At 64.4% G+C, this 57,457-nt stretch carries 53 protein-coding genes and 1 tRNA gene (1 of these 54 cut by a window edge); 41 read left to right on the top strand and 13 right to left on the bottom strand.

Annotated features, from left to right (window positions below):
- Positions 1-102, bottom strand: partial view of a PLP-dependent cysteine synthase family protein gene (locus ACLKOZ_RS13565; protein ID WP_436475706.1) — the start only. It extends 978 nt beyond the left edge of the window; the window shows 102 of its 1,080 coding nt (coding positions 1-102); its start codon is at positions 100-102; the stop codon falls past the left edge of the window.
- An 83-nt stretch (positions 103-185) separates the two neighbouring features.
- On the opposite strand from ACLKOZ_RS13565, the gene ACLKOZ_RS13560 reads away from it, so the two are divergent.
- The 3 genes from ACLKOZ_RS13560 (at position 186) to ACLKOZ_RS13550 (ending at position 2,677) form a co-directional block, all read left to right on the top strand.
- Complete coding sequence (locus ACLKOZ_RS13560; protein ID WP_436475704.1) at positions 186-1,025, top strand: sulfurtransferase; 840 nt, start codon at positions 186-188, stop codon at positions 1,023-1,025.
- A 63-nt stretch (positions 1,026-1,088) separates the two neighbouring features.
- On the top strand, positions 1,089-2,249 hold the full coding sequence (locus ACLKOZ_RS13555) for an NAD(P)-dependent alcohol dehydrogenase (protein WP_436475702.1): 1,161 nt from the start codon (positions 1,089-1,091) through the stop codon (positions 2,247-2,249).
- On the top strand, positions 2,246-2,677 hold the full coding sequence (locus ACLKOZ_RS13550; RefSeq protein ID WP_436475700.1) for an HIT family protein: 432 nt from the start codon (positions 2,246-2,248) through the stop codon (positions 2,675-2,677). Before ACLKOZ_RS13555 ends, ACLKOZ_RS13550 begins: the two co-directional genes overlap by 4 nt.
- Positions 2,678-2,712: 35 nt before the next feature.
- Here the strand turns inward: ACLKOZ_RS13550 and hrpA are convergent, their stop codons facing one another.
- Both hrpA and ACLKOZ_RS13540 read right to left on the bottom strand, forming a co-directional pair.
- Positions 2,713-6,660 carry an ATP-dependent RNA helicase HrpA gene (hrpA, locus tag ACLKOZ_RS13545; protein ID WP_436475698.1) on the bottom strand — a complete coding sequence of 1,316 codons (3,948 nt, stop codon included), beginning with the start codon at positions 6,658-6,660 and terminating at the stop codon, positions 2,713-2,715.
- Positions 6,661-6,896: 236 nt separating this feature from the next.
- Entirely contained in the window at positions 6,897-7,064 is a 168-nt protein-coding gene (locus ACLKOZ_RS13540) for a hypothetical protein (RefSeq protein ID WP_436475696.1), read from the bottom strand.
- 81 nt (positions 7,065-7,145) lie between these two features.
- Here ACLKOZ_RS13540 and ACLKOZ_RS13535 point away from each other — a divergent pair, with 81 nt between their 5' ends.
- Positions 7,146-8,114, top strand: coding sequence for a GlxA family transcriptional regulator (locus ACLKOZ_RS13535; RefSeq protein WP_337345830.1), 969 nt, complete (start codon positions 7,146-7,148; stop codon positions 8,112-8,114).
- 36 nt (positions 8,115-8,150) lie between these two features.
- Here the strand turns inward: ACLKOZ_RS13535 and ACLKOZ_RS13530 are convergent, their stop codons facing one another.
- Positions 8,151-8,453 (bottom strand): protealysin inhibitor emfourin, encoded by a 303-nt coding sequence (locus ACLKOZ_RS13530; protein WP_436475693.1) that lies wholly within the window; start codon positions 8,451-8,453, stop codon positions 8,151-8,153.
- Positions 8,454-8,512: 59 nt separating this feature from the next.
- Complete coding sequence (locus ACLKOZ_RS13525) at positions 8,513-9,571, bottom strand: M4 family metallopeptidase (protein ID WP_436475691.1); 1,059 nt, start codon at positions 9,569-9,571, stop codon at positions 8,513-8,515.
- A 223-nt stretch (positions 9,572-9,794) separates the two neighbouring features.
- On the opposite strand from ACLKOZ_RS13525, the gene ACLKOZ_RS13520 reads away from it, so the two are divergent.
- The 3 genes from ACLKOZ_RS13520 (at position 9,795) to ACLKOZ_RS13510 (ending at position 13,126) form a co-directional block, all read left to right on the top strand.
- Positions 9,795-11,303 carry a DUF222 domain-containing protein gene (locus tag ACLKOZ_RS13520; protein WP_436475689.1) on the top strand — a complete coding sequence of 503 codons (1,509 nt, stop codon included), beginning with the start codon at positions 9,795-9,797 and terminating at the stop codon, positions 11,301-11,303.
- Between the two features lie 251 nt (positions 11,304-11,554).
- Positions 11,555-12,202, top strand: coding sequence for a DUF6318 family protein (locus tag ACLKOZ_RS13515; RefSeq protein ID WP_436475687.1), 648 nt, complete (start codon positions 11,555-11,557; stop codon positions 12,200-12,202).
- Positions 12,203-12,208: 6 nt separating this feature from the next.
- A complete protein-coding gene (locus ACLKOZ_RS13510; RefSeq protein WP_436475686.1) occupies positions 12,209-13,126 on the top strand; it encodes a hypothetical protein in 918 nt (305 codons plus the stop codon).
- 117 nt (positions 13,127-13,243) lie between these two features.
- On the opposite strand, the gene ACLKOZ_RS13505 is transcribed toward ACLKOZ_RS13510, so the two are convergent.
- The 4 genes from ACLKOZ_RS13505 to ACLKOZ_RS13490 all read right to left on the bottom strand — a co-directional run bounded on the left by ACLKOZ_RS13505 (position 13,244) and on the right by ACLKOZ_RS13490 (position 16,309).
- Positions 13,244-13,316: transfer RNA gene (locus tag ACLKOZ_RS13505), tRNA-Arg, on the bottom strand.
- Between the two features lie 79 nt (positions 13,317-13,395).
- Positions 13,396-14,949 (bottom strand): ferredoxin--NADP reductase, encoded by a 1,554-nt coding sequence (locus ACLKOZ_RS13500; RefSeq protein ID WP_436475684.1) that lies wholly within the window; start codon positions 14,947-14,949, stop codon positions 13,396-13,398.
- Positions 14,946-15,818, bottom strand: a complete 873-nt coding sequence (locus ACLKOZ_RS13495) for an FAD:protein FMN transferase (RefSeq protein ID WP_436475682.1) — start codon at positions 15,816-15,818, stop codon at positions 14,946-14,948. Before ACLKOZ_RS13495 ends, ACLKOZ_RS13500 begins: the two co-directional genes overlap by 4 nt.
- A gap of 2 nt (positions 15,819-15,820) precedes the next feature.
- Positions 15,821-16,309, bottom strand: coding sequence for an FMN-binding protein (locus ACLKOZ_RS13490; RefSeq protein ID WP_337352182.1), 489 nt, complete (start codon positions 16,307-16,309; stop codon positions 15,821-15,823).
- Positions 16,310-16,495: 186 nt separating this feature from the next.
- On the opposite strand from ACLKOZ_RS13490, the gene argS reads away from it, so the two are divergent.
- From argS to ACLKOZ_RS13440, 10 genes are all read left to right on the top strand, one after another.
- Entirely contained in the window at positions 16,496-18,145 is a 1,650-nt protein-coding gene (argS, locus tag ACLKOZ_RS13485; protein ID WP_436475680.1) for an arginine--tRNA ligase, read from the top strand.
- 5 nt (positions 18,146-18,150) lie between these two features.
- Positions 18,151-19,614, top strand: coding sequence for a diaminopimelate decarboxylase (gene lysA, locus ACLKOZ_RS13480; RefSeq protein ID WP_436475678.1), 1,464 nt, complete (start codon positions 18,151-18,153; stop codon positions 19,612-19,614).
- A complete protein-coding gene (locus ACLKOZ_RS13475; RefSeq protein ID WP_436475676.1) occupies positions 19,607-20,923 on the top strand; it encodes a homoserine dehydrogenase in 1,317 nt (438 codons plus the stop codon). Before lysA ends, ACLKOZ_RS13475 begins: the two co-directional genes overlap by 8 nt.
- Positions 20,924-22,030 carry a threonine synthase gene (gene thrC / locus ACLKOZ_RS13470; RefSeq protein WP_337345842.1) on the top strand — a complete coding sequence of 369 codons (1,107 nt, stop codon included), beginning with the start codon at positions 20,924-20,926 and terminating at the stop codon, positions 22,028-22,030.
- A gap of 2 nt (positions 22,031-22,032) precedes the next feature.
- Positions 22,033-23,007: a homoserine kinase gene (gene thrB, locus ACLKOZ_RS13465; protein ID WP_436475674.1), complete on the top strand. Its 975-nt coding sequence runs from the start codon at positions 22,033-22,035 to the stop codon at positions 23,005-23,007.
- Positions 23,008-23,304: 297 nt separating this feature from the next.
- On the top strand, positions 23,305-25,503 hold the full coding sequence (rho, locus tag ACLKOZ_RS13460; protein WP_436475672.1) for a transcription termination factor Rho: 2,199 nt from the start codon (positions 23,305-23,307) through the stop codon (positions 25,501-25,503).
- Between the two features lie 238 nt (positions 25,504-25,741).
- Complete coding sequence (prfA, locus tag ACLKOZ_RS13455) at positions 25,742-26,815, top strand: peptide chain release factor 1 (protein WP_337345845.1); 1,074 nt, start codon at positions 25,742-25,744, stop codon at positions 26,813-26,815.
- 12 nt (positions 26,816-26,827) lie between these two features.
- Positions 26,828-27,694 carry a peptide chain release factor N(5)-glutamine methyltransferase gene (gene prmC, locus ACLKOZ_RS13450; RefSeq protein ID WP_436475669.1) on the top strand — a complete coding sequence of 289 codons (867 nt, stop codon included), beginning with the start codon at positions 26,828-26,830 and terminating at the stop codon, positions 27,692-27,694.
- A 15-nt stretch (positions 27,695-27,709) separates the two neighbouring features.
- Entirely contained in the window at positions 27,710-28,519 is an 810-nt protein-coding gene (locus ACLKOZ_RS13445; RefSeq protein WP_436475667.1) for an L-threonylcarbamoyladenylate synthase, read from the top strand.
- Positions 28,519-29,277 (top strand): WecB/TagA/CpsF family glycosyltransferase, encoded by a 759-nt coding sequence (locus tag ACLKOZ_RS13440; RefSeq protein ID WP_436475665.1) that lies wholly within the window; start codon positions 28,519-28,521, stop codon positions 29,275-29,277. The genes ACLKOZ_RS13445 and ACLKOZ_RS13440 overlap by 1 nt, the downstream gene beginning before the upstream one ends.
- Here the strand turns inward: ACLKOZ_RS13440 and ACLKOZ_RS13435 are convergent.
- A complete protein-coding gene (locus tag ACLKOZ_RS13435) occupies positions 29,274-30,170 on the bottom strand; it encodes a glycosyltransferase (protein ID WP_436475663.1) in 897 nt (298 codons plus the stop codon). The two genes, ACLKOZ_RS13440 and ACLKOZ_RS13435, sit on opposite strands and share 4 nt — an antisense overlap.
- A gap of 313 nt (positions 30,171-30,483) precedes the next feature.
- Between ACLKOZ_RS13435 and ACLKOZ_RS13430 the strand changes: the two genes are divergently transcribed.
- The 14 genes from ACLKOZ_RS13430 (at position 30,484) to ACLKOZ_RS13365 (ending at position 43,944) form a co-directional block, all read left to right on the top strand.
- On the top strand, positions 30,484-31,596 hold the full coding sequence (locus ACLKOZ_RS13430) for an MraY family glycosyltransferase (protein WP_436475661.1): 1,113 nt from the start codon (positions 30,484-30,486) through the stop codon (positions 31,594-31,596).
- A 104-nt stretch (positions 31,597-31,700) separates the two neighbouring features.
- On the top strand, positions 31,701-32,183 hold the full coding sequence (locus ACLKOZ_RS13425) for a hypothetical protein (RefSeq protein WP_436475660.1): 483 nt from the start codon (positions 31,701-31,703) through the stop codon (positions 32,181-32,183).
- Positions 32,176-32,508 carry an AtpZ/AtpI family protein gene (locus tag ACLKOZ_RS13420; protein WP_436475658.1) on the top strand — a complete coding sequence of 111 codons (333 nt, stop codon included), beginning with the start codon at positions 32,176-32,178 and terminating at the stop codon, positions 32,506-32,508. Before ACLKOZ_RS13425 ends, ACLKOZ_RS13420 begins: the two co-directional genes overlap by 8 nt.
- 81 nt (positions 32,509-32,589) lie before the next feature.
- On the top strand, positions 32,590-33,390 hold the full coding sequence (atpB, locus tag ACLKOZ_RS13415) for a F0F1 ATP synthase subunit A (protein WP_337345853.1): 801 nt from the start codon (positions 32,590-32,592) through the stop codon (positions 33,388-33,390).
- Positions 33,391-33,468: 78 nt separating this feature from the next.
- Positions 33,469-33,672, top strand: coding sequence for an ATP synthase F0 subunit C (atpE, locus tag ACLKOZ_RS13410; protein ID WP_009356484.1), 204 nt, complete (start codon positions 33,469-33,471; stop codon positions 33,670-33,672).
- 55 nt (positions 33,673-33,727) lie between these two features.
- Positions 33,728-34,279 carry a F0F1 ATP synthase subunit B gene (locus tag ACLKOZ_RS13405; RefSeq protein WP_337345854.1) on the top strand — a complete coding sequence of 184 codons (552 nt, stop codon included), beginning with the start codon at positions 33,728-33,730 and terminating at the stop codon, positions 34,277-34,279.
- The gene (locus ACLKOZ_RS13400; protein ID WP_337345855.1) at positions 34,279-35,106 is read left to right on the top strand and encodes a F0F1 ATP synthase subunit delta; all 828 of its coding nucleotides are present in this window, start codon (positions 34,279-34,281) and stop codon (positions 35,104-35,106) included. Before ACLKOZ_RS13405 ends, ACLKOZ_RS13400 begins: the two co-directional genes overlap by 1 nt.
- Positions 35,107-35,189: 83 nt before the next feature.
- Positions 35,190-36,827, top strand: a complete 1,638-nt coding sequence (gene atpA / locus ACLKOZ_RS13395; protein WP_337345856.1) for a F0F1 ATP synthase subunit alpha — start codon at positions 35,190-35,192, stop codon at positions 36,825-36,827.
- Positions 36,828-36,900: 73 nt separating this feature from the next.
- On the top strand, positions 36,901-37,791 hold the full coding sequence (locus ACLKOZ_RS13390; RefSeq protein ID WP_337345857.1) for a F0F1 ATP synthase subunit gamma: 891 nt from the start codon (positions 36,901-36,903) through the stop codon (positions 37,789-37,791).
- Between the two features lie 84 nt (positions 37,792-37,875).
- Positions 37,876-39,330, top strand: a complete 1,455-nt coding sequence (gene atpD / locus ACLKOZ_RS13385; protein WP_337345858.1) for a F0F1 ATP synthase subunit beta — start codon at positions 37,876-37,878, stop codon at positions 39,328-39,330.
- A 1-nt stretch (position 39,331) separates the two neighbouring features.
- Positions 39,332-39,616 (top strand): F0F1 ATP synthase subunit epsilon, encoded by a 285-nt coding sequence (locus ACLKOZ_RS13380; RefSeq protein WP_131131695.1) that lies wholly within the window; start codon positions 39,332-39,334, stop codon positions 39,614-39,616.
- A gap of 10 nt (positions 39,617-39,626) precedes the next feature.
- Positions 39,627-40,058, top strand: a complete 432-nt coding sequence (locus tag ACLKOZ_RS13375; RefSeq protein ID WP_131131696.1) for a DUF2550 domain-containing protein — start codon at positions 39,627-39,629, stop codon at positions 40,056-40,058.
- A 5-nt stretch (positions 40,059-40,063) separates the two neighbouring features.
- Positions 40,064-41,374, top strand: coding sequence for an alpha/beta hydrolase (locus ACLKOZ_RS13370; protein WP_436475654.1), 1,311 nt, complete (start codon positions 40,064-40,066; stop codon positions 41,372-41,374).
- Complete coding sequence (locus ACLKOZ_RS13365; protein WP_436475652.1) at positions 41,371-43,944, top strand: bifunctional lysylphosphatidylglycerol flippase/synthetase MprF; 2,574 nt, start codon at positions 41,371-41,373, stop codon at positions 43,942-43,944. The genes ACLKOZ_RS13370 and ACLKOZ_RS13365 overlap by 4 nt, the downstream gene beginning before the upstream one ends.
- Before the next feature lie 174 nt (positions 43,945-44,118).
- Here ACLKOZ_RS13365 and ACLKOZ_RS13360 read toward each other — a convergent pair whose 3' ends face one another.
- Positions 44,119-44,322, bottom strand: a complete 204-nt coding sequence (locus ACLKOZ_RS13360; RefSeq protein ID WP_011692441.1) for a cold-shock protein — start codon at positions 44,320-44,322, stop codon at positions 44,119-44,121.
- A gap of 301 nt (positions 44,323-44,623) precedes the next feature.
- Positions 44,624-45,319: an endonuclease NucS gene (gene nucS, locus ACLKOZ_RS13355; protein WP_337352171.1), complete on the bottom strand. Its 696-nt coding sequence runs from the start codon at positions 45,317-45,319 to the stop codon at positions 44,624-44,626.
- Positions 45,320-45,356: 37 nt separating this feature from the next.
- On the opposite strand from nucS, the gene ACLKOZ_RS13350 reads away from it, so the two are divergent.
- Together ACLKOZ_RS13350 and ACLKOZ_RS13345 are read left to right on the top strand one after the other, a co-directional pair.
- A complete protein-coding gene (locus tag ACLKOZ_RS13350) occupies positions 45,357-45,698 on the top strand; it encodes an ATP/GTP-binding protein (protein ID WP_436475649.1) in 342 nt (113 codons plus the stop codon).
- Between the two features lie 68 nt (positions 45,699-45,766).
- A complete protein-coding gene (locus ACLKOZ_RS13345) occupies positions 45,767-46,567 on the top strand; it encodes an alpha/beta hydrolase (protein ID WP_436475647.1) in 801 nt (266 codons plus the stop codon).
- Here the strand turns inward: ACLKOZ_RS13345 and ACLKOZ_RS13340 are convergent.
- Positions 46,564-47,871: an AI-2E family transporter gene (locus ACLKOZ_RS13340; RefSeq protein WP_436475645.1), complete on the bottom strand. Its 1,308-nt coding sequence runs from the start codon at positions 47,869-47,871 to the stop codon at positions 46,564-46,566. The two genes, ACLKOZ_RS13345 and ACLKOZ_RS13340, sit on opposite strands and share 4 nt — an antisense overlap.
- Before the next feature lie 207 nt (positions 47,872-48,078).
- On the opposite strand from ACLKOZ_RS13340, the gene ACLKOZ_RS13335 reads away from it, so the two are divergent.
- The 8 genes from ACLKOZ_RS13335 (at position 48,079) to ACLKOZ_RS13300 (ending at position 57,379) form a co-directional block, all read left to right on the top strand.
- On the top strand, positions 48,079-49,779 hold the full coding sequence (locus ACLKOZ_RS13335) for a hypothetical protein (RefSeq protein ID WP_436475643.1): 1,701 nt from the start codon (positions 48,079-48,081) through the stop codon (positions 49,777-49,779).
- Positions 49,780-49,847: 68 nt separating this feature from the next.
- Positions 49,848-50,855: a co-chaperone YbbN gene (locus ACLKOZ_RS13330; protein WP_436475641.1), complete on the top strand. Its 1,008-nt coding sequence runs from the start codon at positions 49,848-49,850 to the stop codon at positions 50,853-50,855.
- Positions 50,855-51,952 carry an NADH:flavin oxidoreductase/NADH oxidase gene (locus ACLKOZ_RS13325; protein ID WP_436475639.1) on the top strand — a complete coding sequence of 366 codons (1,098 nt, stop codon included), beginning with the start codon at positions 50,855-50,857 and terminating at the stop codon, positions 51,950-51,952. Before ACLKOZ_RS13330 ends, ACLKOZ_RS13325 begins: the two co-directional genes overlap by 1 nt.
- Before the next feature lie 73 nt (positions 51,953-52,025).
- Positions 52,026-52,820 carry an ABC transporter ATP-binding protein gene (locus tag ACLKOZ_RS13320; RefSeq protein WP_436475637.1) on the top strand — a complete coding sequence of 265 codons (795 nt, stop codon included), beginning with the start codon at positions 52,026-52,028 and terminating at the stop codon, positions 52,818-52,820.
- Positions 52,802-54,373: a transporter gene (locus ACLKOZ_RS13315; RefSeq protein WP_436475635.1), complete on the top strand. Its 1,572-nt coding sequence runs from the start codon at positions 52,802-52,804 to the stop codon at positions 54,371-54,373. Before ACLKOZ_RS13320 ends, ACLKOZ_RS13315 begins: the two co-directional genes overlap by 19 nt.
- A gap of 30 nt (positions 54,374-54,403) precedes the next feature.
- On the top strand, positions 54,404-55,186 hold the full coding sequence (gene nagB / locus ACLKOZ_RS13310) for a glucosamine-6-phosphate deaminase (protein WP_436475633.1): 783 nt from the start codon (positions 54,404-54,406) through the stop codon (positions 55,184-55,186).
- A gap of 67 nt (positions 55,187-55,253) precedes the next feature.
- Entirely contained in the window at positions 55,254-55,595 is a 342-nt protein-coding gene (locus ACLKOZ_RS13305) for a DUF3039 domain-containing protein (protein WP_066292415.1), read from the top strand.
- Positions 55,595-57,379, top strand: coding sequence for a DEAD/DEAH box helicase (locus ACLKOZ_RS13300; protein WP_436475631.1), 1,785 nt, complete (start codon positions 55,595-55,597; stop codon positions 57,377-57,379). Before ACLKOZ_RS13305 ends, ACLKOZ_RS13300 begins: the two co-directional genes overlap by 1 nt.
- The last annotated feature ends 78 nt before the right edge of the window (positions 57,380-57,457 follow it).

Raw genomic sequence — 57,457 nt, 5'->3', positions numbered from 1 at the left:
TGGCACTGAGTACAGGTGCGTATCCGCGGACCGGTTGTTTTCTGCCGTAATTTTCCTGATGGCCTGGTCAGCCCAGGCCCTGTCCGCGCGTGCATTCTTCACCGGACCAGCCTACCCGCGCTGCCCGGTGGGCCCGGGCTAGAGTGGTCTGGTCAAAGTCCGAACCAACTACTCCTAGGAGCCGCATGGGACCCCTTCTGGATGTGGCCGCACTCGACGCCCGAATGAAGGCCGGCCAGCGCACCGTACTGCTGGACGTGCGGTGGCAACTGGGCGATCCCCATGGCCGCGAACACTATCTTGAAGAACACCTGCCCGGGGCAGTTTTTGTGGACCTGGCCACCGAACTGGCTGCTCCCGCCCAGCCGGAACATGGCAGGCACCCGCTTCCAACAGCTGAACAGTTCCAAGCATCGGCTCGACGCTGGGGCATCTGCGACGGCGACATCGTCGTCGCTTACGACGACAGCGGGAACCTGGCTGCGGCACGGGTCTGGTGGATGCTGCGCAACGCCGGTTTCCCGGGCGTGTACCTGCTCGACGGCGGCTTGGCGGCGTGGCGCGGCGCTGGGCTGCCCGTGCAACGCGGCAATGTGGAGGCAAGGCGGGGCAACGTCACCCTTGGCGATGGGGCAATGCCGGCCATCGATGCGGCCACAGCGGGCAGTTGGGCCGGCACCGGAGTCCTCCTGGACGCCAGGGCTGGCGAAAGGTACCGCGGGGAATTCGAACCCGTGGATCCGCGGGCTGGCCATATCCCGGGCGCCGTCAGTGCTCCGACGACGGAGAATGTTGATGCGGCGGGGCGGTTCCTCCCCGCCGACGAACTGCGGCGCCGCTTCAACACGCTGGGGATCTCCGGGGACGCCCCCGTGGCCGTGTACTGCGGTTCCGGCGTCACGGCCGCCCACGAGGTCGCGGCACTGGAGATTGCCGGCATCGCGGCGGCGCTATACCCGGGTTCGTTCTCCGAATGGTCCAACAACCCTGCCTTGCCTGTGGTGACGGGCAGCGAGCCCCGCTAGCGCCTGCCCGGTGGAATGCCTCCCGAGTGGAAATATCCGGCAACACGGGGGTAGCGTCGCTGTATGACCCCTGGACGACCCGTACCGCCGCCCCTCGCCCGCCCGATTCTGCCGGCTCGCAGCTTCGAAAATGACAGCACGGTAAACGACAGCCTGGCGGCCGCCTATGGCGCCACGTCCGGGGAAAGCGGCCTGATCCCGCTGACCGTAGCAAGGCGGGCACTCAAGGCGGACGACGTCCGGATTGCCATTGACTTCTGCGGCCTCTGCCACTCGGATGTCCACGCCACCCGCGGGGAATGGGGCACCCAGCACTACCCCTTGGTTCCCGGGCACGAAATCGTCGGCAGCGTCAGTGCTGTCGGGTCGGCCGTGAACGACTTCGCGCCTGGAGACCTGGTGGGGGTTGGCTGTATGGTCGACTCGTGCCGGGAGTGCCGGAGTTGCCTGGACGGACAGGAACAGTACTGCGAAAACGGACTGACTGGGACCTATGGGGCGAAGGACGCCCGCAACGGTGGAGCGATCACCCAGGGCGGTTATTCGACGTCGGTAGTGGTGGATCGCCGGTACGTGGTCCGCGTGCCGGACAGCCTTGACCCTGCTGCCGTGGCGCCGCTCCTGTGTGCCGGTGTCACCACGTTTTCCCCGCTCCGCCATTTCGGCGTCAAGGAAGGGGACACAGTGGGCGTCGTGGGACTCGGCGGCCTGGGGCACATGGCGGTCAAGCTGGCCAAGGCCATGGGCGCCCGTGTGGTGGTCTTTACCACCTCCGAATCAAAAGTTCCCGCTGCGCTGGAACTGGGCGCGGACGAGGTGGTGTTGTCCCGGGACGCGGACGCGATGGCCGCCGCCGACCGCAGCATCGACGTCATCATCGACACCGTGGCCGCTCCACATGACTTGGACCCCTTCCTTCGCACCATCCGGCGGGACGGTGCGCTGTTCCAGCTGGGTTTGCCGTCAGAGACCATGCCACCGGTAAACCCGAGGGCGCTGATCCGTCGGCGGATCTCCTACACAGGCTCGCTGATCGGCAGCATCGCCGAAACCCAGGAGATGCTCGATTTCTGCGCTATGCATCATGTGGTGGCGGACATCGAACTGGTGCGCGCGGACCAGCTGAATGAGGCCTACGACCGCATGGTGGCAGGCGACGTAAAATACCGGTTTGTGCTGGACACCAGCACCCTGCAGGCCCCGGCCGAGGAGGCAGACGCATGAGTACCCTGTTCACCAAAATCCTTAACGGCGAGATCCCCGGACGCTTCGTCTGGCGCGAGCCGGACGTCGCAGCCTTCCTCACCACCGGGCCCCTGGCTGACGGGCACACCTTGGTGGTCCCCACAGAGGAAGTGGACCGCTGGACGGATGCGTCGCCGGAAACCCTCGCCAAGGTGATGGAAGTGGCGCGCCGGATCGGTGCGGTGCAGCTGGATATTTTCCCGGCGGAGCGTGCCGGGCTGATCGTGGCGGGGTACGAGATCAACCACTTCCATGTCCATGTGTGGCCATCCAGGAGCATGGCCGATTTTGATTTTGCTTCGGCCGACCAGCACCCTGACCCTGCTGTGCTGGACGCGAACGCCGAGAAGCTCCGCGAAGGTTTGCGGGCCGCCGGTTACGGGGAATTCGTACCTGGCGGTGCCTAGCCCCGCTGATGCCCAGAGCCACTGAGGCCCACAGCCTAGGCCGGCGCGAGAGCTTTGTTGAGCACGGCGCGGATTCGTTTTTCGGACACTGAGTAGGCAGTCCCCAGCTCGACGGCGAAGAGGCTCACCCTGAGCTCTTCGATCATCCAGCGCACCTGGGCCAGCTCCGCACCTGCCCGGCGGCCAGGCAACAGGGCCGACACCGCGTCGTCGTAGTCGTCTTCCAGGCGCTGGACGGCGGCCATGCTGAGAGCGTCGCGCTGGACGTTGCCTGGCAGCCGTTCCAGCCGTTTTTCGATGGCTGCCAAATATCGCGGCAGCTGGCTCAGCTGGGCATAGCCGGTGCGTGCCACAAAGCCCGGGAACACGAGTTGCTCCAATTGGCTCTTGATATCGTTGAGTGCGCTGATGAGGGCAAGGCTCGTGGTGCCCTTCAGCTGCTTCTCGATCCGCCGGGTGCTGGCAAGGATGCGTTCCACCACTGCCGTCACACTGAAGACGGTATCGATGAGTTCGGCGCGGACCTGCTCATACAGCGCATCGAAGGACGCCTGGTCCCACGGAAGTTCAGCCGGGACAAGTTTGTCTACGGCGGCCAAGGCACAGTCGGCGATGAGGGCGGAGACTGAACCGTGCGGATTCTGGCTGAAGGTCAGTTTTTCGGTGTTGTTGAGGTGCTCCAGGACGTAGCGGTCCGGTGCCGGAACGCGGAGGGCCAGAAGCCGGATCACTCCGCCCCTCATGGCCTCCAGCTGTTCCGAAGGTGTCTGGAAGACGCGTAGGGCCACGGAGGTCCCTTCGTCCACCAGTGCCGGATAGCCCGTTACAGTGTGGCCCTTGACGGTGTTGCTAACCTGCCGCTGCACCGTGCCGAACGTCCAGGAGGTCAGGCCGCTTTGCTCCTTGAACCCCGGCGTCGAGCCGTTGGCGCTGCCTCCTTCGGCCGCCGCAGGGGGGATTCCAGCGGCTTTGCCGCCGGATTTTTGGGCCGTCGTTCCAGGCGTGGCCCCCAGCGACTCAGCGATGGCACGGCGAGTCGCCGGCGCCAGCTTTTCCTGCAGGGCGGCCAGGTCCTTGCCTTCGTCCAGTACCTTGCCCTTGCTGTCCACCACCTTGAAGCTCACGCGCAGGTGGGAGGGCACGGCATCCCAGTTCCAGGACCCGGGCGGGATGATGTGGCCCCTGATCCGGCGGAGGGCCAGTTCGAGTGATGCTTCCAGCTCGTCGACGGCGGGGTCGAAGTCCGCTTCCAGGGCCGCGACTGCCTGACGGGCCACATCTGGGGCGGGAACAAAGTTCTTCCGGATCTGCTTCGGCAGGGACTTGATCAAGGCCGCTACCAATTCGGCGCGTTGCCCGGGAATCAGCCAGCGGAACGCTGCATCATCGAGCTGGTTCAGGAAGAGCACCGGCACTTCGGCCGTGACGCCGTCGGACGGGTTGGGCGGCGAGCCGGGCGCCACCGGATGGAACTCGTAGCTGAGCGGCAGCTCGAACCCCTTGTGCAGGAGGGTCTTTGGGTACGCGGCCTCGTCCAGGTCGTCGGCGTCGTCATTGAGCAGCAGCGACTTGTCGTAGTCCAGGAGGTCCGGATTCTTCTGCCGGGCTTCCTTCCACCACTTGTCAAAGTGCCGCTCGGACACAACTTCGGGGCCAATCCGGGCGTCGTAGAACTCAAACAGGGTTTCGTCGTCCACCAGCAGGTCGCGGCGGCGCATCCTGGCTTCGAGCTCCTCGACTTCAAGGAGGAGGGCGCGGTTGCGGTGGAAGAACTTATGGTGCGTTTTCCAGTCGCCCTCAACCAATGCATGCCTGATGAAGAGCTCGCGGGCCAGGACAGGATCCACCCGGCTGTAGTTGACCCGGCGCTGCGGGATGATGGGCACGCCGTAGAGAGTGACCTTCTCGTAGGCCATCACCGCGCCCATCTTGGTGGACCAGTGCGGTTCGCTGTAAGTGCGCTTGACGAGGTCCGGCGCAACCTGTTCGGCCCAAACGGGATCGAACTTGGCGGCCACCCGTGCCCAGAGACGGCTGGTTTCCACCAGCTCCGCCGCCATGACGAACGTAGGCGACTTCTTGAACAACGCTGAGCCGGGGAAGATCGCGAAGCGGCTTCCCCGGGCGCCCATGTATTCGCGTTTGCGTTCGTCGAGGATGCCGATGTGGCTGAGCAAGCCGGAGAGCAGGCTGATATGGATGCCTTCGTGGTTGCCCACGGGGTCGGCCAGGCGCTTGTTGTCCAGGCTGATGCCCAGCGGCCGGGCCAGCTGCCGGAGCTGGGCGAACAGGTCCTGCCATTCCCTGACGCGCAGGTAGTTGATGAACTCCGTGCGGCACAGGCGGCGGAACTGCGTGGATGAGAGTTCCTGCTGCTTCTCCTGCAGGTAGTTCCACAGGTTCAGGAAGCCTGTAAAGTCTGAGTTTTCATCACGGAAGCGGGCGTGTTTCTCTGCGGCCAGCTGCTGCTTGTCCGTAGGACGCTCGCGCGGGTCCTGGATGGTAAGCGCTGCGGCAAGGATCATCACTTCACGGACGCAGCCGCGCTTGCCGGCCTCCACAATCATCCGGCCGAGCCGGGGATCGACGGGGAGCTGGGCGAGCTTCTGGCCGACGGCGGTCAGGCCGCCGCTCTTGGCGTCCGCTTGTGCGTTTTGCGGTCTGGCGGCACGCAAGGCGCCGAGTTCACGGAGGAGGGTGACGCCGTCGTTGATTGCCCGTGAGTCCGGCGGCTCAACAAACGGGAAGTTCTCCACGTCCTTGGGCCCACGGGCCACCCCCATGGCGGTCATCTGGAGGATGACGGCGGCCAAGTTGGTCCGAAGGATTTCGGGGTCGGTGAAGAGGGGCCGGGACTCGAAGTCCTCTTCGGAGTACAGCCGGATGGCGATGCCGTCAGAAACGCGGCCACACCGGCCGGAGCGCTGGTTGGCGGAAGCCTGGGATACGCGTTCAATCGGGAGCCGCTGGACCTTGGTCCGGTGGGAATAGCGGGAGATCCGGGCTGTGCCGGTATCGATGACGTATTTGATGCCCGGAACGGTAAGGGAGGTCTCGGCGACGTTGGTGGCCAGCACGATCCGGCGTTTGCTGCCCGGGTGGAACACCTTGTGCTGTTCCTGCAGGCTGAGGCGGGCAAAGAGTGGCAGCACCTCGGTACCGGCAAGGCGCCGGTTGGACTGGATCCTGGCGTTGAGTGCCTCGGCCGCGTCACGGATCTCCCGCTCGCCCGAGAAGAAGATGAGGATGTCGCCGGGTGCCTCGGTGGCGAGTTCGTCGACGGCGTCGCAGACGGCGTCGAGTGGATCACGGTCCTCTTCGAGTTCGTCGTCGGAAGCGTCGGCGTCTTCGCCGTCTGCCGGGCCGCGTGCCGGCTGGGACAGCGGACGGTAGCGGATCTCCACCGGGAACGTTCGGCCTGAAACTTCGATGATGGGGGAGGGCGCGTCTTCGGAGCCAAAGTGCTTGGCGAAACGCTCAGGATCGATGGTGGCCGAGGTGATGATGATCTTCAGATCGGGCCGCTGAGGGAGGATGCGCTTGAGGTAGCCCAGGATGAAGTCGATGTTGAGGCTTCGCTCATGGGCCTCGTCGATGATGATCGCGTTGTATTTCCGCAGCAGCTTGTCGCGCTGGATTTCGGCCAGGAGGATGCCGTCGGTCATGAGCTTAACCTTGGTGGACCGGCTGACTTCGCCGGTGAACCGGACCTGGAAGCCCACTTCCTGGCCAATTTCGACGCCGAGTTCCTCCGCAATGCGCTCGGCCACCGTGCGTGCGGCCAGCCGCCGCGGCTGTGTATGACCGATCAGGCCGTTTTCGCCCAGTCCCAGTTCCAGGCACATCTTGGGGATCTGGGTGGTCTTACCGGAGCCGGTCTCGCCGGCAATGATGGTCACCTGGTTGGCGGCGATGGCCGCCATCAGGTCCTCGCGGCGCTCGGAGACCGGCAGCTCTGCGGGGTAGGAAATGTGAAAGGTCATGGCTCGAACCAGTCTACTGTGGGCTCCGCTGGCTGTTATGACGCTGTTACGGCCCGCACCCGGGGCTGATCAGCTTCGGCACCGGGGCGGATGCCGCCGTCGTGCTTTACGCATGCTTCCGCCGTCGGACCATCACAGCCTACCCCTGGCGTCTGCACAGAGGAGGACCCGGCTCTGATGAGCCGGGTCCTTGATGGATGCTTGGGCCGATGTCCTGCTCAGAACAGAAGTCCTGCTCAGAAGAGACGGAGCGTGTAGCTGGTACTGGGCAGGTCCAAGGCGGACCAGGCCTGATGGGAGCTGACGGGCGGGTTATGGCCGAGGCCGTCGCGCAGAAGCGCTGAAACGGTGGCGGCGAGGAGGATGAGGAGCAGGATGGCGATGATGATTCCGAAGATTTCCATGCCTCAATGCTGCTCCTGGCCGCCGTCAACCAACAGTGGCAGAAATGCCCAAAAAGCTATAATTTCTGCCACAATGGATGCATGCTCAAATCAGTGGCAGTCATCGTGGTTCCCAACTTTTCGATCTTCGAATTCGCTACGGCGTGCGAGGTATTCGGCATCGACAGGTCTGGACGTGGCGGGATCGTGCCTGCGTTCGATTTCAGGGTCTGCACGCCTGAGCCTGGAAACCTCCGGCTCAAATCGGGCCTCTCCATGAACGTCTCCTTGGGGCTCGATGCCACGGCAGATGCGGACCTGGTGATTATGGCGCCGTACGGGCGGGACGAAGACGTTCCCGAATCCGTCCTGGAGGCGCTCCGTGCGGCCGATGCCAGGGGAGCCTGGGTCATGTCCATTTGCTCGGGTGCTTTTGCCCTTGCCCGCGCGGGCCTGCTCAACGGCCGGCGCTGCACAACGCACTGGCACTACTCGGGGGAGCTCGCCAGCCGCTATCCGGATGTGCAGGTGGACGAAAACGTGCTCTACGTCCAGGACGGGAACATCATCTCCAGTGCGGGCACGGCAGCCGGGATCGATGCCTGCCTCCATTTGGTCCGCGTGGAACTTGGCGCGAATGTGGCTGCCGCGATTGCGCGGGACATGGTGGTTCCGCCGCACCGCGACGGCGGCCAGGCGCAGTTTATCGATCGGCCCATGCCCACGTGCGGATCCGCGCCGATGGAGGAGCTCCTTCGCTGGATGGTGCAGAACCTGGATCGCGAGCACACCGTCGGCGAGCTGGCGACCCGCGTGCACATGTCGGCCCGGACGTTCGCGCGCCGCTTCCGCTCCGAGACGGGGGCAACGCCGGCGGCATGGCTCAACTCACAGCGGGTCCTCCGTGCGCAGGAGTTACTGGAATCGACGGACCTCAACATCGACGAGGTGGCCAGGGAATCCGGGTTCGGCCATCCCGTGCTGCTCCGGCACCACTTCGCCAAGGTGCTCGACACCAGCCCGCAGTCCTACCGCAGGGCCTTCCGGGGGCAGCTGGTGGAGGCGGGCTAGGCTGAGCCCGTCGTGCCATGCTGCGCGTGGTCTGCCCTAAACAGGGTGGTCCTCGGCGGCCGCCCGGGCGCTGTCCACCAGCACGCGCCAAGGGCCGGTGACAGCCTGCTCGGGCAGTGCCGCCCGCCTTTGGCCGGCCCGGATTGCATAGATGAAACGGTCAGCCTGGTTCCCGGCAGCCTCCGCGGCGGCCGCCCTGACAGTTTTCGGCACCGCGTCCCAGGGGCATGCTTCGACAATGGGCTGCCACTGGTTCTTGGCGCTTTCGGTCTGGGCGTGCACTGTCCATACTCTTGTGAGGGCGGCGATGCCGCCGCTTCGCTCCACACTGATCTTCATGGCCGGTCCCGGGCTTTCCTGCAGCCTGGCCGCTCAGTGGTGTGCGGCCAGGCATTCAACTAAAGCTTGACCTTCACAGTTTCCCACGCCTGCCGCACGGCGTCATGCTCGGGGGAACCGGTGCCAAAGAGCTCGACGGCGGATGCCGCCGTCGCCCTCGCGAAGACACTGAAGGTGGCTGTGGCTGGCAGTGAGCCGTCGGTAAGCGTCTCGTACCAGATCCGGCCGGGGGACTCCCAGGCATTGCCGCCCAACGCCTCTGCGACGAGGTAAAAAGCGCGGTTGGGAATCCCTGAGTTGATGTGGACACCACCGTTGTCCGCGCTGGTGCGTACGTAGGAATCCATGGAGTCCGGCTGTGGGTCCTTCCCGAGAACGTCGTCGTCATATGCAGTGCCGGGAGCCTTCATGGAACGCAGGGCTGAACCCTCCACATGCTCAGTGAAGAGACCTTCGCCGATGAGCCAACTGGCCTCCTTGAAGGACTGCTGCCTGAGGTATTGCTCCACCAGGGCACCAAAAACATCCGACATCGATTCGTTGATGGCGCCTGCCTGGTTGCGGTAGGCCAGCCCGGCAGAGTACTGCGTGACGCCGTGGGCGAGTTCATGGCCAATAACGCTGAGCGACCGGGTGAAGCGCTGGAAAACCTCGCCATCGCCGTCGCCGAAAACCATCTGGCTGCCGTCCCAGAAGGCGTTGTCGTAGAGCTTTCCGAAATGGACCGTGGCGTCGAGGGGGAGACCCTCACCGTCGATGGAGTTCCGGCCAAAGACCTCAGCGTAGAGCCGGTGCGTGTGCCCTAGGCCGTCGTAAGCTTCGTTTGCCGCGTCGTCGCCCGAGTCCGGTTCACCTTCCTTTCGGACGAGCTTGCCGGGAAGTTTCTCGGCGCCTTGTGCGTCGTAGATGCTTCGGTGCGGCGGTCCCGGCTGGACCTGCCGAAGTCCCGGGGGAGTAACCCTGGCCGGCTGGGCTCGGGACTCCTGGACCGACCGGACATGGCTCAGTGCCTCTTTCGCGGCCCGGGCTGCGGCGGAAAACTGTGGTGCGTCCTGGCGGGCCAGCCGGCGCAGCAGGTACGGCGGAATGATGGAACAGAATGTGGCTGAAGCGTGCATGGCCTACCCCCTCAAGTTGGTTGAATCAGCCTACGAGGGGCCACTGACAAAAGGACTGCAGCCACACCCGTTTGACGTAAGGGGCGTAGATTTTTGGAAACCTTGGCGGGGTCGCCTGGGTATAAGCGGGGAGCTCTGCGGCCATGTCCTGGGTGGTCGGGGGTTATCCACATAGGCGATGTGCTGGGCTGTTTTTGTTGGCGGGTCGCTGGATGATGGGGGTATGGGGATCCCGGGTGTTGAGGAGGCGGTGGAGGCTTTCGAGGCTGCTGCGGCGGAGTTTGCTGCCGTTGTGCGCCGGGGGCTGGATGGCCGCGGTTCCAGGACGGGTTCCCAGACGGATTCCGGGGGTGGTTCCGGGGGTGGTGATCCTTTGCGGGGGCAGGCGGATGCTTGCTTGGACGGGCTGGGCGGTTCGGTCCGGGTGGACGCGATGGTGGCGGCGTTCAGGGTTCGCCTGGCCGCCGCGTATGCGGGGAAGGCTGCGGCCCTGGACGGCCCGGTCAGGAGCCCGGGCGAACACACGGCCCAGGAGATGGGTGTGGTGTCCGAGGTCGCGTGTGCGCTGACGGTGAGTGAACGCTCGGCCTCTGCGCTGTTGGCGCAGGCCCATGAACTGACCACTGCCTTGCCGCTGACGCTGGCTGCGCTGCAGTCCGGGGATCTGTCGTGGCAGCACGCGCGGGTCATGGTCGATGAAACCACCGGGCTGGATGCGGCCGGGGCGGCGGCGTTGGAGGCCCGTTTCCTGGGCCCGGACGTGCCGGACCGGGCCCGGGAGTGCCCGGCCGGGGAGCTGGTCCCGTCCCGGTTCCGGGCCAAGGCGAGGACCTGGCGGGAACGGCACCACCCGGTGAGTATTGAAAAGCGCCATGCCAGGAGTGTGTTGGACCGTCGGCTGGAGTACGTCCCGGACCGGGACGGCATGGCCTGGCTTTCGGCTTACCTGCCCGCGGACCGGGCGGCCGGGATCTGGAACGGCATCACCGCCACCGCCCGCACCCTCCAGGGCCCGGCCGAGACCCGCACCATGACCCAGCTCCGCGCCGACATCGCCGCCAAACTGCTCCTGAGCGGCGCCGCGGGCGATGAAACAACGGCTGACGGCGCGCCGGGCATCGGCATCGTAGCGGGCAACGAAGCCTTGGCGGGGCGGGTCCCGGTCCCGGACGGGATCGATGGTGGCCAAGTCCCGTCGCCGGCGGCGCAGGTCCTCGTGACCGTGCCGGTGTTCGCCCTGATGGGCCTCACGGACGAACCAGCCACCCTCGACGGGTACGGGCCGATCCCGGCATCGATGGCCCGCAGCCTGGTCGCCGACGGCGCCGGCTCATTCCACCGCGTCCTGACCGACCCCCGGAACGGGGCACCACTGGAGATCGGCCGCCAAAGCTACCGGGTTCCTGCCGCGATGCGCCAATGGCTGAGGATGCGGGACGGCAAATGCCCGTTCCCCGGCTGCTCGAACCAGTCCCTGGACAATGAAGCCGACCACCTCCTGGCCTGGGCCGACGGTGGCACCACCGGCATCAGCAACCTCGGCCAGCCCTGCCCCAAACACCACCGGCTGAAACACACCACCGCCTGGACACCCACCGAAGCCAGCATCGACAAACCACCCGGCTGGACCTCACCCACCGGACGCCACTACCAAAGCGAACACCAAGACTGGGAACCACCTAGGTTGCCGGCGCAGGTTTTAGCGGCGAGTTGGAACGAGACACCGCCCTAGTTCGCCGGGTGTGGTGACCACCCAGCGTTGTCACCATCCGCCCGGGCCGCATTCATGGTTGGCGTGGCATTCATGCTGTGTCTGTGCACGCCACTGAGCAGTCGCATATGTGAGTTTTCATCCGGATCGGACGGCGATGGAATCGACGACGGGGCCTGTGGATAACTCTGAGCGCTGAACTGTCGCCTGGGCTAACCTTAAGGAATTGTTCGGAGCGAGGCATTGAAACACTATTGGGGGAATAGCTGCCCATGACATCGCACAACCTTTTTACGTCCCGGCGCCTGCGCCTGACCCCACTCGTAGTTGTTGCGGCGGCCGCTGTGGCGCTCTCGGGCTGCAACTCGGGCAGCGGTCCCAACAGCACTGGCACGTCACCTTCCGTGTCTGCCACAGAGTCGGTGACCCCAAGCGCCACGCCGACTCCCACCGCAGCCTACAAACCAGCTGACGCAACGGGCCCCGCACAGAACGTGCCCGTGCCCGTGTTGCCTGAAGTCGCAAAGACCGAGACGAAGGAAGGGCTGGAGGCATTCGTGGGGTACTGGTACGCCGCCCTTAGCTACGCGTACGAGACTGGTGATACGCGGAACTTGGAAGGACTAAGTGGCCCAGGTTGCGTTTTTTGCGCGGGACTGGGAGACGGAGTGAAGGAAGCCTTTGAGGGCGGGCGGTGGATAACGGGCGGCAGAATTGAGACACCGGCCATCACGGCGACGATAGAGCCTGGTACTCAGCCTTTCGCCGTGATTCAAGTCTTACAACAAGCAATTGAGATCCGAAACCCGGACGGGAGTCTCTATCAAGCCCCCACTGCGGCTACCAATACTGGAAGCCGGGCGGCGGCGACCTTCGGTGCGACAGGATGGATAATGACTGATCTTGGTTTGATTAGGTAGCAAAACGTGAAAGCCCAGGCACTGAAAGTCTTCTGGTTGTCTCTGCTCTTTCTTGCTCTCAGTCCCACGGTCGCGCACGCCGACATCTCGGTGGGATATGAGGAGAAGGGGCTGGGAATTGGTGCGGATGAATGGGCTGTTGACCAGGTAACGGGTCGCCTGATTCGTGGTGCGCCTGGGCAAGTTAAGACTGATCCAAACCAGTACAAGTACGAACTCCAATGCCACCTCGGCGGGGGCGATTTCAATTCCGTCTGCCTGCGGGACCAGGTCGAGTGCAAAAGTGGGCCTGAGGGCAAGGAAGGCATTCCCGTCGTCTGGTTAAAGGCACCTCGCGGACTGGCCAACCCGGTATGGACGCACCACTCCGGCCCGACGTGCCTCTATGACGCGAAGCCTGAGGACCTGCTGCCACGCATTGCCGCGGACATTCAGCGCCAGTTCGAGAACTTGCCGGTCAAGGCGGGGTCAGTCGTGGCCCAGCCGAGCCCGCACACCCTCCGGGGCGCCGAGACGAACTTCTATGCCGACGCCACCGAGCAGCAGTTCGACGTCACCATGTTCGGGCAGCAGGTCCACGTCGTAGCCACACCGGTCCAGTACACGTGGAATTACGGCGACGGTACGGTGTTAGGCCCACAGCCATCGATGGGTGGACCACTTCCGCAGGAGCGCTGGGGCGAGAAAACACGGACCAGTCACGCCTACACGGCCACTGGAGACTTCCAAGTAGTCCTCACCACCTCATTCCGAGGGACGTACTCCGTCAACAACGGGCCACCATTGCCCATCCCCGGACAAGGCCAGTTCAGCGCCGCGCCCCAAAACATCAGCGTATGGCGGTCCATCACCCGCAACTACGCCGACGACTGCAACCAGAATCCCCACGGCCAAGGCTGCCCCGGAGTGCCGCCAGTGCCCTAAAGCCGCATCATGGGCCTCAATACGCGAATCCGGGCAATCACGGGTGCAAGAAGTGTGCGTGCCCTGGGCGGAAACAGAAAACCCCCGCCGCTTTTCCAAGCGGCGGGGGTTTCATTGTGCCCTCGATAGGATTCGAACCTACGACCTTCTGCTCCGGAGGCAGACGCTCTATCCCCTGAGCTACGAGGGCAATTCAGGGTTCCTGCCATTGCCAGCGGGACGTCCTAGAGCTTAGCAGGAAGGTGGCCTGCAAGGAAAAACGCCACGCCTCAGTAGCCGGAAAACGAGTCCACATGCACTCGGCCTGCCCCGGCCTCCCTGGCCGCGCGGCGGAGTGAAGCCACGCTGGCAGGAGATCCTGAGATGTAGACGCTGCGTCCGGCAATATCGGGCACAAGGGCCTGCAATGAAGCCCCATCCAGCCGGCCCCCGCCTCCGGTATTGGTTCCTGCTTCGGTGATGAACGACGGCGGGGCGGAACCGTCCGCGAGTCGGGCAATGATCCGCGCCCCCGAAGTACGAAGCTCATCGGCGTAGGCAATCTCTTCGGCATTTCTTGCCAGCAGCAGCAACACCACGTCCCGGTCCTTGGCTGCGCCGGAGGCCAGGTGTGCCAGATATGGAGTGATGCCGATCCCGGCAGCTATCAGCAGCAGCGGCCTGGCCGGATCCCGGGGCAGCACGAAGTCGCCTCCCACCGATGTGGCGGTCACTTGGTCGCCCGGCTTCAGCCCCAGCAGGACTTTCTTGGCGGCTGACAAGGGGTCAGCTGTCCGGACCCCGAACTTCACCTCATCCGAACCGGGCGCGCTGGTCAGGCTGAACACCCGGCGTCGGCCCTTCCCGTCCGACTTGGCGTGCGGAAGATCCAATTCCATGTACTGGCCCGGTACAAAGCGCACAGGCCGGGACGGCTCAAACGCAAATTCTGTGGTGCTCGGCGTCAGGGGCCTGGAACCGGTGAAGCGCAGCTTCAGCCCGCCCCGCTGGCCCGCCAGGAAGGCCAGCAAGTTGCCGAGCAGTAGTGCCAGCTCCGGTGAGTTGGCAATAAAGCCCAAGTTGTACGGCACCGCAAACACCACGCCCACCACCGCGCCCAGCGCCAGCTGTTGCCAACGGCGCGGCGGCAGCGTCAGCGGCTCGGTCAGCATAAAGCCCACGAAAAACAGGAGCGGGCGTTGGGCGAAGGCCTGCCAGAGGGCGCTGCCGAAGGAGAGTCCGGCTTGCAGCAGTTCCGTCGTGATAATCGCAGTCGCAACCACAAGGAACACTGCCGCCATCAGAAATTTGCGGGTTCGGTAGAGGACCAGCAGGATTCCAGGGACCAGCAACCACAGCATTGCAGGGGTAGCCGCCCACCACGTTGCAATGTTCAACCCGGTCAGCCCCGTGACAAACGCGCCGGCTGCTGCCGGGTTGAAGATGTGCCGGCCACGCCAGGCAAGCGCGTACTTTGACGCAGAGGCAAGGACGCACGCCAGTGCCACCCCTGCCATGTCCATGGGCGCGAAGGTCGGCCAGAACAGGAAATAGAGGAGCAAACCAGTGATGAGCGACGACTCAGAATGCGGCCGCACACGGAACAGTGCGGCAAGCCCGCGGTTGGAGACATAGGTCAAACCAAGGCACAGCACCAGGTGGACCAGCATCTGCGGGATGCCGAACGTGAGCCAGCCGAGGAGGTTCAGCAGGAGGCTGTACGCGGCGAGGACGGACAGCACCAGGAGGATGAGCCGGTACATCGTGTACTTGCCCAACAGGGTGTCCAGCCGGCCTGCCGGGGAAACGGCTGCCCCTGTCTTGGGGGCGTCAACGGGGCTCATGTGAACAGTGTCCCTTCAAATCCTGCCGAAAAGGCGGCGCTACCATCAGAAAATACCGTCAGCCACGAAAAGTCGAAGGACTCTTCCAACACAGCGCCGGGTGCGAAGAATAGCGCCGTTGCCAGGGCGTCAGCCACCATGGTGCTTTCCGCCATGGTCCAGGTGGCCACGGCAGTAGTGACCGGACGTCCGGTGGTGCCGTCCAGCACGTGGTGCAGGCCGTCGCCCCACGCCCGGCGGTTCGACGCCGATGCACACAACGCCCCGCCCGCCAGCGACACTGTTCCGATGGCCTTGGATGGGTCGTAGGGATGCTCCAATGCCACCATGACCGCATCGGGGCCGCTGTGAAGCAGGTCCCCGCTGGCATCAATCAGGAAGTCCTGCCCGGCGTGTGAGCGCAGTTCCGCCGCCAAGAGATCCACCAGCTGTCCCTTGCCCGCCGCTCCAATGTCCAGGACAAGGGGCACGCTGGTGGTGAGTACGTCGCCATCCCAGTCCAGTGCATCGTCCCAACGGAGGGCGGGAACCGGCGAACCCGCGGGACGAAGGGAATATGAGGAGTCGTACCCCAACCGCTCAAGGCTCCCGCCGATCAAAGGAGTCATGGCGCCGGCCGTGATGTCGTATAGCGCGCGGTACAGGCGGCCAAGAGCGGCGGCTTCTTCCGAAAACCGATACCGCCCGGGCTGCCGGGCCATGGCACCCACCGTTGAATCGGGCCGGAACCGGGACCAGTCGCCGTCGTACCGCTCCACCACGGCCAGCAGCCGCGCGCGGAGGAAGCCGTCAAGCGGCCGGGGCGTGGAGATTTCCCAACGGGTACCGATCCCGTCGAAACTGAACCCGTCCCAGTCCGGCTGCGGCACTCCTACTTTGCCTCTGCCTTGATCTTTTCGAGCGCCTGGTTGAAGCCGCCGCTGGTGAGCGAGGACCCTGCCACCTTGGAAACGTTCAGTTCGTCGATGCTCTTTCCCACGATTTGCGCTGCGATCCCACTGGCAAATTCGCCCTGGAATTTCCGCGTGTTCGGGTTCGAGGGATGCTGGGTGATGTTTACAGCCGTGACATTGCCCGAAGCAAGGGTCAGTTCAACACCGACGGTTTCGGTGCCGTTCGGGGAAACGTAGGTGCCATCCGCGCTATATGTACCGTCCTGGTAGACGGAACCACTGCTGGCGAGCGACGACGAAGTGCCCGAAGGGGAAGTGGTGGATGGCGCGGCCGACGTTGCAGGCGAACTGTTGCCGGTGGTAGCAGGCGTGTCCTGTGTAGCGGACGGCGCGCAGCCGGCCACCGTTCCTGCGAGGGAAAGGCCGGCGATACCGGCGAAAACACTCTTGCGGACTGACGGTCTCATGAATGGGTCTCGTTTCGTGGGCTGGGTGCTTACGGTGTTCTCAACGTCGGATTCACCGTAATGGTTCACCCTGTGATTCGGCCGTGCAACTGCTGTGAGGAAAATCGCCGTTGCCTGGACGAGTTGGCGCCGGTCACGCGCAATGCTCAAATTCGTCCATGTGGCGGCCCCCGGTAGGCTAGAGGGGTGACTCCCGAAGAACTCTCCCTCGCCATATCCACCTGCCTGAAAGACGCCGTCGCCGCTGGCGAAATCGCGCTTTCCGCATCAGCTGTCCCTGATGAGGTGCGCGTGGAGCGACCGAAGAACCGGGACCACGGTGACTGGGCCACCAACATTGCGCTCCAGCTCGCCAAGCAAGCAGGCACCAACCCGCGTGAATTCGCTACGATCCTTAGCGCCCGGCTGAAGTCCATCAATGGTGTCTCCGCCGTGGACATCGCCGGACCCGGCTTCCTGAACATCACGGTGGATGCCGGCGCGGCAGGTGCCCTGGCAAAGGCCATCGTGGAAGCCGGACCGGAATACGGAACCAACACCGCGCTCGCCGGCCACGTGGTCAACATGGAATTCGTCTCCGCGAACCCCACCGGACCCCTCCACATAGGCCACACACGCTGGGCCGCCCTGGGCGATGCGATCGCCCGCGTCCTGCGTGCCTCCGGAGCCGAAGTCACCGCTGAGTACTACATCAACGACGCCGGCTCGCAGATGAACGTCTTCGCCAACTCCGTTTACTCCCGGCTTCACGGACGCCCCGTGCCCGACGGCGGTTACCCTGGCCAATACATCGCGGACCTCGGCCACGAGGTACTCAGCGAACACCCGGACATCCGCGAGCTGACGGAAGTCGCCGCCATCCCGGTGATCCGCGCGGCGGCCTACAAGGCCCAGATGAAGGACATCAAGTCCACCCTCGCGGACTTCGGCGTGGCATTTGACGTCTACTTCTCCGAACAGGAACTGCACGACGCCGGCGCCATCGAAAGTGCCGTTGCCCGCCTTCGCGAGCAGGGTCACGTGTTCGACGACGGCGGTGCCGTTTGGCTGCGCACCACCGACTTCGGTGACGACAAGGACCGTGTGATGATCCGGGCAAACGGCGAGCCCACCTACTTTGCCGCCGATGCCGCCTATTACCTGTCGAAGAAGGACCGCGGCTTTACCGAGAAAATCTACCTCCTCGGAGCAGACCACCACGGTTACATCAACCGCCTGAAGGCCATTGCGGCCTGCGCAGGCGATGACCCCGAGGTGAACATCGAGGTGCTGATCGGCCAGCTGGTCTCCGTCAACGGTGCCAAGTTGTCCAAGCGTGCCGGCAACATCATCGAGCTCAAAGACCTCATCGACTGGCTGGGCAAGGACGCCGTGCGCTACTCCCTGGCCCGTTTCCCTGCGGACTCGCCACTCACCCTGGATCCGGACCTGCTCAAGAAGCACAGCAACGAAAACCCCGTCTTCTATGTCCAGTACGCCCACGCGCGTACCCGCGGCGCCGCCCGCAACGCCGTGGCCGCTGGGGTGGACCGGAGCGCCTTCGAGGCTTCCCTGCTGGACCACGCCACGGAAAATGAGTTGCTTTCGTACCTGGGCAGCTACCCCTCCATCGTGGCCAAAGCTGCGGAACTGCGTGAGCCGCACCGCGTGGCCCGCCACCTGGAAGTGATTGCCGGCGCCTACCACCGCTGGTACGACGCCTGCCGAATCGCCCCCATGGGCGACGAGCCGGTAACCGACGTCAACCGCACCCGGCTGTGGCTTAACGACGCCACCAGCCAAGTACTGGCCAACGGCCTTGACCTCCTTGGCGTTTCCGCGCCGGAACGGATGTGATCCCCATGACAGTGCAGACCGGAAATGCAGCGTCCCCGCTGGCTCCCGACTGGCTGTCGGTGCCGGCGGATCTGAACGCCCTGCACGAACCCATGTGGGCAGGCAGCGTGCAGCGGAACAACGACGGCGTCCTCACGGTGGCGGGCATCGACGTCGCCGCCCTGAAGGAACAGTTTGGGACGCCGCTTTTTGTAATGGACGAGTCCGACTTCCGTGCCCGGGCGCGGGCCTTCAAGGACTCCTTCGACGCAGCATTCCAGGACATCTGCGGGGGAGTGGACGTCTACTACGCCGGCAAGTCCTTCCTGTGCACGTCCGTTGTGAAGTGGGTCGAGGAAGAGGGCCTGCGCCTGGACACGGCCTCGGGCGGTGAACTGGCGGTGGCCGCGCGAGCGGGCATTCCCGGTGAGCGCGTGGCCCTGCACGGCAACAACAAATCCGACGCCGAAATCCATCGCGCGCTGGACATGGGCCTTGGACGCATCGTGGTGGACAGCCTCGACGAACTGGTCCGCGTCGGTGCCATCGCGCACGGGCGCGGTGAACAGGCAAAGGTCATGCTCCGGCTGACCCCCGGCGTCTACGCCCACACGCATGAATTCATTGCTACAGCCCACGAGGACCAGAAGTTCGGCCTGTCCATGGCCGCGGACTCCACAGACAGGGAAGGACTCTCCGCGGCCGAGGAAGCGGTAGCAGCTGCTGCCGCACACCCCGGCATCGAACTGCTCGGGCTCCATTGCCACATCGGCTCGCAGATCTTCGAGCCCGACGGTTTTGCGCTGGCCGCCGAGAAGCTGTTGCGGTTCCTGGCAGCCGTGCAGGAAAAGTACTCGATCGAGTTGCCCGAACTGGACCTTGGCGGCGGCTACGGCATCGCGTACACACCCGTTGACACCCCCCGCCCCGCAGCCGACATCGCGACGGCGATGGCCGCCGTCGTGCGTTCCACCTGTGCCGAGCTGGGCATCACGTCACCCAGGATCTCCATCGAGCCGGGTCGCGCCATCGTGGGCAGCACCACCTTCACGCTGTACGAGGTAGGCACACTGAAGACCGTCCGTGTTGACGCGGAAGGGCAGGAGAACGTTACGTATCCCCGCCGCTATGTGTCAGTGGACGGAGGCATGAGTGACAACGCACGCCCGGTGCTGTACGACGCGGATTATTCGGCAATTCTTGCCTCCCGCACGTCGACGGCGTCACCGCAGCTGTCCCGCGTAGTGGGCAAACATTGCGAGAGCGGCGACATAGTTGTTAGAGATGTATATCTGCCCGAGGACGTGGCAGCCGGTGATCTGCTTGCTGTACCGGGTACCGGCGCCTACTGCTGGGCCCTGTCAAGCAACTACAACTATCTGGCCCGGCCGGGCGTTGTCGCGGTGCGCGATGGATCTGCCCGGCTGATTGTCCGCGGGGAAACCGAAGAAGATCTGCTTAACCGCGACATGGGAGTGCCGAATGACTGAATTGCGAACCCTGAAAGTGGCCCTGCTGGGCTGTGGCAACGTTGGGGCCCAGGTTGCGCGGATTCTCATTGAGGACGCCGATGCCCTTGCTGCCCGCACCGGTGCGCGCCTGCAGCTCAGCGGCATCGCCGTGCGCAACGTCAATTCCAAGCGCGACGTTGACCTGCCGCAGGAACTGTTCACCACCGACGCCGAAACCCTGGTCAAGGACGCCGACCTCGTCATCGAGCTGATGGGCGGCATCGAACCTGCCCGCACCCTGATCCTCTCGGCGCTGAGCAACGGCGCCTGTGTGGTGACCGGCAACAAGGCACTGCTCGCCCAGGACGGACCCACCCTCTATGAGGCAGCTGACAAGGCCGGCGTGCAGCTCTCCTACGAAGCTGCCGTCGCTGGCGCCATCCCCATCCTGCGCCCCATCCGCGACAGCCTTTCCGGCGACCGGATCACCCGGGTGCTGGGCATCGTCAACGGCACCACTAACTTCATCCTGGACCAGATGGATTCCACCGGTGCCCAGTTCGCCGATGCCCTCGCCGAAGCCCAGCGCCTTGGTTACGCGGAAGCGGACCCCACAGCCGACGTCGAAGGCCATGACGCCGCCGCCAAGGCAGCCATCCTGGCCACGCTGTCCTTCCACACCCGGTTCGCGCTGGAGAACGTCCACTGCGAAGGCATCACCTCCGTCAGCGCGTCCGACATCGCCGCGGCGAAGGATGCGGGATTTGTTATCAAGCTGCTGGCCATTGCCGAAAAACTCACCGATTCCGACGGCGGCGAAGGGGTTTCGGTGCGGGTTCACCCGACGCTGCTGCCACGCGAGCACCCGCTGGCCGCCGTCCGCGGTGCGTTCAACGCCGTGTTCATCGAAGCGGAAAACGCCGGCGAACTGATGTTCTACGGCCAGGGCGCCGGAGGCACTCCCACTGCCTCCGCCGTGCTGGGTGACCTTGTATCGGCCGCCCGCCGCTTGGTGCTGGGCGGACCCCAGCGCACCGAAACCACTACCGGCCACGTCCCGGCGCTGCCTATCGAAGCGGCAACCACCAGCTACTACATCGGCCTCGACGTCGCCGACCAGCCCGGCGTCCTGGCCCGCATCGCCCAGCTCTTCGCCGAGCATGGCGTGTCCATCGAAATCATGCGGCAGACCATCCACAAGGACGCCGAGTCCAACGTGGAATCGGCCGAACTGCGGATTGTCACCCACCGCGCATCCGAGGCTGCCCTCGCAGCCACCGTCGAGGCCGTGAAAGGCCTGGACGTCATCAATTCAGTTACATCCGTTCTGCGGGTAGAAGGAGTCTAAGTGGCTCACCAATGGCGCGGCGTTATCCGCGAATACGCTGACCGTCTGCCCGTGACGGAATCCACCAGGGTCATCACCCTGGGTGAGGGCGGGACCCCGCTGGTCCATGCGCAGAAACTCTCCGAACTGACCGGTTCCACCGTGTACCTGAAGGTCGAGGGAATGAACCCCACCGGTTCGTTCAAGGACCGCGGAATGACCATGGCCATGACCGCCGCCGTTGAATCCGGCGCCAAGGCCGTTGTCTGCGCGTCCACCGGCAACACCTCGGCTTCCGCCGCAGCCTACGCAACCGCCGCAGGCCTGAAGTGTGCCGTGCTGGTTCCCGAGGGCAAGATCTCCATGGGCAAGCTCAGCCAGGCCATCGCGCACGGAGCCACGCTGCTCCAGGTTGACGGCAACTTCGACAACTGCCTGGACATTGCACGGAAGCTGGGGGAGTCCTACCCGGTCTTCCTGGTCAACTCTGTCAACCCTGCCCGGATCCAAGGCCAGAAGACCGGCGCATTCGAGGTAGTGGACTCCCTGGGCGACGCCCCGGACATCCACGTCCTGCCCGTCGGCAACGCCGGCAACATCACGGCCTACTGGAAGGGCTACAAGGAGTACTCCGCGCCGTTCGAGTCCGCAACAGCCGGTACCCTTCCTGCCGTCTCCACCAAGACCCCGCAGATGTGGGGCTTCCAGGCCGCTGGCGCCGCGCCGTTCGTAGCGGGCCACCCGATCACCGAGCCGGACACCATCGCCACCGCCATCCGGATCGGCAACCCTGCCTCCTGGGACGGCGCCATCGCCGCCCGCGACGAGTCCGGTGGATTCATCGATGCCGTCACGGACGAAGAAATCCTCGATGCCCACCGCTGGCTGTCGGCCCGCGAAGGTGTCTTCGTGGAGCCCGGCTCAGCAGCCGGTGTTGCCGGGCTCTTGAAGAAGCACGCCGCGGGGGAAGTTCCGTCCGGCAAGACGATTGTCATCACCGTCACGGGCCACGGGCTCAAGGACCCCCAGTGGGCACTGCGCACCGAAGACGGCAGCGACGTGCAGCCGGTCAAGGTCTCCAACGATGTTGTGACCGTTGCAGCCGAACTGGGACTGGAAGACAAGTAGCCGTGGAAACCACCTCGCCCACCACTGTTGGCCTGCCCCTCATCGAGGCAGGACAGCGCGTCACCGTTCGGGTCCCGGCCACCAGCGCCAATCTCGGTCCCGGATATGACAGCCTTGGCCTGGCCTTGGCGTTGCACGACACCCTGACAGTGGAGAGCCTCGAAACCGACGAACTGCTTTTCGAGCTCAGCGGCGAGGGAGCCGAAACGCTGCCGCGCGATGCCAACCACCTGGTTATCCGGGCCATGGAAGCCGCCTTCGAGCGACTGGGCTACCGCCATGGCGGCTTGAAGATTATCGCGAAAAACGTCAACCCGCACGGCCGGGGCCTGGGTTCATCGGCCTCGGCTGTGGTGGCTGCAGTCTCCGCGGCCAACGCCATGGTGCCGGAGGCCGGACAGCGTGGGCGCGACTGGATCCTCCAGCTCACCAGCGAGCTGGAAGGCCATCCGGACAACGTCGCACCGGCCATTTTCGGTGGGCTGGCGCTCTCCTGGCAGGACAGTGACCAGTACAGCAGCACGTGTGCCAGTGTGCTGGAGTCGGTGATCCCGATTGTGGCGGTTCCTGATTTTGAATTGTCCACGGAGGCCGCCCGCGCGCTCCTGCCTGCCTCGGTGGGCCACCATGCTGCCGCCATGAATTCGGGCAGGGCTGCCCTGCTGATCCATGCACTGACGCAGAAGCCGGAGTTCCTGTTCGCCGGCACCGAGGATTTCCTGCACCAGAGCTACCGCGCGGAAGCCATGCGGCCCAGCGCAGCCCTGATCAGCGCGCTGCGGAAAGCCGGATATGCGGCCGTCGTCTCCGGTGCCGGGCCCACGGTCCTGGTGCTGGCCAACGGCCAGGCTGAAGCCTCCGCGGTCGTGGACTTTATCAATGCGTTTACGGCGTCAAACACGCCGGATATCGCCTGGCGCGTGCTGAAGCTCGCAGTGGACGTTGAAGGTGCTAAGGTGGACTTGCACCGGCGGTGATTCCGCCTATCTGATCTGCAGCTGCATTCAGTTGTTATTTGATCTCCTACTGCGCAACATCTTCCGGTGCCGCCTGCTTGGTCTGTCGCAGGAATCTGCAGCATGAAGTGTCTGCCCCTGAACCGTCAGTCCAGCGTTTCGCCATTAATCGGAGCGTGGGTGAATCAGTATCCGGCCCTGCTGGCCGAAATCCAACCGGCAAGGCCGAATTTCCGGCTGCAGATCTGAACTGCAGCCCAGATCAAATCATCGCGTCCAGCTCCCAGTCTGGACGCCGTCGAGGGGGAAGGATCCTTCGTGACCGAAACCACTGAGCTGTCTCCAGCTGTGGAACTATCATCTTCTGCTGCCGGATCGTCAACGGCCGCACCCGCCAAGAGCAGCGGCCTCGCCGGCCTGAAGCTCGCCCAGTTGCAGGCGCTTGCCAGCCAGCTAGGTATCTCCGGCGGATCCCGCATGCGCAAGGGGGACCTGGTCACGGCCATCTCCGCCCACCGCGCAGGCACTCCGGCCACCAAGGCCCCGGCCAAGGCTGCCGGAAAGGCGACTGAAAACCACGCCGCTCCCACTGTTGCCGCGCCTGCGACTGCACCCGCCGCTGCAGCGAGCGAAACCGCGGAGGCCCCGGCCGCCGAGGGTACCCGTGCACGTGGCCGTGGCCGCAGCCGCCGGGCAGTCAGCGACGGCGTTGTTGCCGCCGCTCCGGCGGAAGCAGCCGGCGAGGCTCCGGCCGCTGCCCCCGCCGAAGCTCCGGCCTCCCAGCCCGCCGAGGCCGGCGAGGCAGCAGAAGGCGCCGGCGAACGCCGCCAGCCCCGTACCCGCAACCGCCGCCGCGGTGAAGCAGCTGCTGCGTCCCCGCAGACTGCCGAAGCTGTCGAAACACCGGCCGAGCAGCCCGTTGCCGAACAGCGCCAGGCAGAGCGCACTGAAACCCAGCGCACCGAAACCCAGCGCACCGACGCCCAAGGCGCAGAAGCCGGCGACGGCCAGCGTGGCGACCGCCGTGAAGGCGGACGCAGCCGTGGGGCTCGCGACACCGCCGTTCGCGAGACCACTGACGGCGGCCGCGACAATGCAGGCAGCCGTGAGGCTGGCCAGCGTGAAGGCGCCCGTCGCGAGGACTCCCGCGACAACACCCGCGACAGCGATGATTCTGACGGCGGAAGCCGCCGGAACCGCCGCAACCGCCGGGACCGGAACGACCGCAATGACCGCTCAGGCGGCCAGGATAGCCGGGACAACTCCCGCAATGACCGTTTCCGCGACCGCAACGACCGCCGTCGGGGACGCGCCCAGGGACCGGACGTCGACGACGTCGAGGTCACCGAGGACGACGTCCTGCTGCCTGTCGCAGGAATCCTGGACGTCCTGGAGAACTACGCGTTCATCCGCACCTCCGGCTACCTCCCGGGCCCGAACGACGTATATGTCTCCCTCGCCCAGGTCAAGAAGTACAACCTGCGCAAGGGCGACGCCGTGGTTGGAGCCATCCGTGCTCCGCGTGACGGCGAAGACCGCAGCCAGCAGTCAGCCCGCCAGAAGTTCAACGCCCTGGTCCGCGTGACATCAGTCAACGGCAAGACCTCCGAAGAACTCAAGGACCGCGTCGAGTTCGCCAAGCTGGTTCCGCTGTACCCGTCCGAGCGCCTGCGCCTCGAGACCGACCCCAAGAAGATCGGCCCCCGCGTCATCGACCTGGTTGCCCCGATCGGCAAGGGCCAGCGCGGCCTGATCGTCTCCCCGCCGAAGGCCGGAAAGACGCTCATCCTGCAGTCCATCGCCAACGCCATCACCACCAACAATCCTGAGGTCCACCTCATGATGGTGCTCGTTGACGAACGCCCCGAAGAAGTCACCGACATGCAGCGCACGGTCAAGGGCGAGGTTATTGCCTCTACCTTCGACCGTCCGGCCGATGACCACACCACCGTGGCCGAACTCTCCATCGAACGCGCCAAGCGCCTCGTGGAAATGGGCATGGACGTGGTGGTCCTCCTGGACTCCATGACCCGCCTGGGCCGCGCCTACAACCTGGCAGCACCGGCCTCTGGCCGCATCCTGTCCGGTGGTGTTGACTCCGCTGCGCTGTACCCGCCGAAGCGCTTCTTCGGTGCAGCCCGCAACATCGAAAACGGTGGCTCCCTGACCATCCTGGCAACCGCCCTTGTGGAGACTGGTTCCAAGATGGACGAAGTCATCTTCGAAGAGTTCAAGGGCACCGGCAACATGGAGCTCCGCCTGTCCCGCCAGCTGGCTGACAAGCGCATCTTCCCGGCCGTGGACGTCAACGCCTCCGGTACCCGCCGCGAAGAGAACCTGCTTTCCCCCGAGGAAGTCAAGATCATGTGGAAGCTGCGCCGTGTCCTCTCCGGACTCGAAACGCAGCAGAGCCTTGAGCTGCTGACCAACAAGATCCGGGAGACCCAGAGCAACGTCGAGTTCCTCATGCAGGTCCAGAAGACGACGCTTGGTGCGAAGTCGGATAACGACAAATAGCTGTTTTCAGGGGCGGGGTGCGGTTGCCTCGCGTGGTTCGCCACGCGGGTTTTCCGCCCCCGCCCCTTCGCGTGGTGGCCATGTCCTGACGGACTTGGCCACCACGCTTCGGCAGGCCCGATGCCACTCCCGGGGCGGAAAACCCACGCGTCGGGCGCCCGGTTCACCTCGTGCCCGGCCGCTTTGGGATGGATTCCTGTGCCCCACTAAAATGGGTGCAGAACGAAAGGTTTTGAAAATGTTTGAGTCCGTACAGGGCCTGCTTGATGAGCATGATGCTATCCAGGCGCAGCTTGGGGATCCTGCTGTTTATGCTGACCAGCGGCTGGCCCGGAAGCTGGGGCGGCGGTCTGCCCAGCTGAACGGCATTGTTGAGGCGTACCACAAGTGGGAGGGCATCCGGGATGATCTTGCTGCTGCCAAGGAAATGGCGGGGGAGGACCCCGAGTTCGCTGCCGAGGTGCCTGAACTGGAGGCTGCGCTCGAGACGGCCTCCGCGAAGCTGCGCCGTCTGCTCATCCCGCGCGACCCTGACGACGCCCGCAATGTGATCCTTGAGGTCAAGGGCGGCGAGGGCGGCGATGAGGCTGCGCTGTTTGCCGGCGACCTGCTGCGGATGTACACCCGGTACGCGGAATCGCGCGGCTGGAAGACCGAACTTATCTCGGCCACGGAATCTGACCTGGGCGGCTACAAGGACGTCCAAATGGCCGTCAAGGGCAACTCGAACGATCCTGCCGAAGGCGTCTATGCACGGCTCAAGTTCGAAGGTGGTGTGCACCGTGTGCAGCGCGTGCCCGTGACGGAGTCGCAGGGCCGTATCCACACTTCGGCTGCCGGTGTGCTGGTGCTGCCTGAAGTTGACGAGCCCGAAGAGCTCGAAATCAACCAGAACGACCTCAAGATCGACGTTTACCGGTCCTCGGGACCCGGCGGGCAGTCGGTGAACACCACCGACTCCGCCGTCCGCATCACCCACCTTCCCACGGGGATCGTGGTGGCCATGCAGAACGAAAAGTCGCAGCTGCAGAACCGCGAAGCGGGCATGCGCGTCCTCCGGGCCCGCATCCTGGCCCACCAGCAGGAGCAGATCGACGCCGAGAACTCGGCCCAGCGCAAGTCGCAGATCCGTACGATGGACCGTTCCGAGCGCATCCGCACCTACAACTATCCCGAAAACCGGATCGCAGACCACCGTACCGGCTACAAGGCCTACAACCTGGACCAGGTCATGAACGGCGACCTCGAGCCCGTCATCCAGTCCGCCATCGAGATGGACGAACAGGCACGCCTGGACGCCATCGGCGAATAGCCTTCCCAAGAGATGACTGGTTCGGAGCGGACCCTCGCGGCAGCAGTCAGTGAGGCCACCGCCATACTGCAGCAAGCCGGAGTTCCCAGTCCCCGTGTCGACGCCGAGCTGCTCGCCGAACACCTGCTGGGCGTCGGCCTCGGCCGGCTCCGGGCGATGATGCTCGGGAACTCCCCGGCGCCGGAGGGCTACGCGGACCTCGTGGCCGAACGCGCGCAGCGGACCCCACTCCAGCACATCACGGGCGTTGCGCACTTCCGCTACCTGGAACTCGCCGTCGGACCTGGCGTTTTCATCCCACGGCCCGAAACCGAGTCTGTCGTCCAGCTGGTCATCGACCATGTCAAAGGCATGGAACACCCGCGGATTGTGGATTTGGGCACAGGTTCCGGCGCGATTGCCGGTTCCATTGCCCATGAGGTTCCGGGCGCGGACGTGCATGCCGTGGAGTACAGTCCGTTCGCGCACGCGTGGGCGGCGAAGAACCTCGCTCCCCTCGGTGTGAACCTCGTCCTGGGGGACCTGCGCGACGCGCTTCCCGAACTTAACGGAACTTTCGACGTCGTCATTTCGAATCCGCCGTACATCCCGGCCGAAGCCGTTCCCAACGAGCCGGAAGTTGCGCTCCACGATCCGCCGGAAGCATTGTACGGCGGGGGAGCGGATGGCATGGAACTCCCGACGGCGGCGGCAGCTTCCGCGGCGCGGCTGCTGGTTCCCGGGGGCTACTTCGTGATGGAACATGCTGAGGTCCAGGCCGGCTGGATCAAGGCGATGTTGTCGCGGTCCGGTGTGTGGACCGGAATTACCACGCACCTGGATCTCAACGGCAAGGAACGGGCCACCAGCGCGGTGCTTTCCGGCCTGGACCACGAGTGATGAAAGAATGAGGCAGTGAGCACAACCTATAACTGCACGTCAGACGATCAGCGCGCCCTGGGACTGGAACATGCCCAGCGTGCCATCAGCGAACAGAAATGCGTCGTATTCCCCACGGACACTGTCTATGGGATCGCTGCCGATGCCTTTTCGCCGCAGGCTGTCACCATGCTGCTGGTCTCCAAAGGGCGCGGCCGCAGCATGCCGCCGCCGGTCCTCATCCCCAGGATCAATGCCCTCGACGGCCTAGCCACAGACGTGTCCGCGGACGCCCGCAAACTCGCTGAAGCTTTCTGGCCCGGCGGACTCACGCTGATCCTGCATGCGCAGCCGTCCCTGGACTGGGACCTCGGCGACACGAAGGGAACGGTAGCCCTCCGGATGCCCGCAGATGAAGTGGCACAGGAACTGCTGACCTTGACCGGTCCGCTGGCGGTGTCGTCGGCCAACCGTACCGGCCACGCTGCGGCCCAGACCGCCGCCGAGGCGCGGGAACAGCTCGCTGAGTCCGTGGAGGTCTACCTTGAAGGCGGATTCCGGCCCCTTGAGGGCACCGAAGGGGTTCCTTCGACAATTGTTGATGCCACCGGGCCGCTGCTCCGGGTTGTCCGGAACGGCGCCGTCACCTTGCAACAGCTGCGCGAGCACGTCCCGGGAGTTCTGGGGCTCGGCGAGATCCCGATGGCCGAGGAACCTGCGGACGAGACGCCAGTAGGCGACTCTGAGGTGGTTGAAGTCCCCCTGGCTGAAGCCACCCTGGATGAAGCCCCCACAGGCGCAACGGCGGGGGAGCCGGCCGGTCCGAAACAGGAGCCGAACGCTTGATGACCCTGCTCCGCCAGGCCATTCCGGTCCTCGGTGTTGACGCCACGCCCCTGAAGGTGGACGAACTGATTGATGTCCTTGAGGGGTTCGTTGACGATGGCAGCACACGGACCGTCGTCGGCCATAACCTGCATAGCGTGACGCTGACCCATTCGGATCCCGGCTTCCGCCGCCTCTACGAGGACAGCGACGTTGTGCTTCTGGACGGAGCGCCAGTGCTGTGGCTCTGGGGCCGTACCGGGCAGGCTTCCGGGCCGGTCATGGAGTACCGGCTTGGGTCAACGGACTGGATTCCCGCCCTGGGGCGGCTGGCCGGACTGGAGCGGATCGCAGTGGTCGGCGCCGGCCCCGAGGCCAACGCGAAGGCAGTAGCGAGGCTGGAGGGCATTGTCCCGTCCGCGACGGTCTCAGGCTTTCCTGGCGAAGGCTGGAACGACGACGTCGAGGACACCGCCGCCGCCTGGCTCACCGAACAGCGTCCCCAGTTGGTGCTCCTGGGACTCGGCATGCCGCTGCAGGAATCAGTGCTGCAGCGCAGGCTGGATACCTTGCCGCCGGCCATTTACTGCGCCGTGGGCGGGGCGATCGAGCAGCTCGCCGGAATCCAGAAGCTGGCACCCCGCTGGCTGGGCCGGCTGGGGCTCGAGTGGGCCTGGCGCCTGGTCCTGCACCCGCGCAGGGTGGCCTACCGCGTCTTTGGCGAGCCGTGGGTCCTGCTGTGGCTGCTCGCACGGCGCCGCCTCAGGCGGACGTCCTAGAACTTCTGCTCTTCCAGCGGAGCAAATCCCTTGGCCCGCAGCCCGGTGGTAAACGATCTGGCCCAGTCCAGGAACCCGGGCAGGTCTCGACGCCGCGCAAAATAGCCAACGTAGCCGCCGACGTCGGCCACGAAGGACTTGACCCGGAAATACCGGCGGATCAGGTAACCGCGGTTGCGGTAGTAGTAATACCGCTTGAAGGCCGACTCCGGCACGATGACATGCCAGCCGGCCCCATAGACGTGTTTGGTTTCGGCGAAGGCGTGTGGGTGCGTGATGGCGGTGGTTGTGACGGTGCCAAACCGGATGCCCGCCTTGCGGAGCCGGATGGTGAAGTCCACTTCGTCGCCCCGGATGAAGAGGCGCATGTCCGGCAGGCCCACCTTGAAGAAGACGTCTGAGCGGATCAGCGCGCCGTTGAAGAAATGTCCGTCATCCAACAGGAAACCGACCTTCTCCAGTTCGGCACGGTCGTGGGTGACTTTTCCGTCCAGGCGGAAGAAGAACGACAGCCGGTCGGGCTGGCCCGGCGCGACAACGAGGGGTACCACGGCCTCCAGATCGCGGGCTTCAGCTTCGCGAAGCAGGGTGGCCAGGCATTCCGGGTCAGCGGGTTCGGCGTCGTCATCCATCATCCAGATCCAGTCTGCGCCGCTCGCGACGGCCTTGAGCGCTGCCAGGGCGAAGCCGCCGGCGCCGCCCAGGTTGGCCTCGGAGCGGACATAGTCCACGTTGGGATGCTTACCGGCTACGTCGCGTGCGGGGTTGGTGCCGCTGTCAACCAGGCAGATGGTGTCCACGGATGCGGACTGGGCGTTGATGGCGTCCAACAGGGTGGACAGCTCCCGGTGACGGTCGAAGGTCACCGCAGCAACAGCAATACGGGGGGTCATGGACTTCCTTTCAGCATGGCTGACAGGGAATTCCCCGCTCGCAGTGCGCCGTGTGGCGCGAAGCCATGAAGCCGTTGGCGCTAGTATCTTTGACTAGAGTCCACTGTAATACAGCCGTGTAAGGCACTGCGTACAAGAAAAAAATGCACTGCCTGCTGCGCGCCCGGCGACGGAGAAGTTTCATTTATCGAAGAACAGATCCCCTGCCAGTGAGCCCATCGACCACGGAACAGCCGCTGTTGTGGCTGCCCAGCCCCAGCACTGCCGCAGCTCCAGGAGTTGCGGCAGGAACTGACGAAATGGCCGCCATCGCATGATTATGTACCTGCTCATGGGCTTGACGGCTGCCGTCGTGTCCTACTCGGCAACCTGGGGTGCCCGGGTTATCGGAAACCGGCTCGAGCTCCACATGCCCATCCGCAGCCGCGACATGCATTCGACGCCGGTATCCCGGCTGGGCGGCGTGGCTATCTTGCTTGGTGTGATGGTGGCCCTGATCGTGGCCAGCCAATCCTTCTTCGTGAAGGACATCTACCGGAACAACTTTTCCCCGTGGGGAATCCTCGCCGGAGCCGTGCTGATCGTGCTGGTAGGCATAGCCGATGACCTGCTGGACATCCGTTGGTGGGTCAAGCTCATCGGGCAAAGTGCGGCAGCCCTGGTGGTAGCCATCTGGGGAGTCCAGATGACGATTGTTCCCTGGATACCGGAACCGATCACCCTGGAAAATGAGATGCTTCGGGTGGTGCTGACCGCGGGGCTGATCGTGACCACCATGAACGCCTTCAACTTCATCGACGGCCTTGATGGCCTGGCTGCCGGCGTGGCCATCATCGGCGGCACAGCGTTCTTCTTCACCGCCTACTGGGTCCACCGCACATCCGTCATCTTGGATAAATCGGACCTCGCCACGCTGATTACGGTGGTCCTGGTGGGCAGTTGCATAGGGTTCCTGCCGCACAACTGGTTCCCCTCCAAGATCTTTATGGGGGACTCCGGTGCCATGCTCATCGGCCTGCTCATGGCCTCCGCGGGTATTGTCTCCACCGGACAGATCACGTCAGGGTTGTATGACCGGGCCAACGGTATCTCCACCGTGATACCCATCCTGCTGCCCTTCGCCGTACTGTTCCTCCCACTGCTTGACCTGGGCCTCGCCGTTGTTCGGCGCACGGCACGCGGACGTTCCCCGTGGTCGGCGGACCGTGGGCACCTCCACCATAAACTGCTGGATATCGGCTATTCGCACCGGACCGTGGTGATCCTCATGTATCTGTGGACTGCCATCCTGTCCTTCGGAGGGCTGGCTTTTGCAGTTTTCCCGTGGCAGATCGTGCTCTCTGTTGACCTCTTCGCCACCCTGGTGATGGGCCTCGTGACGGCGTGGCCGTACCTGCGGCGAAGGAAAGAGGAACCCGCGGCGTAACGGCGTTCGGAAATATTTCTATCTCGTGTAGAATTTAGGGGCAGCTCAAGCTGACCTCCACCACGCCCCTGGCTCCTTGCCTTGGTACCGACGATTGGGATCATATGACCTCCAACGCCGACTCCGGACCCGTGTCCGGCAACGGATCCGTTGGTGTCTCCGGTCCCACCCGGTCACTGTGGCTCCGCCTTCTTGTACTCAGCTCGCTGGCCGCTGGGGCAGGCCTGGTCCTGTGTTCCGTGGTTGCGGCGTTCCTGGACGGCGTGAATGGTGCCCTGTCGGCTGTGCTGGGCGGATTGCTGGTGATGCTGTTCTTCGGCATCAGCCTCCTCGTGGGCCATTTCGTCGGGCGCAGCAATCCATCGGGCGCCATCGGCGTCTTCGTTGCGACATATTTCATCAAAGTCGTGGGGTTCGCCGTCGTCCTGTTCCTTATCGGTGCTCCGGAGTGGCTTCACGGCCGATGGTTCCTGATCGGGGCTGTCGCCGCCGTCGTACTTTGGCAGGGTGCCGAGATCTACGGCTTCAGCAAGGCACGGTTGCAGATCTACAACGACCCCGAGACCAAGGAACCACGCGATGTCTGACCGGAAGCGAAACAGGGGCACGTCAAAGCCTCGGGTAACCGGTTCCGCACCCGGTGTATCCACTGAAAACAACGACGGCGGATACAACGCCGGGATGGCCGTCTTCAGCTACATAATTGGCGGAATCATCGTCTGGAGTTTGATAGGGTGGGGTCTGGATAATCTGTGGGGAACCCGCTGGATCGTGCTCGCAGGCGCTCTGCTTGGAGCTGTCGGAGGATTTTATCTTTCCCACATGCATGGCCTTACCAGTCTCAGAAACACAGCCGGTAAGAGCGGCGCAGACAGCGGCCCGTCCGCGGACGGAAACACTAATGCCAAATAATTTCACACGGGGAACAGCGGAGCGCAAATCCGCGGATCCCCGACCAACGCCCAATGATGGACACTGCAGAGAGGAAACGCGTTGATCGCGCTTGCGCTCCCGGCCCAAGATTCAGGAGAGTTCACTCCTCCTGGAATTGAAGAAATGCACCTGCCGGCAATCCTGCCGTGGGGGGCGGCAGACGGATTCTCCAAGCAGATGCTGCTGGTAATCCTGTCGGTCGTCATTATCGCCACATTCTTTCTGCTAGCTGCACGGAAGCAGCAGCTTGTCCCCGGCAAGCTCCAGTTCGCTGGTGAAATGGCCTACGGCTTTGTGCGTAACAGCATCGCCAAGGACATTATCGGCGGCAAAGACTTTATGAAGTATGTCCCGCTGTTGTTCAGCCTCTTCTTCTTTATTCTCGTGAACAACATTTACGGCGCCATCCCCGTGATCCAGCTTCCGAGCTTCTCGCACGTCGGCGGTGCGTATGTCCTTGCGGGCATCGTCTACTTCACCTGGATTGCCATCGGCATCAAGAAGAACGGCATCAAGTACTTCAAGCTGGCCACCGTGCCGTCCGGAGTCCCGTTCTACATCCTGCCCATCGTGGTTCCGATCGAGATCATCTCCAACTTCCTCGTTCGTCCGGTAACGCACAGCCTCCGTCTGTTTGCCACCATGCTGGCCGGCCACCTCATCGTGATGCTTGCCGGTTCCGGCATCGAGTACCTCGTGATGCAGGAAAACCTGCTGTTGAAGGGCACCTCGGTCCTGGTCCTGGTCGGCGCCATCGCCATGTACATGCTCGAAGCCCTGATCATGGCGCTTCAGGCGTACGTCTTTACCCTGCTGACCGCCATCTACATCGAAGGCGCTCTGCACGCGGACAGCCACTAGGCTCCCAAAATCTTCCCCTTGCGGGGATGAAGCAAACCAAACAACCTGCCACACAGATGGCATCTTGAAAGGAATAAAATGGAAGGCAATCTCAACCTCGTAGGTTACGGTCTGTCCGCAATCGGCGGTGGTATCGGTGTGGGTCTCGTGTTCGCTGCCTACATCAACGGTGTAGCACGTCAGCCGGAAGCACAGCGCGTCCTGCAGCCGATCGCATTCCTCGGCCTTGCGCTGACTGAAGCCCTCGCCATCCTCGGCCTGGTCTTCGCTTTCGTTCTCTAGTCTGACTTCAGAACAAGCGAACATCCAGAACCGAGTAGATAAGGACGGGTGAATTATGAATCAGCTGATCATCTCAGCCGCCACAGAGGGTGAAACCAGCCCCCTGATGCCCAATGTCTGGGAAATGGGCGTCGTCCTCGTCGGCTTTGCTGTCCTCATGTACATCGTGGTCAAGTTCATTGTCCCGATGTTCGAGAAGACATTCGCAGAGCGTGCCGAGGCCATCGAAGGTGGCATCGCGAAGGCTGAAAAGGCCCAGGCTGAGGCCTCCGCTGCACTCGAGGAATACAAGCAGCAGCTGACTGACGCCCGCGCAGAAGCCAACCGCATCCGCGAGGAAGCACGTGCAGAAGGCGCTCAGATCCTTGCTGACCTGAAGGAAAAGGCGGCTGCAGAGTCCGCCCGCATCACCGCTCAGGCACACGTGCAGATCGAATCGGAGCGCCAGGCCGCAGTTGTGTCCCTGCGCTCCGAGGTGGGCACTCTCGCCACCACCCTGGCAGGACGCATTGTTGGTGAAGCACTCACCGATGACGAGCGTTCGGCTCGCGTCGTTGACCGCTTCCTGGCAGATCTGGAGAACCAGAACGCAGGTGCAGCTCAGTAATGGCAGGTGTATCGAGCGGATCGCTGGCCACGGCACTGACCGCGTTGGAAGCCAAGCTTCCCATCGCCTCACTGCAGCTGGCTAAGGAACTCTTCGGAATCCTGGGAACGGTGGACAGCTCGGCTGGCTTGCGCCGCGCCCTGACTGACCCGTCCCGTAGCGGTGACGAAAAGTCGGCGCTGGTCAAGCAGCTGTTTGGCGGGAAAGTCTCCGCTGATGCTGCGGATATCGCGGGCGGACTGGCCAGTTTGCGCTGGGCATCGGCACGAGATATCGGCGATGCACTCGAGACTCTTGCCGCAACGGTGGTCATCGCCGTCGCTGAAAACAAGTCTGCCGTTTCTGCCTCCGGAATCTCTGGGCTGGAAGAGCTGGAGAACGATCTGTTCTCCTTCAACCAGGCCGTTGCCTCCAGCCACGAGGTACAACGTGCCCTGTCCGAACCACAGGCAAGCGGTGCTGCAAAGACCACCCTCACCGAAAGGCTGGTTCCTGGCGCAAGCGAGGAAGCCAAAGTCCTCATCGGCCAGGCGGTCTCGCAGCCCCGAGGCCTGAAGCCGACCAGGCTGGTGGCGCGGTTCGCCGAGCTGGCGGCCAAGCGGCAGCAGCGCTGGATTGCAACGGTCAGCGTCACCCGTCCTTTGACGGAGACGCAGTTCAGCCGCCTCCAGGCAGGGCTCAACTCCCTGTATGGTCGCGAGCTCAAGGTCAACATCAACGTTGATCCTGCACTGATCGGCGGAATCCGTGTCCAGGTAGGCGACGAAGTGCTTGACGCTTCCGTTGTTTCCCGTCTGGGCCAGCTTCACCGCCAACTGGCCGGCTAGCCGGACAAGCACAACTTAACTGATAGAAACCCCGGTCATCGTGAGCAACGATGATCACGAAAACAGGAGAGCAGGGACTGCAGATGGCCGAATTGACCATCAACGCCGACGACGTCCGTAATGCGTTGAACGAGTTCGCGGCGTCCTACGAACCCGGAAACGCAGAGCGCGTAGAGGTTGGCCGCGTAACCACCGCAAGTGACGGCATCGCCCGTGTTGAGGGCCTTCCCTCGGTCATGGCGAACGAGCTGCTTCGCTTCGAGGACGGCACGCTGGGCCTCGCCCAGAACCTTGACGTCCGCGAAATCGGTGTCATCATCCTCGGTGACTTCACGGGCATCGAAGAAGGCCAGGAAGTCCACCGCACCGGTGAGATCCTTTCCGTGCCGGTAGGCGACGCGTTCCTTGGACGCGTTGTTGACCCGCTGGGCCAGCCGATCGATGACCTCGGTGAGATCAAGGCTGAGACCACCCGTGCGCTTGAACTCCAGGCTCCCGGCGTCACCCAGCGCAAGTCGGTCCACGAACCGATGCAGACCGGACTCAAGGCCATCGACGCCATGATCCCGATCGGCCGTGGCCAGCGCCAGCTGATCATTGGTGACCGCCAGACCGGTAAGACGGCCATCGCCGTGGACACCATCATCAACCAGAAGGCCAACTGGGCTTCCGGAGATGTCTCCAAGCAGGTTCGCTGCGTCTACGTCGGTGTTGGCCAGAAGGCTTCCACCATCGCAGCAGTCCGCCAGACCCTTGAGGACCACGGAGCACTCGAGTACACCACCATCGTGGCGTCTCCCGCTTCCGACCCCGCAGGCTTCAAGTACTTGGCCCCTTACGCCGGTTCGGCCATCGGCCAGCACTGGATGTACGGCGGCAAGCACGTCCTGGTGATCTTCGATGACCTGTCCAAGCAGGCCGAAGCCTACCGCGCAGTGTCACTGCTGCTGCGCCGCCCGCCGGGACGCGAAGCCTACCCGGGTGACGTCTTCTACCTGCACTCCCGCCTGCTGGAGCGTTGTGCCAAGCTCTCCGACGAGCTCGGTGCGGGTTCGATGACCGGCCTGCCGATCGTCGAGACCAAGGCAAACGACGTTTCCGCCTACATTCCGACCAACGTGATCTCGATCACCGACGGCCAGATCTTCCTCCAGTCGGACCTCTTCAACGCCAACCAGCGTCCCGCTGTTGACGTTGGTGTCTCGGTGTCCCGCGTTGGTGGCGCTGCCCAGGTCAAGTCCATGAAGAAGGTCTCCGGTACCTTGAAGCTGGACCTGGCCCAGTACCGCGACATGCAGGCTTTTGCCATGTTCGCCTCGGACCTGGATGCAGCTTCGCGCCAGCAGCTCACCCGTGGCGCCCGCCTGATGGAACTGCTGAAGCAGGGCCAGTACTCGCCGTTCCCGGTCGAGGACCAGGTTGTGTCCATCTGGGCAGGCACTAACGGATACCTCGACGACGTGCCGGTGGAAGACATCAGCCGCTTCGAGTCCGAGTTCCTGGAGCACCTCAAGCACAAGTCCTCGATCCTCACCACGCTGGCACAGACCAACGTTTTGGGCGACGACACCGCAGAAGCACTGAAGACCGCCATCGTGGACTTCAAAAAGGGTTTCTTCGGCGAGGGTGACAACCGCCTGGTAGGCGCTGGCCACGAGGAGCATGATGCTATCTCCGAGGGCGAAGTCGACCAGGAAAAAATCGTCAAGCAGAAGCGCTAGTTCCGCTGAACGGGGTGCGCCGGACCCACCGGTCCGGCGCACCCGGTCTACGGAATCTTAGGAAAGGATAAGTATGGGAGCCCAGATTCGGGTCTACCGCCAGAAGATCAGCTCGACCACGTCGATGCGCAAGATCTTCAAGGCGATGGAACTGATCGCTACCTCGCGCATCGGCAAGGCCCGTGCGCGCGTAGCAGCTTCACTGCCTTACGCGAACGCGATCACGCGCGCCGTTTCTGCTGTCGCCAGCCAAAGCGAAATCGACCACCCGCTGACCACTGAGCCGGAGCAGATCCGCCGTGCCGCAGTCCTGGTAATTACCTCGGACCGTGGCCTGGCAGGTTCCTACTCGGCAAGTGTGCTCAAGCAGGCGGAAGGTCTCAACGAGCTGCTCCATGCTGAAGGCAAGGAAGTCAAGACCTACCTCGTCGGCCGCAAGGGACAGGCGTACTACGAGTTCCGGAACCGCGAGTATGCGCGGGTCTGGACCGGCGGCACTGACGCCCCTGAATTCGCCACTGCGCGCGAAGTCGGGGAAGCGCTGCTGACGGATTTCGCAACGGCCTATGAAGAGGGCGGCGTGGATGAAATCCACGTTGTGTACACCCGCTTCAAGTCCATGGTGACCCAGGAGCCGACGGTCATCCGCCTGCTCCCGCTCGAGGTCGTTGAAGAGCAGGCCGCTTCGGAATCGGAGCTCTTGCCGCTGTACGAATTCGAACCGGAATCGGAGCAGGTTCTTGATGCCCTGCTGCCGCGCTACATCGAATCCCGTATCTTCGCAGCCATGTTGCAGGCAGCAGCTTCCGAGCTTGCTGCGCGCCAGCGGGCGATGAAGTCCGCCGGCGACAACGCGACGGACCTGATCAAGAAGTACACGCGTCTGCGCAACACGGCCCGCCAGGCTGAAATCACGCAGGAGCTTTCCGAAATCGTTGCCGGCGCCGACGCCCTCGCGTCCTAGCCTTCGGCATTTTCGGTTCCCGCGGGACCTGCACCACAACAGATAAACTTAACCCCACGCCATCTACTGAGTGAAGTGAGAGAGATGACTGCCACTGCTACCGAACACGTAGCCGCAACGTCCGGTGCCACCGGCCGTATTGCACGTGTTATTGGCCCGGTTGTCGACGTCGAATTCCCGGCTGACGCAATCCCGTCGATTTACAATGCCCTGTCCACGGAGATCACCCTCAACGGTGTCACCAAGACCATCACGTTCGAGACCTCCCAGCACCTGGGTGACAACCTCGTCCGCGCCATCTCCCTGCAGGCTACCGACGGACTCGTCCGCGGCACGTCCGTGGTGGACAGCGGCGCCCCGATCTCCGTGCCTGTTGGCGACGGCGTCAAGGGCCACATCTTCAACGTCCTGGGCCAGCCCCTCGACGTTGCCGAGTCGGAACTGGAGATCAGCGAACGCTGGCCCATCCACCGCAAGGCTCCTGCCTTCGCTTCGCTTGAAGGCTCCACCGAGATGCTGGAAACCGGCATCAAGGTGATCGACCTTCTCACCCCGTACATCAAGGGTGGAAAGATCGGCCTCTTCGGCGGTGCCGGCGTGGGCAAGACCGTTTTGATCCAGGAAATGATCACCCGTGTTGCCCGCAACTTCGGTGGTACCTCCGTATTCGCCGGTGTGGGCGAGCGTACCCGCGAGGGCAACGACCTCTGGGTCGAAATGGAAGAGGCTGGAGTCCTCAAGGACACCGCCCTTGTATTCGGCCAGATGGATGAGCCGCCGGGAACGCGCCTGCGCGTGGCATTGTCGGCCCTGACCATGGCGGAGTACTTCCGCGATGTCCAGAACCAGGACGTGCTGCTCTTCATCGATAACATCTTCCGTTTCACGCAGGCAGGCTCCGAGGTTTCCACGCTCCTCGGCCGCATGCCTTCGGCTGTGGGCTACCAGCCCAACCTTGCGGACGAAATGGGCCTCCTCCAGGAGCGCATTACGTCCACCAAGGGCCACTCCATCACCTCGATGCAGGCTATCTACGTTCCCGCAGATGACTACACCGACCCGGCCCCGGCCACGACCTTCGCACACCTCGACGCGACCACGGAACTTTCCCGTGAAATCGCCTCCCGTGGTCTGTACCCGGCCGTTGACCCGCTGACGTCGACTTCCCGAATCCTGGATCCCCAGTACATCGGCAAGGACCACTACAACACGGCTGTCCGCGTGAAGCAGATCCTGCAGAAGAACAAGGAACTCCAGGACATCATCGCCATCCTCGGCGTTGACGAACTCTCGGAAGAGGACAAGATCGTCGTGTCGCGTGCACGCCGCATCCAGCAGTTCCTGTCCCAGAACACCTACACCGCCAAGCAGTTCACCGGCGTCGAAGGCTCCACGGTTTCCATCAAGGACACCGTCGAAGGCTTCACGGCGATCTGCGACGGCGACCTTGACCACATCGCAGAGCAGGCGTTCTTCAACGTCGGCGGCCTGGATGATGTTGAGCGCCAGTGGGCCAAGATCCAGGAACAGACCAAGTAATATGGCTGAGCTTGAGGTTGAGATTGTCGCAGCGGACCGCTTTATCTGGTCCGGAGCGGCCACGATGGTCAAGGCCCGCACCAGCGATGGTGAGATCGGAATCCTGCCCGGCCACTCGCCCCTGCTGGCGATCCTGGCCGAAGGTGAACTGGCCATCCAGCCGGTTTCCGGTGACCGTATTGCCGTAGTTGTTGACGGCGGATTCTTCTCCGTCGACAACAACCGCGTGGTTATTGTTGCTGACAACGCCCAGCTGGGTGACGCGGCTACTGCTGGGATCCGCTAGCACGACCTTGATGGACGCACCGAGTCTTCCGTTCATCGCCATGGCAATCGCCTTTGGATTGCTGATATTTGCACTGTGCCTTTCCGGGGTGCGCCGCTTCAATTTGCGGCGTGCCCTGGGCACGGTGGACGCCTCCATTTGCGTAGCTGGAAACAGCTGGCAGATGGGGGTTTGTCGTTATCAGGACAACGACCTTGAGTGGTTCCGGCTGCTCTCCCTCAGCGTCCGGCCCAAGCATAAGTTCAAGCGAAGTTCCCTGGAACTGCTCGGCCGCCGCAAGCCGACTGAAGCGGAGGCCGTGAAAGTCCAGCCCGACGTCGTGATTGTGGAACTGCGCTATGAGGGCCAGGACCTGCGGCTGGCCATGAAGTTCGATGCCTACACCGGGCTCTCATCCTGGCTGGAAGCCGGGCCGGTCATCGGTGTCGGAACCTGGCGCTAGCCGGCGTGGACTTCATTGCTGATGTCCGGCTGACTGACGGACCGGTATTTTGGACCGCCTCGGCACTGGGGGCGGCTGCAGCCGTATACCTGCTGTGGCGCCCTGCAGCCGAGGGACCGCGTCCATGGTGGCTCTCAGTCCTGGTCTCCGTTGCCGGCGGCTTCGCCGTAGTGGGCCTGGTGCACTGGGCGCTGATCGACGTTTTTTCGACTTTCCCGGAGGACCTTCCGGATGACGTCCTGCTCTGGGCGGTTCCAGCTGTAGCCGCCCTGATCCTGGCGCTGATCCGCCTGCCGCGGTCCAGCCGGCGGGCCCGAGGCGCCGGTATTGTTGCTTTCTTGCTGGTGCTCCTGTTGTCCGGAGTCCAGATCAACGCGTACTTTGGCCTCAACCGGACAGTCAGCGACCTCATGGGCACCGCGCTGGCCCGGATCCCGGCTCTGGAGCCTGCCCTGACTCGCCAGCCTGGCGGCCCCTCTCCCGTGCCGTTGGAAGGCTGGGCCCCGCAAGGGGAGGTGCCTGACGAGGGCGCCCTCCGAAAGGCAACCATCCCAGGAACGGCCTCGGGGCTGGAGACGCGGGAAGCCTACATCTACTTGCCGCCGGCCTATTTCGCCACCAACAGGCCCGCGCTTCCGGTCCTGGTGCTGTTCTCCGGACAGCCCGGCGGTCCAGCCGACTGGCTCACCGGCGGCGCGCTGAGGACACACCTGGACACGTTTGCCTCCGGCCACGGCGGTATTGCGCCGGTTGTCGTCGTGGCGGACCCCAACGGTACACAGTCGGCCAATACGCTGTGCCTGGACAGCCGGATAGCCCGGGCGGACACCTACCTGTCCGTGGACCTGCCGGCATGGATCACAACAACCCTGGATGTGGACCCTGACCACAGGCAATGGGCTGCGGGCGGATTTTCCTTCGGTGCAACCTGCGCCCTGCAGATGGGCACCCGCCACCCGGATCTGTACAGCTCCGTGCTGGCGTTCTCCAGCGAACTCGAACCGGCCCTTGCCAAGGAACGGCAGAAAACCATCGACGCGGCGTATGCCGGAGACACCGCTGCCTTTGAGCGCGAGACCCCGCTGACCAGGATGAAGCAGCAGCGGTTTGACGCCAAAGCAGTGTACTTCGCAGCGGGGGAGCGGGACCCCGAATTTGTGGAATACATGGACACCCTGGCCGAGGCTGCCAGGAAGGCCGGCTTCACTGTGGAAGCAATGCAAGTCCAGCATGCCGGCCACTCCTGGGACACGCCGTCCCGTGGGATAGCGGACGGGCTTGCGTTCCTGGCCGCCCGCTGGGGTATCAGGTCATGAGTGCCGGAACCGATGTCCGGACGGCCTCACTCGCCTGGGCCACTGTGGGCCGGCCGGCGTGGCAGCGGTCCAAGGCGCGGCTCAGCTCGATTCCCTTCACCCTGGGCGTCCTGGCGGCCTTCATTCTGACCGGTGCCCTCACCGGTAGCTATCTTGCCGGTCCGCCGGAAACCATGCTGGACCTCGCCAGTGTCAGCGGGCCGGGACTGAAGTCGGGCCTGTGGTGGTCGCTGTTTACGTCGATGTTTTTCGCCACCAACCCCCTGGCCTATTTGACGGCATCACTGATGATCCTCCTGCTGCTGGGACTCGCCGAGCGAAAACTCGGGACACTGCAGGCTGCTGTGTTCTTTGCCGCCGGCCAGTTCGGCTCTGTGACGCTATTCCTCCTGATCACCCAGGTGGCCAGGTACGCAGGCGATGGCTGGTTGGGCCTGATGGCGGACAGCCACCTCATCGGCCCTTACGCCGCCGTTCTCGCTGTTGGCCTCGCCGCGAGCGGCCGGCTCCCAGTCCTCTGGCAGAGGCGCTTGCGGACGGGGCTGGTGTCGGTGTCGCTTCTCCTGGTGCTCTATGTTGGCCACCCGGAAACAGTGATTGGTTTCTTGGGGGCACTCCTTGGCCTCGTCGCCGGCTGGTGGATCCAGGGCGAGCACGGCCACTTGCACCGGCACCGTTCCACAGGCCGCGAAACGCGTAACCTGCTGGCCCTGACAGTGGCCGTTTTTGCCGTCGGACCCATCCTTACGGCGGTCGCGAGGACTCCAACCGGACCCCTTGCCCTGCTGCGCGACGTCGTCCTGAATCCGCTGCCTACGCTGAGCCAGTTGGAATCCTATTGCGGTTCCACGGTTGAGGCATCCTGCCTGGAAGCGGGCCGGCAGGGTTTCGCAGGACCGGTGGGGCTGGCCCTGGCGATCGTTCCCGTCATCCTGCTGCTGATCTGCGCGGACGGAATGCGCCGCGGGCGGCGGCTTGCCCTGCGCATCACGCTGGTGATCCAGTTGGCCGTCACAGCGCTGGCCGCCGTCTACCTGGCGCTTTTTGCGCTGATCCCGCACTATCCGTCGCGGCCGCATACGGCGGCGATGGGGTCAGGGTTCGCGCACATCCTGCCACTCGTGACGGTGCCCCTGCTGCTGGCCGCCGTGCTGTGGGCCAACCGCAGGCAGTTCAGGGTGGAGACCGTCCCTGAAGCCCGCCGAACGCTCATGGCTGTGCTGGGCGGGGCCCTGCTGTTGCTGGCCGGAGGCTACAGTGCGGCGTGGCTCAGCGCGGGCGGAATGACCCGCGACGGCGGCCCCTTGGGACTGCTTGCTGAACTGTCGCGGCAATACCTGCCCGTGCCCATCCCCAACCTTTATCGCAGGGTGTTCGCAGACCGCGACGGCGCAGAGTCCTTCATCTTCGCCTTCTCCGGTCCCGTTTTTTGGGTGATCGCCCTGGCCGGTGTCTGGTTCGTACTGCTGGGGCGGCACCATGGCAGCGATGCCGGCGCGTCCGACAGGGCGAGGGTGCGAGGGCTATTGCAGGAGGGCGGCGATTCCTTGTCCTGGATGGCTTTGTGGGAACCCAACGTGTACTGGTTCAGCCCGGACCATAGGGGTGCCGTCGCGTACCAGCAGCACGGTAGCGTCGCGCTGACCCTTGCCGGACCCTTTGGCGCGCGGGCCTCGCGTTCCGGTGTTGCTGAAGGCTTCCTTGCACACTGCAGCCGGCATGCGCTCATTCCTGCGTTCTATTCCTGCGACTCCAGCCTCTGGCCACCGCTGCAGGACCGGGGCTTCCACCGGGTGGCGGTTGCCCAAGAGACCAGGCTTGCGGTACGCGAACTGGAATTCCGTGGGAAGGAATGGCAGAACGTGCGGACCGCCCTGAACCGTGCAGCGAAAATGGGCGTCACCGCTGTTTGGGGGAGCTATCATGGCTTGCCACAGGCCCTGCGCGGCCAGCTCAGCGAAGTGTCAGAGGAATGGGCGGCCGAAAAATCCGTCCCAGAAATGGGCTTCACCCTCGGCGGGTTGGATGAACTGATGGACGACGACGTGCTGTGCTGCCTTGCCGTCGACAGCGACGGCAAGGTACATGGGGTGACAAGCTGGCTTCCCGTGTACGACGGCGGCAAACTGGTCAGCCGCACGCTGGACGTCATGCGCCGCGGAGCCGGCGGCTTCCCGGGAGTCATGGAGTTCCTGATTGCCTCGGCAGTGCTGGAGCTACGAAAGTCGGTGGAGGTCATTTCGCTGTCCGGATCTCCGCTGGCGCGGCGCCCGGAGGATGGGCAGGCGACCGGGGAGGCGGACGGACAGGGGAGCGGCCGGGCCGGCCCGGTGCATGCGGAGAACCTGGTCCGCATCCTGGATGTGGTGGGACATGCGCTCGAGCCGGTTTATGGTTTCCGTTCGCTGGCTGCCTTCAAGTCACGCTTCAAGCCGGAGTACCGCACTCTGTACCTCTACTACCAGGACCCGCTGCACCTTCCGGCCATTGGCAGGGCGCTCACCAGGGCGTACCTGCCGGGGCTGTCCCTGCGGCAGGGCGCCAGGCTCCTCCGCGAACTGGTGAACTGACAAGCGGCCCCATGGTGGGACAAAACATTTATGACTGGGGAAGTCTTCGGGGAATGCCGTAACGGAAGATGCGCCACATTTGGATTTTGGCAAATAACAGAAATGATCCCCGGCAATCATGCCGGGGATCATTAATTCGCGGGGGCCGCACACGTGCGGCCGACAGGCGAGGGACTAGACCAGCGTCACGCCGGTAGCCTGGGGACCCTTGGCGCCCTGACCGATTTCGAACTGAACACGCTGGTTCTCGTCGAGGGTCTTGAAGCCACCGGTCTGGATCTCGGAGTAGTGAACGAAGACATCGCCATCGGAGTCATCCGGGGTGATGAAGCCGAAGCCCTTTTCAGCGTTGAACCACTTGACGGTTCCCTGTGCCATTTATTTCTCCTCATAATGGAACTTTTAAGTCCAGCACACCTCGTGCTGGCCTTGGTCACTCCGCGAGAAGAATCCTGGATTACCCGTTCCTAGGAACTGGCCCTGCAGGAGCTTCGCGCTCGCAACATGTCTTGCGAGCATGAAAAACACCTACACAAAGACTGAGATAAGAATTTCATGTCACTACCCTCAGGTCAACGGTCCAGACAGCCAATCGGGTAAATTTTGCGTAAAACTAGCTTTAATGCCCTCGTCAGGGCCTTGCAAGGGCCGCATCTCTGGACTCGCTGTACGAGAGTGCCTAGAAAAGCCGGGATTCGCTGTCGTCCACACCGCGCATGGCGTCATAGTCCAAGGTGACGCAGTCGATGCCGCGGTCATTGGCCAGGACCTTGGCCTGGGGCTTGATCTGCTGGGCGGCGAAGATGCCGCGGACCGGTGCCAACAGCGGGTCACGGTTCAGGAGTTCAAGGTAGCGGGTGAGCTGTTCAACGCCGTCGATGTCGCCGCGGCGCTTCAGTTCGATGGCCACGGTGGCCCCGCTGGCGTCGCGTGCCAGGATGTCCACCGGGCCGATGGCGGTGAAATACTCCCGGCGGATCAGTGAAAAGCCGGAACCGAGGGTTTCTATCTGGTCCGCGAGCAGGCGCTGGAGATCCGCCTCAACGCCGTCCTTGATCAGGCCGGGGTCAACACCAAGGTCATGGGAGGACTCGTGGAGGTGCTCATGGATGTTGATGATGAGCCGGTCATCGGTCTTGGCGGACTGGACCGTCCACTGCTCCGTGACTCCCAGTTCGAGATCAACGTCCTCCGGGGAAGACACACGCAAAGTTGCCGGCGGACTCATCCAGTTCAGCGGTTTGTAGGAGCCGCCGTCGGAATGGACCAGCACCGACCCGTCAGCCTTGACCAGCAGGAGCCTGGTGGCAAGGGGGAGATGGGCTTTGAGCCGGCCAACATAATCAACGGAGCATCGGGCTATGACAAGTCGCACGCCGTACACACTACCGGGGCTGGGGCAGAATGGAGGCATGCCGCGTTCGAACCGCCCCCGCCGCCCTGCCTCCGGAAAACCGGGCGCAGCTGCAGGCAAGAAGGGAAACGGCGAGGTCCCGGAACTCGACCTGGAGCGGGCCCGGGGCATTGCCCGCCGCGAAAGCGCCCCCGACGGCGACTGGATGGTCCGGACCATGACGGCCCGGAACGCGGAAAAGACGTATGTCTGTCCTGGCTGCTCCACGGCCGTACTGCCCGGGATTGCGCACCTGGTGGTGTGGAAGGATGACCACCTTTTCGGCGCGGCCGCCGGCCTGGCCGAGCGCCGCCACTGGCACACGAACTGCTGGATGTCACGCAGCTACCGGTATCGCTGAGCAGACCGGTAAACCGGTGGCCGCCCAGGGGACAATCCCGGCAGCGCAAAGTCGCTAAGCTGGCAGGCATGACTTTTGATCCGGCGTCGTACGAGTTCACCGTTCCTGTTGGCCCTGCACCCATTCGTGCCTCCACCGTTCTCCCCGCGAGGCGCGAAAACGTTGAGCTGCGCACCGAAGACGGCCACACCCTGGTGGGGGAACTGGCGCTGCCCGAGTCCGGAGAGATTACGGCGACGTTGATCACGCTTCACCCACTGCCCACGCACGGGGGGTTCATGGACTCCCACGTGTACCGGAAAGCGTCGTACAGGCTTCCGGCACTGGCGGGCGTAGCGGTGCTGCGGTTCAATACGCGGGGAACCTCTTCTCCCCGCGGCACCAGCGACGGAACCTTCGAGGAGGGGATCGGCGAGAGGTTCGACGTCGAGGCGGCCGTCCGCTTCGCCGTCGAACGCCAACTCCCCAACCGCTGGCTGGTGGGCTGGTCCTTCGGCACCGAACTCGCACTGATGTACGGCGCAGTAGAACCGGTGGCCTCCCAGGTCGAAGGTGCAGTGCTGCTGTCCCCGCCGCTGCACCGGGCAACGGATGCCCACCTGGGTGCCTGGGCGGCGAGCGGCAAACCCCTGACCGTGCTGGTGCCCGAACACGATGATTATCTGCGGCCCGAGGCCGCGGCGGACCGCTTCCGGCTGGTGCCGCAGGCACGCGTTGTGGGGGTCGACGGCGCCAAGCACCTGTGGGTGGGCGAAAAGTACGCCGCGCGGGTACTTAACGAAATCGTGGATGAGGTTACGGAGGCAGGATCCGGTCCGGAAGGCCTGCCCCAGGAATGGGACGGCCCGGCAGCCACTGCTGCGGCCTAGTGCTTGTCCTGGCGGACGATATAGATCTCCTTGACCAGCAGCAGGATGGCGGCTGCAGTGGGGATTGCTATCAGGGCGCCCAGGATGCCCAGCACGCTGCCGCCGGCGATCACGGAAATAACGGCTACGGCGCCCGGCACTGCCACGGCCTTCTGCATGATGCGCGGGGAGATGAAGTACGCCTCAAACTGCAGGTAGGCGAAGTAGCAGATCGCGTAAATCGCGGCCGTCTGCCAACCCTCCGTCAGCGACACCAGGAGCACCACCACCGCCGCAATCAGTCCGCCCACCAGCGGGATAAATGCCAGCAGAGCCACCACGAAGGCGAGCAGGACGGCAAACGGGATGCCCAGGATGGACATCACCACAAACGCGAAGGTGGCATTGAGCAGCGCGACGCACGCCTGTCCGATGACGTAGTTGCCCACCGAGCGCGTGATTTCTTCGGAGAGCGCCTGCACGCGCGGCCTGCGCGACCGGGGTGCCAGGCGGTATCCCCACTTCTTCATGGCCGGGAGCGCCGCGAGGAAGTAGAGGCTCAGCACCAGGACGATCAGGGTGCCGAACAGCCCGTTGGCCACCGTTGAGCCGAATCCCACCACCCCGCCGAAGATGCCGCCCATCGCCTCGGGGTTATTGACGAACTTGTCCAGTTCGTCCTCGATGCGGTCCCGGACGCCGAACTGGTCATCCACGCTTCGGAAGAAGTCCGAATCTATAAAGTCGCGCACCCAGACCGGTGCCTGTTGGACGATTTCCGTGACCTGCTCCACGATGGTGGGGATCAGGGTGGCAAAGAATCCCACCACCGCGGTGACCAGCACTGACACCGAGACGAGGATGCCGGCAGGGCGCGGAATCTTCCTGTTTTCAAGCCAGCCGACCACCGGATCCAGGCCCAGGGCAATGAAGAGGGCGGCAACAATCCAGAGGAGGAGTTGGGTGGTGTTGGAGCCGATCCAGTAGACCAGGAGCGCCAGCCCCACGCCCACTGTGCCCATGAACCCGAGGTAGAGCGGGTGTTGCGGCGAGATTCGTGGACCTGGTTGGCCAAACTGTGGAGGTGACTGCACTGAATCGGAGTCGGCAGACTCTTCCTGCTGTGAATACTCGGGAGGCATCTCGAAGCGGAGCCGGGGCTGCGCACCGGGCAGCGGCTGGCGGAGCCGTCGTATTACGGATCCCAAGGCAGCCGCGGCGCCTGATCGCCGGACACGGACAGGCTGCTCCGGCCCCGTACGCTGCGCGGGAACAGCGGGTGGATTTTCCTGTCCCGCAGGGGATTCTTCCGTCTTGTCAGTCACTGCTTTTTGGGGCCTGTTCCGTGCGTGGCGCCGCGGCTGCGGGCCGGTGTGATGATCATCGCAAACACTATCAGCAGCCTTGTCAACAGCCGGGAGGATCGCCTGTCCAGGAGCGGCTGGGACGCGCGCGGCAGGCCCCCGACTCAGCTATTGGTAACAAAACGGTTACTATTGAAAGCAAACCCCCGCTGATGATAGGTGTTTCCTTTGCGTTTCAAGACTGCAGTCGCACTCGTGCTGCTCGGCCTCCTGACACTTCTGGCCGGTATCGGCCAGAAGACCATCTGGGCTCCGTCCGAGACCTTCACGGCCTCGGCACCCACAGATGCCGCCGAGGCGCCGTTGACCGTCATTGACCAGAACCTCCGCACGCTTCACGGCGGCACGGTAAAGATCAACATCAAGGGTGATGGCAACTTCATCCTCGCTGCCGGCCGTCCGGACGACGTTGACGCATGGGTGGGCCAGGCCGCCCACAACACCGTCACGGGGGTCTCCGAAGACAACAAGTCCCTGAAGATGGAGCACGCCGACGGCGAAGCGACAGCCCCGAACCCCGCAGGATCGGACCTGTGGGTGTCCAGCGAAAACGCCAGTGGCGAACTGGACTACTCGTGGACCCCTCCTGCGGACGGTGAATGGTCGCTGCTGCTGGCCTCTGACGGCACGAAGGCTGCTCCGGGCACAGTGTCGATGACGTTCCCGAACGACATCTCCACGCCGTGGGCCATTCCGCTGATGGTCATCGGCGGCCTGCTGATCCTCGCCGGCATTGCATTGGCTATCCTTTCTTCACGAACCCGGAACGGCGACGGCACCGGCCAGGGAAGCCTGTTCGCCCAGCGGGCCCGCGCCAAGGCCGAGACACGCTCCACGGCCCGCCTGGGCATGGTGAATGCAGGCATGGTCACAGCAGCTGTCACGGCAGCCGTCGTAGCCGGAACGGGCGCCGCCGCCAACGCCACCACAACTCCTGCGCCTTCATCGGAGCCCACGGCTTCCGCCTCCGAAGCGGCCGCTCCATCCTCGCCTGTCCTCCTGGACGCGCAGTTCCGCCGCATCCTGGAGCAGGTCTCCAGTGCCACTGACGCCGGGGACGCCGCCAAGGACGCCGGCAAGCTGGCCGATCGCGTCGCGGGAACCGAGCTGGAAGTACGGACCCAGAACTACAAGATCCGCTCCCAGGTGGGTGCCTACGAGGCACGGATGCCCGTTCGCTCCACGAAGCTGCTCACCACCGTTGTCACTAGCAAGCGTGACTGGCCGCGCCAGGTCCTCGCCGTGACCCAGGGCGACGGCAACGTGGTGCCCCAGCTGCTGACCCTGGTACAGCCGTCACCGCGGGAGAACTACAAGCTCGTGGAAACCACCCCGCTGCAGCCGGGGACCACGTTCCCGTCCATCGGCAGGAGTGGCACGGAGACCCTGGCTCCGAACGACAAGACCGGCCTGCTGTACAGCGGGGAGGAGGCCCTCGCGGGCCTGGCAGACCGCCTCAGCTCGCCTGACTCGAGCTTCAAGGACAAGCTGGTGGAAGGCGAGTCCTCGCCGTACATCGCCGACACACTCTCTTACCAGGCTGAAGTGGTCAAGTCCGGTGAGAACGGCAACTTCTCCTTCACCCACAAAGTCGTGCCGGAAAGCACAGTGGTGTTCCGAACGGCCGACGGCGGTGCCCTGGTTCTGGGTCGGTTGAACTTCGCGTTCGACGGCACACCCAAGGCTTCCGGTGACAAGCTCACCATCGGTGACGACGCAGCGGCGCTCGCCGGAGGCAAGGAAACCACCACCGGCATGGTGCTGAACTTTGCCGAGTCCATGGCCGTCTATGTCCCGCCGACCGGCTCAACGGACCCCATCAAGCTCGTTGCCGCCACCCGTGGACTGGTCGGAGCAAGTTTCAAGTAGGAGGCAGCAGGGCACAAGCCCGCTGTGCATTACCCCCGGCAGCGGCCGGAGTGGTTAGAGTGGAAAGCATGAGTTCGCCAGCTTCCCGCCCAGTCCCTCCAGCCGCTGCCAGCCTGCTTAACCTGCGAGGCGCCGTCGACCTTTCCGCACTGAAACAACGCCAGGCGCCGGCTTCCGGTCCCGGAAATGCGCCCGGAAATGCGCCGGGTAATCCGCCCCTTTCCGGGGACGCCGCCGGAACCTCCGAGGCCAGCCCGGCACCGCTGCGGGTCAATGTCACAGAAGGAAACTTCCAGGACCTGGTGGAGCTCTCCACCAGGGTGCCGGTGGTCTTCGCCCTCTGGGCCGCCTACTCGCCGGAATCTGCCGGAATGCTGGACACGCTCGAACGAGTCGTCAACAGCTATGGCGGCCGCCTGGTTCTGGGCACAGCCGACATCGATGCTTTTCCGCAGCTCGCGCAGGCCTTCCAGGTGCAGGCAGTTCCTACCGCCGTTGCCGTGCTCAAAGGCCAGCCGGTCCCGCTGTTCCAGGGCGGCGCGGACGAGGCACAGGTCAGGGCGCTGCTCGATGAACTGCTGAAAGTCGCGGCCGCCAATGGCGTCACCGGCAGCCTGGGCAATGGAGCGCCCGCGGACGCCGAACCCGCGCCGCTTCCCCCGCTGCACCAGGCCGCCTACGACGCCATCGAGGAGGGCGATTACCAGGCAGCGGCCGCCGCCTACCGCCAGGCGCTGCTGGAGATGCCAGCAGACGCAGAGGCCAAGGCCGGCCTGGCTCAGGTTGAAATGATGGCCAGGCTGCAGCCGCTGTCCGCCCAGGACACCGAGGCGCTGCGGACCCAGGCAGCCGAGGAGCCCGATAACCTTGACGCCCAGCTCGCCGTTGCGGACCTGGACGTTGCCGGCGGCCACGTCGAAGACGGCCTCAACCGCGTGGTCAGCTTCATCGGGAGGAACTTCGGCCCCGAACGGGAGACGGCCCGTGTCCGCCTCCTGGAACTTTTCGACGTTGTGGGCACCACCGACGAACGCGTGGCGAAGGCGAGGCAGAACCTGGCCCGGGTGCTGTTTTAGTGTCGGCGCTGTTCCGGCCGCTGAGGCTGCGCTCCCTGGAGCTGACGCACCGCGGCTGGGTGTCACCCATGTGCCAGTACAGCTGCGAACCCGACGGCGCCCCCGGAGTCCCCAACGACTGGCATCTGATGCATTTGGGGTCCTTCGCCGCCGGCGGCGCTGCCCTCATCCTCACGGAGGCGGCGGCCGTCAATGCCGAGGGGCGGATCAGCCCGCGGGATGCAGGCCTGTACAACGACGAACAGGCCGAGGCCTGGCAACGGATCACGGACTTCGTGCACCGCCACGGAGCCGCGGAGCCGAAGATTGGCGCCCAGCTGGCCCACGCCGGGCGGAAGGCATCCACGTACTGGCCGTTTTCGGGCCAGCGCGGCAGCGTGCCGGAGTCCGACGGCGGCTGGGCCACAGTGGGCCCGTCGCCGTCGGCCTTTGACGGCTATGCCGAGCCAGCCGAGATGACCGAGGAACAGATCCAGGGGGTGATCAGCGACTTCACTGCCGCCGCCATCCGGGCCGTCGATGCCGGATTTGACACCCTGGAACTGCACGGAGCACATGGCTACCTCCTGCACCAGTTCCAGAGCCCGCTGACAAACACGCGGACCGACTCGTGGGGCGGGGATGAAGCTGGGCGGAACCGCCTCGTGCTCGCCGTGGTCGACGCCGTCCGGAAAGTCATGCCGGAGTCCATGCCACTGCTGCTGAGGATCTCCGCTACTGACTGGGCGGAAGGCGGCATCGACATAGAGGCCTCCGTCCGCCTGGCTGCGCAGGCCCATGAACACGGTGTTGACCTCATCGACGTCTCCAGCGGTGGAGCGGTGGCCCACCAGCAGATCCAGCCAGGACCCGGATACCAGACCGGCTTCTCCGCACGGATCCGCCGGGAATCCCGGGTACCCACCGGCACCGTGGGCCTGCTGACCTCGCCAGGCCAGGCCGAGCACGCCGTCGCCACCGGCCAGGCTGACGGTGTGTTCATCGCCCGTGCCGCGCTGCGGGACCCGCATTGGTGGCTCCGGGCAGCCTTCGAACTTGGGCATGACCTGGCCTGGGCCCCGCAATATGAACGTGCCGTGCCTCGGCATTCCTTTTAGGCGGCCCCTACTCCTTTGTCCCTACTCCTGCGGGAGGACCCCCCAGACGGGACCGTAGGGCTACTCTGGCTTTATGACTGCTCCGCATCCTGATCCGGTGGTGCACGCCGGCCCGGTTCCCGCCCTGTCCATCCGCGGGCTCGCCAAGCGTTTCGGCGGAAAAATCGCCGTTGACGGTATCAGCCTCGACGTCCCGGCCGGCTCGTTCTTTGGCATCGTGGGACCCAACGGTGCCGGGAAGACCACTACCCTGTCGATGGCCACCGGCCTGTTGCGGCCGGACTTCGGCACCGCAGTGGTCCATGGCGTGGACGTCTGGACCAGGCCGCTGGAGGCGAAGAAGCTGATGGGCATCCTGCCCGACGGAGTGCGCCTCTTTGACCGGCTCACCGGAGAGCAACTGGTCACCTATGCCGGGCTGCTGCGCGGAATGGAGAAAGACGTGGTGTCCACCCGCGTGGGCGAGCTGTTGTCTGCCCTGGACCTTGGCCAGGACGCGGGCACCCTGGTGGTGGACTACTCGGCAGGCATGACGAAGAAAATTGCCCTTGCTTCGGCCTTGATCCATGCGCCCCGGGTGCTGGTGCTGGACGAGCCTTTCGAATCAGTGGATCCTGTATCGGCCTCAAACATCCGCGCCATCCTGGACCGTTACGTCGCCTCCGGCGGGACGGTGATTGTCTCAAGCCACGTCATGGACCTCGTGCAGCGCATGTGCGACCACGTCGCTGTGGTAGCCGGGGGCCGGCTGCTCGCTGCCGGGACGGTGGACGAGGTCCGGGCCGGCGCCTCCCTGGAAGAGAGGTTTGTCCAGCTCGTTGGCGGCCGCAACCACACGGAAGGCCTGGAATGGTTGCGCACCTTCTAAGGCTGAAGCTGACCCTGCTCCGCAATGGCCTCCGGCGCAGTCCCTGGCAGCTGGTGGGCATGGCCATCGGCGGGCTGTACGCGCTGGGGCTCGTGGGCGCCCTGGTGGTGGCGCTGGTCCTGCTGCGCCGCGCGGACCCGGAGCTGGCCCAGACCGTGGTGGTGCTCGGCGGCTCGGCCGCCCTTGTGGGATGGGCCATCATCCCCCTGGCCGCGTCCGCTGCGGACCTGACCCTGGATCCGGCCCGCTTCACCACGTCCGCCATCCCCATGCGGCAGCTCCTGACCGGCCTGGCATTTGGCGGGCTGATTGGCATTCCCGGCCTCGCCACTGCACTTGTAGCGCTCGCTAGCGTGTGGACGTGGGCCCGCGGACCTTTGCCGGCCGTCGCCGCCCTGGCGGGTGCCGCCGTCGGCGTCCTCAGCTGCATTGTCCTGTCCAAGGTGGTGACCACGGCAACCGCCAGCCTTGCGTCGTCGCGGCGCTTCAAGGACGTCAGCGCCATTGTCTTTATGATCCCGCTCATCATGATGGGCCCGATCGTGGCGGGCGTGAGCAGGGGTGTCTCCGCCTCTACGGGTTTCCTGCCGGAGTTGGCGGCCACGTTGTCCTGGACGCCCCTGGGGGCTGCCTGGTCACTCGGCGGCGACGTTGCCTCCGGGAACCAGGGTTCGGCGGCGGTGAAATTCCTCATCGCCCTGGCAACACTCGCTGGCCTCGCCTGGTGCTGGAAGCTCTTGCTTGAGCGGGCCCTCGTCAATCCGCCCTATGCCGGAAGCGGGAGCCGGAAAGGCGGAAAGCTTGGCTTGCTTGGCCTGCTGCCGGCCACTCCTGCCGGTGCCGTCACGGCGAGGGCGTTGACGTACTGGCTGCGCGATCCCCGTTACTCAGGTTCACTTGTTGTGGTTCCGCTGCTGCCCATCCTGCTCGTCTTCCAAGGCAGCCAAAGCGGTGACTATGCCACCCTGGCGCTGGCAGCGCCTTTGGCCGCATTCTTGCTGGCGTGGTCCATCTCGGCGGATGTCTCCTACGACAACACGGCTTTCGCCCTGCACCTGGCCACCGGTGTGAAGGGAACCGATGACCGGCTCGGCAGGGCGCTCGCCTGCCTCACCTTCGCCCTGCCTGTGGTGCTGATCTTCGCCGTGGGCCAGTGCTTCTTCACGGGCAGCTGGGATGCACTCCCGGCCCAGCTGGGGCTCAGCCTGGGCATCCTGTTCACCGGGCTGGGCTTGTCGTCCGTGGTGTCGGCACGCTACACGGTGGCCGTGCCGTTGCCCGGGGACAGCCCGTTCAAGAAGCCCCCTGGCAATGTGGGCCAGACCCTGGCGGTGCAGTTCGCCGGGATGGGAGTCCTGAGCCTGCTGGTCCTGCCTGAGGTGGGGCTGTTCATCGCGCAGCTTGTCACTGGCAACCCTGTCTTCGGGTGGGCGAACCTGGCCGTCGGACTGATGCTGGGGCTGGCGCTGTTTGGGGCAGGGATCCGGCTGGGCGGCAAGTGGCTTGACGCCCGCGGACCCGAACTGCTGGCCCAGCTGACCGTTAACCGCTGAATCCGCAGAACTCCAGAAAGGTGGCCCCGAGTGGAAGTTGTCATCCTTCCAGGCAGCAAACAGATCGGGAAACTGGCAGCAGACGCCGTCGAAGCGCTGCTGCGCCGAAAGCCCGCCGCGGTTCTGGGGCTTGCCACGGGCTCCTCGCCCCTTCCCGTCTATGACGAGCTGGCGGCACGGCACGAGCGTGACGGACTCGACTTCAGCGCGGCGCATGCGTTTGCGCTGGACGAATACGTTGGCCTGGAGCCCGGGCACCCGGAGTCCTATCGCGAGGTGGTCAGGCGCGAGTTCACCAACCGGGTGAATATCCTCCCGGAGAACGTGCACACTCCGGATGGTGCCGCCCAGGACCTTCCGGCTGCCTGCGAGGCCTATGAGGACCAGATGCGGTCCATGGGGGGAGTGGACCTGCAGCTTCTGGGCGTTGGCACGGACGGCCACATCGGCTTTAACGAGCCGGGCTCGTCGTTCGCGTCCCGGACCCGGATCAAGAGCTTGATCGAGCAGACGCGCCGGGACAACGCCAGGTTCTTCAACAGCCTCGCAGAGGTGCCGCACCACGTGGTGACGCAGGGGCTGGGCACCATCCTTGAGGCTAAGCACGTTATCCTCATCGCCACGGGAGCGCAGAAAGCCCAGGCTGTCCGTGACTTTGTGGAAGGGCCTGTCGCCGCCATCTGCGCGGCCTCGATCCTGCAATTCCACCCGCATGCCACCATCCTGGTGGACGAGGCTGCAGCGTCGTCGCTGAAACTCGCTGATTTCTACCGGCACACTTACGACAACAAACCCGCCTGGCAGGGGCTATAGGCGCAGGGGCTGTGAGAAGCGAAACGGTCCTCCCGCCGTCGGACGCCACCCTCCCGGAACGGCTAAGATGGATGCCATGACTAGCATGACGGACCCTCTCGAAAACGACCCGATGCGCGAGCTTTCCGGGGCTGGAACGTCCACGGCCACTATTGAGCGCGAGGAACTGCGCCAGGAAGTTGAGCCCGGTGACAGGGAACGCTTCTCGCATTACGTGCGCAAAGAAAAGATCATGGAATCCGCGCTGACGGGTGAGCCCGTCATTGCCCTCTGCGGCAAGGTGTGGACGCCGGGCCGGGATCCGCAGAAGTTCCCGGTATGCCCCATGTGCAAAGAGGTTTATGAAGGCCTCCGCCCGGGCAACGACGGCGGCAAGGGTCCCGGAGGGGACTCGGGCAACAACAAGTAGTGACGGAGACGCTCTTTGGCGGCCCCACCCTGCCCCCGGCTTATCCGGAACGTGCAGCCTGGGGAACCGCCCCAAAACTCCGTGCCTGGCAACAGGAAGCCCTGGACCTTTACTTCACCACCGGCCCCCGGGATTTCCTGGCGGTAGCCACCCCCGGGGCAGGAAAGACCACCTTCGCGCTGCGTGTGGCGTCCATGCTCATCGAATCCGGGACGGTCAACCGTGTCACGATTGTTGCACCCACCGACCACCTGAAACGGCAGTGGGCCGACGCCGCTGCCAAAGTAGGCATCGCCATCGACCCCAATTTTAAGAACTCCGATGGCCAGCACGGCCGAGGGTTCATCGGAGTCGCCGTCACTTATGCCCAGGTGGCCAGCAAACCTATGCTGCACCGGGCCAAGACGGAGGCCGCCCGCACCCTGGTGATCCTCGATGAGATCCACCATGGCGGCGAGGCCCTGTCCTGGGGCGATGGGCTGCGCGAGGCGTTCGATCCCGCTGCCCGGCGGCTATCGCTGACGGGTACCCCGTTCCGCTCGGATACGTCGCCCATCCCTTTTGTGGAATACGCGCAGGACCGGGACGGCATCCGCCGCTCCAAAGCGGATTACACCTATGGCTACGGCAACGCCCTGCGGGACCACGTGGTCCGTCCCGTAATGTTCATGGCGTACTCCGGCCAGATGCGCTGGCGCACCAGCGCCGGGGAGGAGATGGCGGCTTCGCTTGGCGAGGCTGCGGTCACGAAGGATATTACTTCCCATGCGTGGCGGACGGCGCTGAATCCGGCCGGAGAATGGATCCCGGCTGTCCTTGCCGGAGCGGACAAACGCCTCAGCGAGGTGCGTCGTACGGTCCCGGACGCCGGCGGCCTGGTCATCGCCACCGACCACGAGGACGCCAGGGCATACGCCGGGCAGCTGAAGCGGATCACCGGCGAGTCGCCCACGGTGATCCTGTCCGACGACGCCAAAGCCTCCAGCAAGATCGAGGAATTCACGGCCAGCGAGAAACGGTGGATGGTCGCCGTCCGGATGGTATCTGAAGGCGTTGACGTTCCCCGGTTGTCAGTGGGGGTGTACGCAACGTCTACCTCCACTCCGCTGTTCTTCGCCCAGGCTGTGGGCCGCTTTGTGCGTGCCCGGAAACGGGGTGAGACGGCATCGGTCTTCCTGCCGTCCGTGCCGCAGCTGATGGCGTTGGCAAACTCGATGGAGGCCGAGCGCGACCACGCACTTGACCGGCCCGAGAAGGAGGACGCCGACGGGCTGTTCAATCCCGAGGATTCCCTGATGGCGGAAGCGAATCGGGAGGACAAAGCGTCGGACAGCCTGACCAAGGGCAAGTTCGAGGCCCTCGATTCGCAGGCCTCGTTTGACCGTGTCCTGTTCGACGGCGGCGAGTTCGGCACCGGGGGAGAAGTGGGCTCGGAGGATGAGCTGGACTTCCTCGGCATCCCGGGGCTACTGGACGCCGAGCAGGTGGGCACGTTGCTCCGGCAGCGCCAGCACGACCAGCTCAACCGGAAGAACCGGCGCTCACCGGCAGCCGAACAGGCGCCGCCCGCTCCGGCGATCCCGGACCACAGGATGCTCATGGACCTGCGCAACGAACTGGCCAAGAACGTGGCGGCCTGGTCAGCGCGGACCGGAACCCCGCACGGTGTGGTGCACACCAAGCTGCGGACGGTGTGCGGCGGACCGCCGGTGGCCCAGGCGAACGAGGAACAGTTGCAGTCAAGGCTGCGGAAGCTCCAGGACTGGTTTATCGGCAGGAAATAGCAGCGGTCAGGAAGTAGCAGTGACGTGAAAATAGCAGTGGCTTGAAAATAGCAGTGGCCCCGGTGTACAGCACCGGGG

It is taken from the genome of Arthrobacter sp. R4 (genome assembly GCF_051365025.1).
In the GTDB taxonomy this organism is placed as follows: domain Bacteria; phylum Actinomycetota; class Actinomycetes; order Actinomycetales; family Micrococcaceae; genus Arthrobacter.
The sequence above is the reverse complement of the archived record's forward strand: the minus strand, read 5'-3'. Positions and strand labels throughout refer to the sequence as shown.

Coding starts and splice junctions, on each gene's coding strand:
- ACLKOZ_RS13430 (WP_436475661.1), top strand. CDS start 30,484: ATGATTATGTACCTGCTCATGGGCTTGACGGCTGCCGTCGTGTCCTAC.
- prfA (WP_337345845.1), top strand. CDS start 25,742: ATGTTTGAGTCCGTACAGGGCCTGCTTGATGAGCATGATGCTATCCAG.
- ACLKOZ_RS13535 (WP_337345830.1), top strand. CDS start 7,146: ATGCTCAAATCAGTGGCAGTCATCGTGGTTCCCAACTTTTCGATCTTC.
- ACLKOZ_RS13425 (WP_436475660.1), top strand. CDS start 31,701: ATGACCTCCAACGCCGACTCCGGACCCGTGTCCGGCAACGGATCCGTT.
- lysA (WP_436475678.1), top strand. CDS start 18,151: ATGACAGTGCAGACCGGAAATGCAGCGTCCCCGCTGGCTCCCGACTGG.
- ACLKOZ_RS13500 (WP_436475684.1), bottom strand. CDS start 14,949: ATGAGCCCCGTTGACGCCCCCAAGACAGGGGCAGCCGTTTCCCCGGCA.
- ACLKOZ_RS13420 (WP_436475658.1), top strand. CDS start 32,176: ATGTCTGACCGGAAGCGAAACAGGGGCACGTCAAAGCCTCGGGTAACC.
- ACLKOZ_RS13525 (WP_436475691.1), bottom strand. CDS start 9,571: ATGCACGCTTCAGCCACATTCTGTTCCATCATTCCGCCGTACCTGCTG.
- atpE (WP_009356484.1), top strand. CDS start 33,469: ATGGAAGGCAATCTCAACCTCGTAGGTTACGGTCTGTCCGCAATCGGC.
- ACLKOZ_RS13555 (WP_436475702.1), top strand. CDS start 1,089: ATGACCCCTGGACGACCCGTACCGCCGCCCCTCGCCCGCCCGATTCTG.
- ACLKOZ_RS13375 (WP_131131696.1), top strand. CDS start 39,627: ATGGACGCACCGAGTCTTCCGTTCATCGCCATGGCAATCGCCTTTGGA.
- ACLKOZ_RS13530 (WP_436475693.1), bottom strand. CDS start 8,453: ATGAAGATCAGTGTGGAGCGAAGCGGCGGCATCGCCGCCCTCACAAGA.
- hrpA (WP_436475698.1), bottom strand. CDS start 6,660: ATGACCTTTCACATTTCCTACCCCGCAGAGCTGCCGGTCTCCGAGCGC.
- ACLKOZ_RS13400 (WP_337345855.1), top strand. CDS start 34,279: ATGGCAGGTGTATCGAGCGGATCGCTGGCCACGGCACTGACCGCGTTG.
- atpA (WP_337345856.1), top strand. CDS start 35,190: ATGGCCGAATTGACCATCAACGCCGACGACGTCCGTAATGCGTTGAAC.
- ACLKOZ_RS13380 (WP_131131695.1), top strand. CDS start 39,332: ATGGCTGAGCTTGAGGTTGAGATTGTCGCAGCGGACCGCTTTATCTGG.
- ACLKOZ_RS13330 (WP_436475641.1), top strand. CDS start 49,848: ATGAGTTCGCCAGCTTCCCGCCCAGTCCCTCCAGCCGCTGCCAGCCTG.
- ACLKOZ_RS13350 (WP_436475649.1), top strand. CDS start 45,357: ATGCCGCGTTCGAACCGCCCCCGCCGCCCTGCCTCCGGAAAACCGGGC.
- ACLKOZ_RS13360 (WP_011692441.1), bottom strand. CDS start 44,322: ATGGCACAGGGAACCGTCAAGTGGTTCAACGCTGAAAAGGGCTTCGGC.
- atpD (WP_337345858.1), top strand. CDS start 37,876: ATGACTGCCACTGCTACCGAACACGTAGCCGCAACGTCCGGTGCCACC.
- ACLKOZ_RS13540 (WP_436475696.1), bottom strand. CDS start 7,064: ATGGAAATCTTCGGAATCATCATCGCCATCCTGCTCCTCATCCTCCTC.
- ACLKOZ_RS13520 (WP_436475689.1), top strand. CDS start 9,795: ATGGGGATCCCGGGTGTTGAGGAGGCGGTGGAGGCTTTCGAGGCTGCT.
- ACLKOZ_RS13320 (WP_436475637.1), top strand. CDS start 52,026: ATGACTGCTCCGCATCCTGATCCGGTGGTGCACGCCGGCCCGGTTCCC.
- ACLKOZ_RS13515 (WP_436475687.1), top strand. CDS start 11,555: ATGACATCGCACAACCTTTTTACGTCCCGGCGCCTGCGCCTGACCCCA.
- prmC (WP_436475669.1), top strand. CDS start 26,828: ATGACTGGTTCGGAGCGGACCCTCGCGGCAGCAGTCAGTGAGGCCACC.
- ACLKOZ_RS13440 (WP_436475665.1), top strand. CDS start 28,519: ATGACCCTGCTCCGCCAGGCCATTCCGGTCCTCGGTGTTGACGCCACG.
- ACLKOZ_RS13475 (WP_436475676.1), top strand. CDS start 19,607: ATGACTGAATTGCGAACCCTGAAAGTGGCCCTGCTGGGCTGTGGCAAC.
- ACLKOZ_RS13490 (WP_337352182.1), bottom strand. CDS start 16,309: ATGAGACCGTCAGTCCGCAAGAGTGTTTTCGCCGGTATCGCCGGCCTT.
- ACLKOZ_RS13435 (WP_436475663.1), bottom strand. CDS start 30,170: ATGACCCCCCGTATTGCTGTTGCTGCGGTGACCTTCGACCGTCACCGG.
- ACLKOZ_RS13315 (WP_436475635.1), top strand. CDS start 52,802: ATGGTTGCGCACCTTCTAAGGCTGAAGCTGACCCTGCTCCGCAATGGC.
- ACLKOZ_RS13550 (WP_436475700.1), top strand. CDS start 2,246: ATGAGTACCCTGTTCACCAAAATCCTTAACGGCGAGATCCCCGGACGC.
- ACLKOZ_RS13405 (WP_337345854.1), top strand. CDS start 33,728: ATGAATCAGCTGATCATCTCAGCCGCCACAGAGGGTGAAACCAGCCCC.
- ACLKOZ_RS13345 (WP_436475647.1), top strand. CDS start 45,767: ATGACTTTTGATCCGGCGTCGTACGAGTTCACCGTTCCTGTTGGCCCT.
- ACLKOZ_RS13365 (WP_436475652.1), top strand. CDS start 41,371: ATGAGTGCCGGAACCGATGTCCGGACGGCCTCACTCGCCTGGGCCACT.
- ACLKOZ_RS13305 (WP_066292415.1), top strand. CDS start 55,254: ATGGATGCCATGACTAGCATGACGGACCCTCTCGAAAACGACCCGATG.
- ACLKOZ_RS13390 (WP_337345857.1), top strand. CDS start 36,901: ATGGGAGCCCAGATTCGGGTCTACCGCCAGAAGATCAGCTCGACCACG.
- ACLKOZ_RS13560 (WP_436475704.1), top strand. CDS start 186: ATGGGACCCCTTCTGGATGTGGCCGCACTCGACGCCCGAATGAAGGCC.